At 40.1% G+C, this 53,964-nt stretch carries 50 protein-coding genes (1 of these 50 cut by a window edge); 17 read left to right on the top strand and 33 right to left on the bottom strand.

All coding sequences use genetic code 11. The annotated features are described in order from the left end of the window. Positions 1-498: 498 nt before the first annotated feature. From AC1M9M_RS10365 to AC1M9M_RS10345, 5 genes are all read left to right on the top strand, one after another. Complete coding sequence (locus AC1M9M_RS10365; RefSeq protein WP_481596277.1) at positions 499-1,473, top strand: MlaA family lipoprotein; 975 nt, start codon at positions 499-501, stop codon at positions 1,471-1,473. Positions 1,474-1,590: 117 nt separating this feature from the next. Then, positions 1,591-2,559 (top strand): RsbU family protein phosphatase GigA, encoded by a 969-nt coding sequence (gene gigA, locus AC1M9M_RS10360; protein ID WP_481596276.1) that lies wholly within the window; start codon positions 1,591-1,593, stop codon positions 2,557-2,559. Between the two features lie 112 nt (positions 2,560-2,671). Continuing rightward, the gene (gene gigB / locus AC1M9M_RS10355; RefSeq protein ID WP_035268529.1) at positions 2,672-3,178 is read left to right on the top strand and encodes an anti-anti-sigma factor GigB; all 507 of its coding nucleotides are present in this window, start codon (positions 2,672-2,674) and stop codon (positions 3,176-3,178) included. A 38-nt stretch (positions 3,179-3,216) separates the two neighbouring features. Next, entirely contained in the window at positions 3,217-4,044 is an 828-nt protein-coding gene (locus AC1M9M_RS10350) for a carbon-nitrogen hydrolase family protein (RefSeq protein ID WP_481596275.1), read from the top strand. A 108-nt stretch (positions 4,045-4,152) separates the two neighbouring features. After that, positions 4,153-4,578 (top strand): organic hydroperoxide resistance protein, encoded by a 426-nt coding sequence (locus AC1M9M_RS10345; protein WP_481596274.1) that lies wholly within the window; start codon positions 4,153-4,155, stop codon positions 4,576-4,578. A gap of 229 nt (positions 4,579-4,807) precedes the next feature. On the opposite strand, the gene gspE is transcribed toward AC1M9M_RS10345, so the two are convergent. Continuing rightward, complete coding sequence (gspE, locus tag AC1M9M_RS10340; RefSeq protein WP_035268540.1) at positions 4,808-6,295, bottom strand: type II secretion system ATPase GspE; 1,488 nt, start codon at positions 6,293-6,295, stop codon at positions 4,808-4,810. 100 nt (positions 6,296-6,395) lie between these two features. On the opposite strand from gspE, the gene AC1M9M_RS10335 reads away from it, so the two are divergent. Together AC1M9M_RS10335 and AC1M9M_RS10330 are read left to right on the top strand one after the other, a co-directional pair. Then, complete coding sequence (locus AC1M9M_RS10335; protein WP_092768367.1) at positions 6,396-7,214, top strand: hypothetical protein; 819 nt, start codon at positions 6,396-6,398, stop codon at positions 7,212-7,214. A 9-nt stretch (positions 7,215-7,223) separates the two neighbouring features. After that, positions 7,224-8,141: a mechanosensitive ion channel family protein gene (locus AC1M9M_RS10330; RefSeq protein WP_035268545.1), complete on the top strand. Its 918-nt coding sequence runs from the start codon at positions 7,224-7,226 to the stop codon at positions 8,139-8,141. Between the two features lie 29 nt (positions 8,142-8,170). Here the strand turns inward: AC1M9M_RS10330 and AC1M9M_RS10325 are convergent, their stop codons facing one another. Further along, positions 8,171-10,882, bottom strand: coding sequence for a DUF2339 domain-containing protein (locus tag AC1M9M_RS10325; protein ID WP_481596273.1), 2,712 nt, complete (start codon positions 10,880-10,882; stop codon positions 8,171-8,173). Between the two features lie 160 nt (positions 10,883-11,042). Here AC1M9M_RS10325 and polA point away from each other — a divergent pair, with 160 nt between their 5' ends. Then, positions 11,043-13,802: a DNA polymerase I gene (gene polA, locus AC1M9M_RS10320; protein ID WP_481596272.1), complete on the top strand. Its 2,760-nt coding sequence runs from the start codon at positions 11,043-11,045 to the stop codon at positions 13,800-13,802. Positions 13,803-13,880: 78 nt separating this feature from the next. On the opposite strand, the gene AC1M9M_RS10315 is transcribed toward polA, so the two are convergent. From AC1M9M_RS10315 to ppx, 5 genes are all read right to left on the bottom strand, one after another. Then, a complete protein-coding gene (locus AC1M9M_RS10315) occupies positions 13,881-14,429 on the bottom strand; it encodes a YggT family protein (protein WP_481588726.1) in 549 nt (182 codons plus the stop codon). Between the two features lie 23 nt (positions 14,430-14,452). Beyond that, positions 14,453-15,283: a pyrroline-5-carboxylate reductase gene (gene proC / locus AC1M9M_RS10310; RefSeq protein WP_035268555.1), complete on the bottom strand. Its 831-nt coding sequence runs from the start codon at positions 15,281-15,283 to the stop codon at positions 14,453-14,455. A gap of 21 nt (positions 15,284-15,304) precedes the next feature. Continuing rightward, positions 15,305-16,657 carry a tRNA lysidine(34) synthetase TilS gene (gene tilS, locus AC1M9M_RS10305; protein WP_481596271.1) on the bottom strand — a complete coding sequence of 451 codons (1,353 nt, stop codon included), beginning with the start codon at positions 16,655-16,657 and terminating at the stop codon, positions 15,305-15,307. Continuing rightward, positions 16,594-17,418: an acetyl-CoA carboxylase carboxyltransferase subunit alpha gene (locus AC1M9M_RS10300; protein ID WP_092768357.1), complete on the bottom strand. Its 825-nt coding sequence runs from the start codon at positions 17,416-17,418 to the stop codon at positions 16,594-16,596. Before AC1M9M_RS10300 ends, tilS begins: the two co-directional genes overlap by 64 nt. A 67-nt stretch (positions 17,419-17,485) precedes the next feature. Beyond that, on the bottom strand, positions 17,486-19,006 hold the full coding sequence (gene ppx / locus AC1M9M_RS10295; protein WP_035268561.1) for an exopolyphosphatase: 1,521 nt from the start codon (positions 19,004-19,006) through the stop codon (positions 17,486-17,488). 269 nt (positions 19,007-19,275) lie between these two features. Here ppx and trxA point away from each other — a divergent pair, with 269 nt between their 5' ends. The 3 genes from trxA to AC1M9M_RS10280 all read left to right on the top strand — a co-directional run bounded on the left by trxA (position 19,276) and on the right by AC1M9M_RS10280 (position 21,876). Next, positions 19,276-19,602 (top strand): thioredoxin, encoded by a 327-nt coding sequence (trxA, locus tag AC1M9M_RS10290; protein ID WP_035268564.1) that lies wholly within the window; start codon positions 19,276-19,278, stop codon positions 19,600-19,602. A 319-nt stretch (positions 19,603-19,921) separates the two neighbouring features. Next, positions 19,922-21,190, top strand: a complete 1,269-nt coding sequence (gene rho / locus AC1M9M_RS10285; RefSeq protein WP_035268567.1) for a transcription termination factor Rho — start codon at positions 19,922-19,924, stop codon at positions 21,188-21,190. A 401-nt stretch (positions 21,191-21,591) separates the two neighbouring features. Further along, the gene (locus AC1M9M_RS10280; RefSeq protein ID WP_481596270.1) at positions 21,592-21,876 is read left to right on the top strand and encodes a hypothetical protein; all 285 of its coding nucleotides are present in this window, start codon (positions 21,592-21,594) and stop codon (positions 21,874-21,876) included. A 141-nt stretch (positions 21,877-22,017) separates the two neighbouring features. Here the strand turns inward: AC1M9M_RS10280 and AC1M9M_RS10275 are convergent, their stop codons facing one another. The 3 genes from AC1M9M_RS10275 to pheS all read right to left on the bottom strand — a co-directional run bounded on the left by AC1M9M_RS10275 (position 22,018) and on the right by pheS (position 25,793). Then, entirely contained in the window at positions 22,018-22,314 is a 297-nt protein-coding gene (locus tag AC1M9M_RS10275) for an integration host factor subunit alpha (RefSeq protein WP_035265376.1), read from the bottom strand. Next, on the bottom strand, positions 22,311-24,692 hold the full coding sequence (gene pheT, locus AC1M9M_RS10270) for a phenylalanine--tRNA ligase subunit beta (protein WP_481596269.1): 2,382 nt from the start codon (positions 24,690-24,692) through the stop codon (positions 22,311-22,313). Before pheT ends, AC1M9M_RS10275 begins: the two co-directional genes overlap by 4 nt. 120 nt (positions 24,693-24,812) lie before the next feature. After that, positions 24,813-25,793 carry a phenylalanine--tRNA ligase subunit alpha gene (gene pheS / locus AC1M9M_RS10265; protein ID WP_035265373.1) on the bottom strand — a complete coding sequence of 327 codons (981 nt, stop codon included), beginning with the start codon at positions 25,791-25,793 and terminating at the stop codon, positions 24,813-24,815. A 169-nt stretch (positions 25,794-25,962) separates the two neighbouring features. On the opposite strand from pheS, the gene AC1M9M_RS10260 reads away from it, so the two are divergent. Next, on the top strand, positions 25,963-26,988 hold the full coding sequence (locus tag AC1M9M_RS10260; protein WP_035265371.1) for a hypothetical protein: 1,026 nt from the start codon (positions 25,963-25,965) through the stop codon (positions 26,986-26,988). Here the strand turns inward: AC1M9M_RS10260 and AC1M9M_RS10255 are convergent. The 6 genes from AC1M9M_RS10255 to AC1M9M_RS10230 all read right to left on the bottom strand — a co-directional run bounded on the left by AC1M9M_RS10255 (position 26,973) and on the right by AC1M9M_RS10230 (position 29,731). Next, entirely contained in the window at positions 26,973-27,512 is a 540-nt protein-coding gene (locus tag AC1M9M_RS10255; protein WP_092768349.1) for a P-loop NTPase family protein, read from the bottom strand. The genes AC1M9M_RS10260 and AC1M9M_RS10255 overlap by 16 nt on opposite strands. 83 nt (positions 27,513-27,595) lie before the next feature. Next, entirely contained in the window at positions 27,596-27,955 is a 360-nt protein-coding gene (gene rplT / locus AC1M9M_RS10250) for a 50S ribosomal protein L20 (protein WP_004867327.1), read from the bottom strand. Positions 27,956-27,966: 11 nt separating this feature from the next. Next, positions 27,967-28,161, bottom strand: coding sequence for a 50S ribosomal protein L35 (gene rpmI / locus AC1M9M_RS10245; RefSeq protein ID WP_004278281.1), 195 nt, complete (start codon positions 28,159-28,161; stop codon positions 27,967-27,969). Positions 28,162-28,319: 158 nt separating this feature from the next. Then, on the bottom strand, positions 28,320-28,745 hold the full coding sequence (locus AC1M9M_RS10240; RefSeq protein WP_035265367.1) for a YqaA family protein: 426 nt from the start codon (positions 28,743-28,745) through the stop codon (positions 28,320-28,322). Continuing rightward, positions 28,742-29,041: a hypothetical protein gene (locus AC1M9M_RS10235; RefSeq protein WP_035265366.1), complete on the bottom strand. Its 300-nt coding sequence runs from the start codon at positions 29,039-29,041 to the stop codon at positions 28,742-28,744. The genes AC1M9M_RS10240 and AC1M9M_RS10235 overlap by 4 nt, the downstream gene beginning before the upstream one ends. A 72-nt stretch (positions 29,042-29,113) precedes the next feature. Then, positions 29,114-29,731, bottom strand: a complete 618-nt coding sequence (locus tag AC1M9M_RS10230) for a glutathione S-transferase family protein (RefSeq protein ID WP_481587547.1) — start codon at positions 29,729-29,731, stop codon at positions 29,114-29,116. 280 nt (positions 29,732-30,011) lie between these two features. Between AC1M9M_RS10230 and AC1M9M_RS10225 the strand changes: the two genes are divergently transcribed. Next, a complete protein-coding gene (locus tag AC1M9M_RS10225; RefSeq protein ID WP_179998611.1) occupies positions 30,012-30,482 on the top strand; it encodes an Hsp20 family protein in 471 nt (156 codons plus the stop codon). Between the two features lie 451 nt (positions 30,483-30,933). Here the strand turns inward: AC1M9M_RS10225 and infC are convergent, their stop codons facing one another. Next, positions 30,934-31,485 carry a translation initiation factor IF-3 gene (infC, locus tag AC1M9M_RS10220; RefSeq protein WP_081403231.1) on the bottom strand — a complete coding sequence of 184 codons (552 nt, stop codon included), beginning with the start codon at positions 31,483-31,485 and terminating at the stop codon, positions 30,934-30,936. 5 nt (positions 31,486-31,490) lie between these two features. Beyond that, positions 31,491-33,413, bottom strand: coding sequence for a threonine--tRNA ligase (gene thrS / locus AC1M9M_RS10215; RefSeq protein ID WP_092768341.1), 1,923 nt, complete (start codon positions 33,411-33,413; stop codon positions 31,491-31,493). 325 nt (positions 33,414-33,738) lie between these two features. On the opposite strand from thrS, the gene AC1M9M_RS10210 reads away from it, so the two are divergent. Continuing rightward, positions 33,739-35,358, top strand: coding sequence for a glutamate synthase-related protein (locus AC1M9M_RS10210; protein WP_481591528.1), 1,620 nt, complete (start codon positions 33,739-33,741; stop codon positions 35,356-35,358). Positions 35,359-35,416: 58 nt separating this feature from the next. On the opposite strand, the gene AC1M9M_RS10205 is transcribed toward AC1M9M_RS10210, so the two are convergent. From AC1M9M_RS10205 to AC1M9M_RS10195, 3 genes are read right to left on the bottom strand one after another with little or no spacing between them, the layout of a single operon-like run. Next, the gene (locus AC1M9M_RS10205) at positions 35,417-36,616 is read right to left on the bottom strand and encodes an alanine racemase (protein WP_481587549.1); all 1,200 of its coding nucleotides are present in this window, start codon (positions 36,614-36,616) and stop codon (positions 35,417-35,419) included. A gap of 3 nt (positions 36,617-36,619) precedes the next feature. After that, on the bottom strand, positions 36,620-37,909 hold the full coding sequence (locus tag AC1M9M_RS10200) for a D-arabinono-1,4-lactone oxidase (RefSeq protein ID WP_481590350.1): 1,290 nt from the start codon (positions 37,907-37,909) through the stop codon (positions 36,620-36,622). Next, complete coding sequence (locus AC1M9M_RS10195; protein ID WP_481596268.1) at positions 37,906-39,648, bottom strand: neutral/alkaline non-lysosomal ceramidase N-terminal domain-containing protein; 1,743 nt, start codon at positions 39,646-39,648, stop codon at positions 37,906-37,908. Before AC1M9M_RS10195 ends, AC1M9M_RS10200 begins: the two co-directional genes overlap by 4 nt. A 264-nt stretch (positions 39,649-39,912) precedes the next feature. Between AC1M9M_RS10195 and AC1M9M_RS10190 the strand changes: the two genes are divergently transcribed. Beyond that, positions 39,913-41,553 (top strand): acyl-CoA synthetase, encoded by a 1,641-nt coding sequence (locus AC1M9M_RS10190; RefSeq protein WP_481587552.1) that lies wholly within the window; start codon positions 39,913-39,915, stop codon positions 41,551-41,553. Between the two features lie 57 nt (positions 41,554-41,610). Here AC1M9M_RS10190 and yjgA read toward each other — a convergent pair whose 3' ends face one another. The 9 genes from yjgA to mazG all read right to left on the bottom strand — a co-directional run bounded on the left by yjgA (position 41,611) and on the right by mazG (position 48,289). After that, a complete protein-coding gene (yjgA, locus tag AC1M9M_RS10185; RefSeq protein WP_035265351.1) occupies positions 41,611-42,144 on the bottom strand; it encodes a ribosome biogenesis factor YjgA in 534 nt (177 codons plus the stop codon). A gap of 2 nt (positions 42,145-42,146) precedes the next feature. Then, entirely contained in the window at positions 42,147-42,416 is a 270-nt protein-coding gene (locus AC1M9M_RS10180; RefSeq protein WP_035265349.1) for an HPr family phosphocarrier protein, read from the bottom strand. After that, positions 42,413-43,264 (bottom strand): RNase adapter RapZ, encoded by an 852-nt coding sequence (rapZ, locus tag AC1M9M_RS10175; RefSeq protein WP_035265345.1) that lies wholly within the window; start codon positions 43,262-43,264, stop codon positions 42,413-42,415. Before rapZ ends, AC1M9M_RS10180 begins: the two co-directional genes overlap by 4 nt. A 39-nt stretch (positions 43,265-43,303) precedes the next feature. Beyond that, positions 43,304-44,143 (bottom strand): pantoate--beta-alanine ligase, encoded by an 840-nt coding sequence (gene panC / locus AC1M9M_RS10170; protein ID WP_481591532.1) that lies wholly within the window; start codon positions 44,141-44,143, stop codon positions 43,304-43,306. A 2-nt stretch (positions 44,144-44,145) separates the two neighbouring features. Then, complete coding sequence (gene panB, locus AC1M9M_RS10165) at positions 44,146-44,955, bottom strand: 3-methyl-2-oxobutanoate hydroxymethyltransferase (protein ID WP_035265341.1); 810 nt, start codon at positions 44,953-44,955, stop codon at positions 44,146-44,148. 40 nt (positions 44,956-44,995) lie between these two features. Continuing rightward, the gene (gene folK, locus AC1M9M_RS10160) at positions 44,996-45,484 is read right to left on the bottom strand and encodes a 2-amino-4-hydroxy-6-hydroxymethyldihydropteridine diphosphokinase (RefSeq protein WP_035265339.1); all 489 of its coding nucleotides are present in this window, start codon (positions 45,482-45,484) and stop codon (positions 44,996-44,998) included. Continuing rightward, entirely contained in the window at positions 45,481-46,938 is a 1,458-nt protein-coding gene (pcnB, locus tag AC1M9M_RS10155) for a polynucleotide adenylyltransferase PcnB (RefSeq protein ID WP_481588712.1), read from the bottom strand. Before pcnB ends, folK begins: the two co-directional genes overlap by 4 nt. Before the next feature lie 153 nt (positions 46,939-47,091). Continuing rightward, positions 47,092-47,502, bottom strand: a complete 411-nt coding sequence (locus tag AC1M9M_RS10150; RefSeq protein ID WP_481591535.1) for a helix-hairpin-helix domain-containing protein — start codon at positions 47,500-47,502, stop codon at positions 47,092-47,094. Further along, positions 47,495-48,289, bottom strand: a complete 795-nt coding sequence (gene mazG / locus AC1M9M_RS10145; RefSeq protein WP_481596267.1) for a nucleoside triphosphate pyrophosphohydrolase — start codon at positions 48,287-48,289, stop codon at positions 47,495-47,497. The genes AC1M9M_RS10150 and mazG overlap by 8 nt, the downstream gene beginning before the upstream one ends. A gap of 107 nt (positions 48,290-48,396) precedes the next feature. Between mazG and AC1M9M_RS10140 the strand changes: the two genes are divergently transcribed. Beyond that, positions 48,397-49,173, top strand: coding sequence for an SDR family oxidoreductase (locus AC1M9M_RS10140; protein ID WP_481596266.1), 777 nt, complete (start codon positions 48,397-48,399; stop codon positions 49,171-49,173). 79 nt (positions 49,174-49,252) lie between these two features. Continuing rightward, positions 49,253-49,684 (top strand): hypothetical protein, encoded by a 432-nt coding sequence (locus tag AC1M9M_RS10135; RefSeq protein WP_035265332.1) that lies wholly within the window; start codon positions 49,253-49,255, stop codon positions 49,682-49,684. A 54-nt stretch (positions 49,685-49,738) separates the two neighbouring features. Here AC1M9M_RS10135 and AC1M9M_RS10130 read toward each other — a convergent pair whose 3' ends face one another. The 3 genes in view from AC1M9M_RS10130 to AC1M9M_RS10120 are tightly spaced (at most 53 nt apart) and all read right to left on the bottom strand, a layout consistent with a single transcriptional unit that may run on beyond the window. Beyond that, a complete protein-coding gene (locus AC1M9M_RS10130; RefSeq protein ID WP_035265331.1) occupies positions 49,739-52,045 on the bottom strand; it encodes a RelA/SpoT family protein in 2,307 nt (768 codons plus the stop codon). Positions 52,046-52,098: 53 nt separating this feature from the next. Continuing rightward, positions 52,099-53,466, bottom strand: a complete 1,368-nt coding sequence (gene rlmD, locus AC1M9M_RS10125; protein WP_481596265.1) for a 23S rRNA (uracil(1939)-C(5))-methyltransferase RlmD — start codon at positions 53,464-53,466, stop codon at positions 52,099-52,101. Positions 53,467-53,475: 9 nt separating this feature from the next. Further along, a protein-coding gene (locus AC1M9M_RS10120; protein WP_035265329.1) for a 3'-5' exonuclease crosses the window boundary here: on the bottom strand, positions 53,476-53,964 show its 3' portion. It continues 333 nt past the right edge of the window; 489 of the gene's 822 nt are visible here — the last part of the coding sequence; its start codon lies beyond the right edge, outside the window; its stop codon occupies positions 53,476-53,478.

Raw genomic sequence — 53,964 nt, 5'->3', positions numbered from 1 at the left:
AATTTCTACCAATTATCAATGATAATATATATCGATCAATCAACCAGTAAAAATCCACACAAGTTGTTCTTCATAATCTCTTAATGATCTTCTTAATGCTTCGTCAGCATCAAGCTAGGTCGGCTATATTACCCTTTCTTTTCAGAAAGTCAACTAGAAATGTTAATTTATTTTCTAACTCATTCTCAAAACTTAGATCCAACCTATTCAGCTAAATCCTTGTTTTTCAACAAGTTTTAATCAACATCACCGCCGATGGATGTGCATTCTACAGTATTTCATATCCAATGCAACCTCTTTTTTAAAATTTAATTATATTTTCTTAACAAGTGATTATATTTTCTACAAAATCACTCTTTTTTCACGGTTAATTCACATTTTTTGTGCAAATATACTTTAGTAAACTGCTTTCAACTCTCGCTATAATGGCGTTATTCTGTTCGTACTTACTATTTATTTAATAAGACTAATATTCAGCTTTTATTCTAGGATGTTTTTATGCAGTACTCTCAACTTATTTGGGTCAGTATGTTAAGTATTGGTTTAGCAGCACCCGCTTACGCCAAACAACCTGAGATTGCAGGCAATAAAATTGCTGACGATACTGCATTATCAACATCTGATAAGTTGTCTACCTCAAATGATAATAACCAACCTTTAAACAACGATATTGCTAAGGCTTCACAACCAGCTTTAGAAAATTCAGTTAACACCAATGGATCTATCAAAGATTTAAAAAATTTAAAAATTGTTAATTTCAAAGTCAATGCAACAGCAGCATTACCTGAAAATGAAAAAGATCCACTTCAACCTTTAAACAGACAAATCTACGCATTTAATGATGTTGTCGATCAAAATGTCTTGCGCCCCATAGCCGTGCAGTACGCTGATAAAGTTCCAGAACAAGTTAGAGATTCAGTACGTGGCTTCCGAGACAATTTGGGTGAGCCATGGAATGCTGTAAATCAGGTTGCTCAAGGTCGCTTTAAACGTGCCGCACAAACGTTTGGTCGTTTTACATTAAATACAATTACAACGCTTGGTTTCGCTGATCCTGCACGTCGCTTATCTCTCCCAATGGAAGATGAGGATTTTGGAACTACTCTAGGCTATTACGGTGTCCCTTCTGGTCCTTACCTCGTTCTTCCTTTTATGGGACCAAGTACCCTCCGTGATACTGTTGGTCGCGTAGTGGATAGTCAGGCACGCCCTCAAAAATATTTACTCGATGGTCATGATCGCATCTATTATAGTGACTGGGCACTTAGCGCATTAGATACACGTGCTCAACTTTTAGAGATTGAACAAGTCTTGCAAGGTGACAAGTATGCAGCAATGCGTGATGCCTACTTACAACGAAAAAACTATGTTATTGCTGAAAAACGCGGTTTAGAAACGGGTTCTGGACTATTTATTGAAGATGATTTTTCAGATGATGAATCCTTCATGGATGAGTCTATGGAATCCGAATAGAAACCATATGCAAGTTAAAGTCTAAATCTTCTGTTTTTAGACTTTAACTTGGCGTTCGATATAAGTTCGTCTAAGATAGTTTTATAAATAAAGCATTTAGGATTGATTCTTTCATCTATGTATTTCATTCAACCCACTCGTGACATCCATCTTCTAGATAGCGTTCTAGAGGCTCTGCCGAGTTTACAAATGATTCATATAGATGATCTTCATCTTTACGATTCAACCATCATTGCCATTAGTGATGTTAATGATTTTCTGCAATATAAATGGACCCTCCCTACGATCGTGATAGGTCATGCAGATGAGGGACTTCAACTCTCGCAAGCATGGGAACTTGGTGCACTCGCTGGCTGGATTTGGGATCGTCTTCCAAAAGACCTCGCAAAATCGATTGCTAAAATTGAAGCAAAATACAAACGTAATCAGGACAGCCGCGACCTGCCCTCCGCAGCCGAATTACAAAAAAAACTATTACCCAACCCAATCGACCTACTTAATTATAAAGTCGAGACTTTATTTCAACCGTCAGCTTACTTATCTGGTGATTGGTATGATTATTGGAAACTCAGTGATCGTGAAATCTTATTTTATCTCGCGGATGTTTCTGGACATGGTGTAACAAGCTCACTTCTTACCTCTTGGATGGCTGCATTTCACGGTAGATCGAAAACCCCACGAGAACTCCTCAAAAAACTTAATGGCATGCTTTTACAAGAGAACATCGAAAAACATATTACAATGATTGCAGGCACATTGAATCTAGAGACCCACCAGCTTAAGTGGTCAAGCGCAGGGCATTACCCTCCAGCAATTATCTTTGAACCTAATCAGGATGCTCGCATCCTCAACACCAGCAGCTTTCCCTTAGGTCTTACTGAAGATCTCGAAATTGAAGAGTTTGAATGTACGTTGAATCGTGGAGCTCGTTTTATTATTTGCTCAGATGGTGCACTTGAACCTTTTGATGGTGGATTGAATGAACAATTCAAACAATTGGTCTATCACTTGCAAAATCAATCATTCGAAGTTCCTGAACATGTTGCAGATGATATTGCAATACTCAGCTTCCAACGCCTAAATTAAGTTAATAATCAATAGTGTAGCTGTTTATAAATCGATCTACGACTGAAGACTACTTGAGTATCGACTTGCGCTATGTGATAATTTTAGCATCCTTTCTGCAAATGGCATTTATATGTCAACAGGTCATGTTGAATATGCAAGCTTGGATGGTACGCACATTTTCAAACTCATTGGAGAAGTGCGCGCTCAATCTTGTATAAGCCTTGATAAATTATTATCTCGGATTGAACAACAACAAAACGTCGTAGGCGCAATTGTTGATTTAACCCAAACTACATTCATAGACAGTACTGTGCTTGGAATCCTCGCAAAACTAGGATTAAAGCTCAAACAAGTGCATCAAGTTCAAGCTGTTATGTTATCTACTAACCCAGATATCACTACACTTGCGAACAGTATGGGTCTTGGTCAGGTTTTCGTAATTTTAAACTATTGCGGAGATCCGAATGTGTGCACGCGCGCTTTATTGGACGAACACATCACACATAATGCAATGCTTTCAACTGTATTAGATGCTCATCGTACATTAATGAAATTAAATGCTGATAACCAAAATATGTTCGAGCCTTTGGTTAAGCAATTAGAACAACAACAAGATACCATCGATCACAGCATCTGATATTCTCTTAAGCATACTGAGCGCTTAAGGAGAACCTCATGACAACCTTACTTTCTGTCACCCAAATGAACTCCCAAAATGATATTGAAAATAACTTTCAAGTCATTGAATCATTGTTAGCAAAAAGTAAGAATCAAGGGGCCTCCTTGATCGTTTTCCCGGAGAATTTCGTTTGTTTTGCGGCAGGCAAACAGCGTGAGACTGCTGAACGATTTGAAGAAATACAATCTCGTTTAGAACAACTTGCTCATCAATATCAAATGTGGATTGTTGCTGGGACACTCCCCTGTCCTTTTCGCCCAGACGGCACCATTGTGCCAGATGGTCGTGTCAGAACAACCAGTCTTTGTATTAGCCCTGAAAAGACAGAAGCACGTTATGACAAGATTCATTTATTCGATGTTCAAGTCGGTGATGCGGTAGGTGGATATCAAGAATCTAAGTTTTTTGAACCAGGTGATCAAACCGTCATTGCTAAAACTCCATTTGGCAATATTGGTTTAATGGTCTGCTATGACCTTCGTTTTCCTGAACTTGCTTTAAAGCTGCGCGCACAAGGCGCAAATATTTTAACAGCACCTTCTGCTTTTACTTACACGACAGGTCAAATGCACTGGCAATTACTTTTACAAGCTCGTGCCATGGATAGTCAATGCCAAGTTTTAGGCTCAGCTCAACAAGGGTGGCACGGTGAAAAAAGACAAACCTGGGGTCACTCTGGTGCTGCGAATTCTCGTGGTCAATTGTTAGATATCATCTCTAAAGAAGGTGCTCAAATGATTACAGTTCCTTTTGACATCGATGAACAGAAAAAAATTAGAGAATCGATGCCATTAATTCAGCATCGTAAACTTATTCAGCTTTGACCTGCTCGCACATAAAAATTGAATACCAAGCTTTACAAAATTACCGCTTATCATTCCTTTTAAATCAGAGAGTATAGATATTCACCTATACTCTATCTGGAAGGAATCATGTCATTAGAAAAAGTTGTTTATACCGCACATGCAAAAGCTACTGGTGGGCGTGATGGTCGTGCTACATCATCAGATCAAATTTTAGATGTTCAGCTCGCTGTACCAAAAGAAATGGGTGGTCCCGGTGGTGGAACAAATCCAGAGCAATTATTTGCTGCTGGTTATTCTGCATGTTTCTTAGGTGCGATGAAATTTGTTGCCAACCGCGATAAATTGAAAATCACACCAGATGCTTATATTGAAGGTGAAGTGAGTATTGGTCCTATTCCAACTGGTTTTGGAATAGCAACCACTTTAAATATTCATCTGGAAGGCTTGGATAAAGAGCAAGCTCAAAAGCTAGTAGATGCTGCTCATATCGTTTGTCCATATTCAAATGCAACACGTGGCAATATTGATGTGACCTTGAATGTGATTGTTTGATCCAGTTGTTTCAATCCTAAAAATCACGCTGATATGCATATTGCATCTCAGCTTTTTTAGCGTTGTAGGTTAAGTTCATGTTAGAACCCATTTAAAATCAGTTATTTAACCATATAAAAAAAGCCCTTTTCATCTCCGATTGGGCTCTTTTGTTGAATCCTCAGCTTTCGGGCTTAATTTCAAATCAGTGCTTCTTCGTTTTATCGAGAATTATTAAATAATCTCTGAATCACTCCGCCGCTTCGTTTGTTACTCGAAGTACTTCCTCTAATGTACTCTTACCTTCAAGCACCTTTCGTAATCCATCATCACGTATCGAACCTGACTGCTGGCGAGCATAGTTTTCAACTTCAAACTCTGCAGCATTCCCGTGAATCAGACGGCGCATTCCATCATCAACAGGGACGATTTCATAAATGGCGGTACGACCACTAAAACCTGTATGCGCACAATGTTCACACCCCTCTGGTTGAGGCAGATTGAGCGCAGTACCATCATGGACATTCTTAAAAATTTCTTTTTCAAAGTCATCCGCGGCACGCCAACTATGACAGTGCGAACACAAAGTACGAACCAATCGTTGCGCAATCACACCAATTAAAGAACTCGACAGAAGAAATGGCTCAATTCCCATGTCTTTTAAACGCGTCACTGCACCAATCGCAGTATTGGTATGCAACGTCGACAATACCAAGTGACCCGTCAAGGATGCTTGCACAGCAATTTCTGCAGTTTCTAAATCTCGGATCTCCCCCACCATCACCACATCTGGATCTTGACGAAGCATCGCTTTCAATGCACGCGCAAATGTCATATCCACTTTAGTGTTAACCTGAGTTTGTCCAATACCTTCAAGTTGATATTCAATTGGATCTTCCGCGGTCAAAATATTCTTAGATCCGTCATTTAAATCCGAGAGTGCAGCATAAAGTGTCGTAGTTTTACCAGAACCTGTCGGTCCGGTCACGAGAATGATACCGTGAGGACGATGCACTAATTGGGTTAATCGCTCGTAATCATCTTTCATCAGACCCAAATGGGTCATATTTAAACGACCTGCTTGCTTGTCTAAAAGACGCATTACTACGCGCTCACCATGTGAAGAGGGTAAAGTCGAAACACGGACATCCACCTCACGACCTGCCAGTCGTAAAGAGATACGACCATCCTGAGGAATTCGCTTTTCAGCAATATCAAGTTTTGCCATTACTTTAATACGTGAAACTAACAATGGGGCAAGTTCACGACGTGGTTGCACGATTTCTCGAAGTTGCCCATCAACACGTAAACGAACCGATAACTTTTTTTCAAAAGCTTCAATATGTATATCTGATGCACTCACTCGAATGGCTTCGGACAATAATGCGTTAATCAATCTAACAATCGGAGCATCGTCTTCCTGATCCATCAGATCTTCTGCTTCAGGTACTTGATCGGCTAAACTTAACAAGTCAGGATGATCTTCTAAACCAGCAGCCACTTGCTGAGACTCGCCTGTCTCGCCAGCATAACTTGAACTGAGTAACTGACTAAAATCTTGTTCAGTCGCCAATTGATATTGGGCTGTACGCCCCACGTAACGGCGTGCTTCTTGCAAAGCAACCAAAGCAGTATCTTGACGACGGACAATAAAAACTTGATCCCCTTCATAACGCAACAAAACGCCATGCTTTTTTGCAAAACTATACGGTATTTGTATTTGTTTAAGTACTTGCATAAGGGATGATAATCATGATTAAAATTACCTCGAGTGTACTCTAAGCATTTGACAGCGTGAAGACAGTTTTTTTAATGAATTTACTTAAGGATATTCCCTATTGTCTCTAGATCAGAAACTTGAGCAAAACCCTTCGACTTTAAGATGGTGGGGTGAGCAGCATTTTGAACTCAATCAAGTGCGTGCTTGGCAATTTGGTTCATTGCTCTTTCGACTCACTCGTGGCTTACAAGAATGGCGCATGGAGTACTACCGTCCTCAAATTCAATACGACTACGAACAAAAGTGGCAGGAAATGGATGACCCCCATTTTTCATTTCCTCGTCCAGTACATGTTGAACGTTACATGTTCAGGGAAACTCACCCTAAAATTCAATTGATACCACGTCTTGCAGATCGATCTGTGGTGATCCGTCCTGTAGACCCAATATACATTCCAGCTGGTCAACGTGGCACGCTTTATATTAGTACCCCTCTGTGGCTTTCAGGTTATGTCGAAAGTCAAAAGACCCCATTATTCGATATACCGGTCATTATGCCTAAAGATACATGGTTCGGACCTGATCAACGCAGTGGTGAAATGTGTTACGCCACTTCAGTTGATGGTCGAACAGAACTCAAACAACTTCGTCCACGTGCATTTCGTGCAGTCACTCCAATTGACTTTCACAATGTCAGTGGACATCAACTCCGTTTCGATCGAATGAATGTACCTGTTCCTGCCCTACCTTTGTTTTATAGTGAAAGTACAGAGCGATTATGGACGTCACAAATTAAAGTCATTCACGAAGGGATGGATCGACCAGCACGTATTCGTATTGAAAATCGCACCCCACCATTGGCTGGTGATGTAATTTATGTCAATCCAGCACGTGCCCCAGGTAGTACTTTATTTAACATGTTTGATTCATTCTTCTAAGGGGGGCATATGGCAGATAGTCTTACCGGCACCATTGCTGATAGCCTCAAAAGTATATTTACCAATATCAATACGGATCGCTTAACTGAAATTATTATTGCGATTGTGCTTTGCTTTATTGGATTCCTTTTTGCTCGAGTCGTTTCCAATACTTTTGTGAGAACGATCGGCGCCAAATTTAATGCTCATCAGCGTTTGGTATGGCGGCGCGGTATTTTTTATTTTATTTTCCTCATCTTTGTGATGGCGAGTTTAAAAGAAGCAGGTTTTAAATTAAGTGTATTTCTAGGTGCTGCTGGTATCTTGACCGTAGCGCTGGGTTTTGCCTCCCAAACCTCTGCGACGAACTTGATTAGCGGTTTATTCTTGATTGGTGAAGGTTCTTTTGAAATTGGTGACACCATTCAAATTACGTTAATTCGTGGACATACCATCGAAGGCGAAGTGATCTCCATTGATTTACTGTCTGTGAAATTACTGACTCAAGATAATGTCTATGTCCGTTTACCTAATGAGCAATTAATTCGTGCTCCCGTACACAACCTTTCTAAATTCCCGATCCGGCGCATCCCCATTACACTTGCAATCAACTTTCATGAAGACATCATTAAAGTACGAGAAGTTTTATTAAAAGTGGCAAACAGCTATCCTTTGGTGTTAGCAGATCCCAAACCTGCTGTAACGGTAACCGCATTCCGTGAATCTTCAATCGAATTGTTATTCGCCATTTGGTGCCAACAGGAAAACTTTTTAAAAGTGCGTGATGAAATGCAAGAGCGGATTCGAAACGGTTTTGTTGATCACCATATTGAAATTCCTGTACCTAAAATGGGTTTTGTTGATCGCCCTCCACAACCCTCGTTAACAGATGAGGAAATAGACCAATACGCCAATGCTAAGGAAATCAAAAGAGAGCCTAAATTATAATGAATTAAGGTTAATGCTTGATCTCAGGATCAAGCATTAGTCTCTTCTACTCGTTTTTGCTCTGGCGCTGGAGCGATGTACGCAATAATCAACATTAATCCTCCCGCGCCTAAAAATGATAAAACTCGACTTAGAGTGCCGATATGGGATAAATCTAACAACACCAACTTAAAAGTCACGATCGCCAAAATACTTGCACCAAACATCCATACCACTCGATTATGGATGATAGCGGCATATTTCATCACAATGAATGCCATGACCACCCACAATAATGTCAACGCCAATTGCACTGCAGAATCTTGCCAAATGATCCACTGGTTATAAGGTGTAGCAAAATAAAAATGTAAGGCTCTAAGAAGTACATAACTACTTACCCATAGCACAGCGAGTAAGATCAAGAATGCGCCAAGTGTTCGCTCTAGCCCCATTCTGATTTGACTGCGAAGCACCTGAATAAGCACCCACAAACCAGTCAGACTGACGAAATCAATAGGGTTTAAGATTGGGATAAAATATTTCCAAAAGGGTTCTACCACCCAAATTTGTGAGCTGACAATCCAGCACAACAATAAAATGAGGCTAGTCTTAGTTAACCAAAGCTTATTCAAGTCTGTTGTTTTAGAAATACTATAGCCATAAAGTATCAACGGTAAAAGGACAGCTCCCATCATAGGTGACATTGAAACTACACCCACACTGGCACAAGCTAAAGAAGCGAGTCCACCAAAGGCGATCCATTCATTTTCGTACTGAGCATTTGAAATTGGTTTTAACCACAGATAGCTCAGGCCCAAGCAAACCAAGATAAACAAGCCTTGCTCACCAAATGACTGCCAGACGATGACTCCTTGAGTGTATTGATCGATCAGCATAATAACTGCGAACACTACAATAGGAATCAGCCCCAACCATTTTGGTAATAACCATGACCATGAGACTACTTGGCGCGGTTGTAAGACTAAATTAGCAGCAAAATAAATCGCAGTTGTGAATGCAAGTGTGTAGATTAATCTCATCGGTTCACTAAAACTTTCCACACCTTGATAAAGCAGTAAAAGACTCGCAAAAAAAGAAAAAATAGACAGGAAAATTTTATCTGACAGTGTCAGCTGTTTTTGATAACGCATGACAACATTGGAGACCACAATCGCAAGGATATAACTTAGACCTAGTAACCATGGGATGATATTTGGAATTGATGCTAACTCGATCAAATAGTATAAATACGAAAATAATCCAACTGTTAACAACGCATAACCTAATGTTCGCCCTACCCTAAACTCACGATGCAAACCCCACATTAAAATAAGCAGTCCTTCAAAAATCCACCCGATCACACTCCATACTTGTGGGATCAAGATCGGCGGGACAAAACTTAGAAAAATAAAACCTAACATTAAATAATTTTGTTTAATCGCCGTATCAAATTTCGCATGCTGCACAACTTTAAAAATCGCAAAGTGAGTCAATGCAAAACCCAAACACAAGGCAATTTGAACCGATGTTTGATCTAAATACATGAGATGTAAAAATGCATATGCGACCAAGGGACTGACATACATCAATGCGGAGTCAATAATACGCTGACCTAAATGAGCTTGATTTTGATGTGTAGCGAGCTGGTTAAATCTGAAACCCAACCAAATAAATACACTCGCATGTGCAATAACTAGACAGGATAAAACGAATCTCTCTGCAACACCGCCATTCAAAAAGGCATAACCACCACCGATAACAATAATGAGCAGCAACGCTATTTGAGTGAGTATTTTCCATGGATGTAATGTACAAATTACACCTACAACACAATTGACCGCTAGATAATAAGACAGTAATTGAGCTGAGGAAAAATCTGCATGAGGTAATGTGAACGGTGCAATATAAGCAACCAAAACTCCCATCAGGGAAAGCTCCACTGACCGCTGTTTTAAAATCAGCATGACCAACGACAGCATGCTCAAGCTGTAAAGCGTAATCGTATTAATGAGATTTAACAGATCATAGTGATAAGCAAATAGAATACTTAATAACAATCCCGCAAAACCCAGTCCTTGTAAAGCAAGACCAAAGCCGCGGTTTTTTTTCTGTATATGATAACCAAAGGCAACACATATGACGGCGATGACAGCAACAGCCAAAAGTTTGATTGAAAGACTTAAGGTCCAATGTTCAACCATATATCTCAATAATAAGACGACCCCAATCACTAGGACGGTAATCGCAACTTTGAGAACAGGATTCCCATGAAAGATCCATCGTCTGATTTGCATCCAAAAACCCAAATCATGCTGCTGATTTGTCTGGATTCCCTCTGAATCTTGTAAAATACTTGTGGTGCTGGTCTGATCGTCTCGATCTAGTTTTATTAGCTTTTCCTGCAAAGCACCGATTTGAATTAATCGTCCCTCAAGTTGGCGCAACCAGTTTAGAAAAAAATAAATCCAGAGTGTTAAACCTAATCCAACCAACCATGTCCAATCGAACAAGCTGCCAATTAGTGCAAGAAATGACGAAATATATAAGGGCAATCGTGATGTATTCTGCTTCGAATAATGAGTCTGTTGCTCAATGTTGGTAAGCGGTTTTTCAACATGATGGGCATATTGCATAACACTTATGATCAATGCAGCAACACATAAAAACGTAATGATCGGCAACGCTAGAACCCAAGCACTGATCGCTACTATGATGAGTAGCATCAACCAAATCATTTTTATTTCACTATGTTGCTTCAGCATACACATCATTCCTTTTTAACTAGATTGATGATACCTCAGCAAGAATTGGCATTTTGCGTTTTTCATCGCATATTCTGTACACTTGATTGCAAATCTTGTATCAGCGCAACTGCTGAAAATCACGTACAATAAAAAAGTTAATTGGATTAGGAACGTTTCAATGCCACCATTTGTCTTGGTCGATGGGTCATATTTTTTATTTCGTGCTTATCACGCACTACCACCGCTAACGACGTCAACAGGTTTACAAACCAACGCAATTCGCGGAGCTATTTCTGCTATCCAAAAATTAATGCGTCGTGTTCAACCTACACACATGGCTGTCATTTTTGACACACCTGAACCAACTTTCCGTCATCAACTTTCCCCAATATATAAAGGGGATCGACCGAGCATGCCTGACGAACTCGCTCAACAAATTCCGTATTTACATAATTTAATTCGTGCTTTAGGTATCCCACTCCATGCCATACCTGGTGCGGAAGCCGATGATATCATCGGTACGCTGGCAAAACGTGCAGAAAAAGAAGGCTATCAAGTCTTGATTTCCACAGGCGATAAAGACATGGCTCAATTGGTCACGGACAAAGTGACACTTGAAGACAGTTTTAAAGACAAGCCCATGGATGTGAATGGCGTTTTTGAAAAGTTTGGTGTTTGGCCGAACCAAATTATTGATTATTTAACCCTCATGGGAGATGCCTCTGACGGCATCATGGGCGTTCCTGGTATCGGGGCAAAGACTGCGGCTAAACTGCTGAATGAATATGGTTCAATAGGCGGAATTCTTGAAAATGTCGATAAAATTAAAGGCAAAGTAGGCCAAAATATTAAAGACAATGCAGATGGTATTGCGCTAGATCATCAGCTAGCAAGTATTGTTTGTGACTTAGACATGAATCTGACCTACGATGATCTTAAACTCCGAGATCCAAATGTTGCAGAGTTACGTCAGCTTTACACCGAACTTGAGTTTAGAAATCAACTTCAGTCTCTAGATCATCCCAACAATCCAAATAGTGCTGCGTATAAACAATCAAGTCAAGTTATCGCAAAACCGAGTACTGCAACATCGAAAATCGAAGACCAAGCGGTTCAAACTAGTGTAGATGATCAGCTTGGCGAGGCAACTTACCATACCGTTTTAACACCAGCGGATTGGGAAAAACTCTTTCAAAGATTGACTACTGAGAAACGCTTTGCTTTCGATACTGAAACCACAAGTTTAGATTATCGTGTTGCAGAGATGGTAGGCTTCTCTGTGGCATTTGATGCCCAAGATGCATATTACGTTCCGCTTGCTCACGATTATGAAGGTGCTCCAGAGCAATTGGATCGCGACGCTATTCTTGCGCAAATTAAACCAATTTTAGAAAATGCTGAGATTGAGAAGATTGGTCATCATTTAAAATATGATGCTCATATTCTCGAAAATCATGGAATTCATTTACAAGGCTGGTACTTTGACACCATGCTTGCCTCGTACGTGCTCAATGCTGTGGCGACGCGCCATGGTATGGATGACGTTGCGCGCGTTTATCTTAGCCACTTAACCACCACTTACGAACAAGTGGCGGGCAAAGGTGCTAAACAAAAAACCTTTAATCAAATTGAAATCGAAACAGCAGCTCATTATGCCGCTGAAGATGCCCATGTAACCTATCGTTTGTATGAGGTATTGGAGCGTAAGCTTAAAGAAATCCCAGAGCTTCTCAATATTCTTCATCAAATCGAAATGCCGACAGCTGCAGTTCTGACGACGATGGAAGAAAATGGAATTCAGCTCGATTTGAGTTTCCTCGATCAATTGGGTCAAGAATTTTCTAATACAATTCTAGAGTTAGAAAATCAGATTATCGAAATCGCTGGTCAACCTTTTAATGTCAGCTCACCTAAGCAGGTGGGTGATATTCTTTTTGATAAGTTAGGTTTAAAAGGTGGTAAGAAAACTTCAACAGGTCAATACAGTACTAGCGAAAGCATTCTTGAGAAAATTGATCACCCGATCGCTGCACTTATTTTAGAATATCGTGGCTTGTCTAAATTAAAAAGCACCTATACTGACGGTTTAATCAAACAAGCCAATAACGAAAGTCATCGTGTTCATACCAGCTACCATCAAGCTTTAACCGCAACTGGACGATTATCTTCTACTGATCCTAATCTTCAAAATATTCCAATTCGCGAAGAGATCGGTCGTCAAATCCGAAAAGCTTTTGTTGCACCTGAAGGTCGGGTTTTACTTGCTGCCGATTACTCACAAATTGAACTACGTCTTATGGCACATTTTTCACAAGATGAGGCTTTAGTTGACGCGTTTAATCACGGCCAAGATGTTCATCGCCGTACTGCAGCAGAAGTATTAAATATTGCTTTGGATGATGTAACCAATGATCAACGTCGCCAAGCCAAGGCAGTCAACTTTGGATTACTTTATGGCATGTCTGAGTTTGGTTTAACACGTCAGTTGGGATTCACACGCGAAGAATCTCAAAATTACATTAAACAATATTTCCATCGCTATCCTGGCATTTATGAATATATGCAACGCACACGACAAGTCGCATTAGAACAAGGCTTTGTTGAAACCATTACAGGGCGACGCTTATACACCCCAGATATCGATGCGCGCAATATGATGATTCGAAAGGCAGCTGAACGCGCTGCAATTAATGCGCCTCTTCAAGGTTCTGCTGCGGAGATTATCAAAATGGCAATGATCGAAGTAGATAAAATTTTACCTAAAGATCAGGCCAAATTATTATTGCAAGTTCACGATGAATTAGTGTTTGAGGTAGATGAAGCGATCGCTGACGAGATCGCTATTAAAATCGCAGATGCAATGCAAGGTGTTGTTCAACTCTCTGTGCCACTTGTTGTTGAAGTCGGCAAAGGGAAAAACTGGGGCGAAGCGCACTAATTTCTAAGATTCTTAAATTGTAAAAAAGGACTCATTTGAGTCCTTTTTTATAAAATTGTTAAAATCCGTAATCTAGATTTAACCAATTGATTTCAACATGATTTCAGCAATATAAAGTGTAAAGAATGCAAGGATTGGAGATAGATCAATCATCCCTAAATTTGGCATTACTTTACGGAATGGTGCCAACATCGGTTCAGCTAATTCTTGAATCACTTCAATATAAGGTGAACGTGTTTGTGAAAACATCAAAATCCAACTACATATGATGTAAGCGAACAGTAAATATTTAAGAATCGAAATTAATGCCTGCAACATTGAAAGTACTGTTGAACCAATAAAGTACAATACATCGCCTGTTGGTAAGGCATTTAAATATTTATAGCCAAATACCTTAAGAAAATACAACAACACGATCAGCACTAAAGCTGCTAGATTTACACGCCCCTGTGCCACAGTTGGCAAGATTCGTCCAAACACATCTACAATTTTAGTTGCTTTCACTGTCGATAGCACAACAGGGTTATATGGACTGACTGCCGCCAATTGCATTAAAAAACGGAAAAATACCAATAAAATCGCAACATTAATGATAATGTCAAAAAATAGCGCAGAGTTCGCACCCATACTTCAATTTTCCTAAAATTTAATTATTTAGAACTATCACTTAATTCCTGAGCGAGCTCCTGACTGCGTTTTTTTGCAGCCGCAAGAGCAGCTTGAATATTCTGTGAAATTTGCGCTCGATCAAAAACTTCCAAGGCCGCTTGAGTTGTACCATTTGGTGATGTCACATTTCTACGCAGTTCAGATGGCGTATTAGAACTGGTGATCGCCATTTGTGCAGCACCGAGAGCTGTTTGTAGCGTTAATGCTGTTGCAGTTTTCTCATCCAAGCCTAAATTTTTCCCAGCACGAATCATACTTTCCATCATATAGAAAAAGTACGCTGGACCTGACCCCGATACCGCAGTTACTGCATCAATTTGCTCTTCTGAGTTTACCCAAAGTGTTAAGCCTGTTGCAGCTAAAATCTGACTTGCCAATTCACGCTTTGCTTGGTCAACAACGTCATGAGCATATAAACCATGGGCACCTGTTTGAACCAATGCAGGTGTATTAGGCATGACACGAACGATAAACTCCGTCCCCGTTAATGCAGCAATCGTTGCAATTTCAGCTCCTGCTACAATCGAAACAATTAACTTATTCTCAAATTTATCTTTTAACGGTTTAAGAACTTGTGCCAGTACTTGTGGTTTCACCGCCAGAACAACAACATCAGCATTTTGGATCGCGTCTTCATTATTGTCTGTAACTTGAATTTCTTTTTCTTTTAATAACTCTCTCACACGTTCTACAGGATCGGAAACTGTAATACGCGTTGTTGGTAAACCACGACTAATCAACCCTCCAATTAGGGCTTGAGCCATATTACCACCACCAATGAAACAAATATTACAGTTTAACGCAACACTCATGAACGACTCTCAACCTTGATTTTATAGCGATGAAACTAACTTTGGCTGCCAACCACCGACTTCACAATACTCTGATTCAGCCAGCCAAAACCCTTTTGGCGTGAAAACACCAAGCATAACATTATCTAAGCTTAAAATTTGAATAGTATGACGCTTCCATGGAAAAATTTGTGCCTCTTGAATTGCTTTTTTTAATGGCCATTTCCCCACACGTCCATGCAAATGGACTTTTTCCCCACCTTGACGATAATGCAATGTCAAAGGCTGATTTAAAAGTTTTGTACGCAGACCATACTCTTCCTGATGTTGGCAGATCTTAAATTGACCCGAAGCTAAATTTACAACTTGCTGGATTTCAAATTTTATTTCTGAATCAGTTGTATTCGATTCTGCTAAGTATTCATCCTTAGCAACTCGATATAAGATGTTTTGGAAACGAACATAATATTGTCCATTCCAATGCAATGCTGCTTGTGCATCAGGTTTCGCCAAAATAACTTCTTCAGTCAACCGCTCTACCATCTCAAATGCAGGACGGTATTGATCCTTACCTTTCATCCAATTGGATAAAAGTTGTCTTCTTCTTGCTAAACTTAATTGATTGAGTTGTCGTAAATCTAGATGATCATCATCGCCACAGAACGCCAAATCTTGCTGTAAAACCTCTTGCAAAATTTCATCCGCATCTTGCATCAGCACACTAGTTCTCACAATCGCCTGTTGCATTTTTGGGAATCGGCTTTGCAAAATATTCCAAAGCTCATGACGGCACCAAGCTCGATCATAATGCGTATCAAAATTGGTCGGGTCATCCACGTAGGGCAATTTGAGTTGTTCTACCCATTGGCAAATCTGCTCACGACTTAGATTCAATAGTGGTCGCCAAATAATGATGTCTTCACGTGAATCTAATAATTTCATCGCGGACAACCCCTGTATTCCAGCACCAGAGAACAAACGTAATAATACGGTCTCAGCTTGATCCTGCTGATGATGTGCCAGTACTAAAATATCTGTGTCGGATAAATGATGTTTAAAAGCCTGATAACGTGCTGCTCGAGCTTGCTGTTCCAAATTCCCTTCAGCAACTTGAACTGTCTCGAGAACCACAGGGATGTGCGCTGCTATACAAAATTGATGGACGAATTCAGCCCATTCCTGATTTGCAGATTGCAACTGGTGGTTAATGTTAATTGCACGGATTTTTTGGGGAATTAATTGAGACATGAGATACAGCAACAGCATGGAATCCATGCCGCCACTACATCCCACTAAGAACGTGTGTTCATCACCAAATTTGGCAATTTGTTTTAAGAAGCTAGACCTGAATTGTCGCTGCCAAACTTCATTAAACGTTGGTAACGTGCTTCGCATCTTGCATTTGCATCCATTGGAACAAGCTCATCAAGTGCAGCTTGTAACACATGTTTTAATTTATCCATGACTACGTCTGGCTGAAGATGAGCACCCTCACCTTCATCTACAACATACTCAACAATACCAAGTTCTTTCAGTTTATCTGCAGTGAGTGCAAGTGCTTCACTCGCTTGCTCTGCTTTTTCAGCAGTTTTCCAAAGAATTGAGGCACAACCTTCAGGTGAAATCACAGAGTAAATACTGTGAGAGAGCATAATCACACGATCTGCAACGCCAATGCCTAATGCGCCGCCAGAACCACCCTCGCCTAGAACAGTCGCGATGACAGGTACTTTTAAACTTGAGAGTTGAGCTAGACTCGTAGCAATTGCTTCTGCTTGTCCACGCTCTTCAGCACCTACACCAGGGTATGCACCCATGGTGTCAATAAATGTGAAAACTGGAAGATTAAAGCGTTCAGCCATATTAAGTAAACGCTGAGACTTGCGATAGCCTTCTGGATTACTCATCCCAAAATTATGCTGTAACTTTTCACGTGTACTACGACCACGATGTTGACCAACCACCATCACAGCCTGACCATTAAAACGTGCTAAACCGCCAACCATTGCACCATCATCACCATATAAACGGTCACCATGAAGTGCATCAAATTCTGTAAAAATTTCGCTCACATAATCTAAAAATTGTGGGCGATCTGGATGACGCGCAATTTGAACCGTTTTCCATGCTTTAGATTGAGCAGCTTTATTTTTCATAAGTCGATGAATATCCCTAAATTAACTATGACGTAGTTAACTAATAAAATTCGCTTATCAGCTTCTGTTAGCCAATAAATTGTTCCGACTGAATATTCAAAACGATATCCCAATGTTTAAATTGCACCTGCTCATCATGCAGCTCTGCAACCAACAAAGGCCATTGTTTTGCATCACCAGAAACTTTCAGTTGCCATTGTTGCTCATCTAATATCTTTAATTCAATGGCAGGAAGCATCTCATCGCTTCGGCTGTGATTCAGCAAAATTGCGAGACGAAGGAGCAAACATAGATAGACAAGTTTAATTCCACCGACTTTCGTCACATCATTTTTTGCTTCAGCACGCAATTTACGGCGATGATGAGCGACCAAATGTGACAAATGATTTTGATCAATTTGTGAAAAACCAGCAATGTCAGAATGCTGAAGCAAATATGCGCCATGACGATGATAACCACTATGACTAATGGCTAAACCTATTTCATGAAGATAAGCTGCTCGACGTAGCAAATCACTATCGTCATTATTTAGACCAAGCGTTCCTGCCACGCTATCAAATAATTGTTGAGCCGTTTCAACAACACGTTCTGCTTGTTTTTGATCAGCACCATAACGCCCCATCAAGGCTTGTACGCTACGATCTCGAATATCTTCATGCTGGAAGCGCCCGAGCAAATCATACATTACACCTTCTCGTAAGGCGCCATCTGAATAGACCAGCTTATCAACTTGAAGAACTTCAAATACAGCGTATAAAATCGCAATACCCGCAGGTAGGACTGCACGACGATCTTCCTTAAGACCCTCAAATTCCATGTCTGAAATATGTTTATATTTGAGTAATTTATCTTTAAGTTTTTCCAAGCCTTCACGAGTCAAGTTTTCCTGATCATCGCTCCAGCCCATATTTACCGCAATTTGACGACAGGCTTTAATGGTTCCACTTGAACCGACAACAGTATCCCATCCTGCCGCACGATAAGTTGTCGCGATACCCGAGATTTCTTTGCGTGCAGCAGTCACCGCACGATCGAAAGCTTTTGGATTAATATCGCCGTCTGCAAAATAGGCCTTCGTAAATGCAACGCATCCCATTTGCACGGATTCAGTATGAATCGGCTCAAACTCTTCACCAATGATTAACTCAGTCGAGCCACCACCAATATCAATCACCAAACGGCGACCGCTGTTCGCCATAGTATGTGATACACCTAAATAAATTAAACGTGCTTCTTCACGACCAGCAATAATTTCAATAGGTTTAGGCAGAATTTCAGCTGCTTTTTGAATGAATTCATGCCCATTTTTAGCTTGGCGCAACGCATTGGTGGCGACAATTCTTAAGCGATTGGATTGGACTGAACTTAGGCGCCCTACAAATCGAGCTAAGCATGCTAAACCACGTTGTTGAGCAGCTTCTGTCAAATTTTTATTTTCATCTAAACCTGCGGCCAATTGGACCTTTTCAGACATCGATGCGACTTTTTTTACCTCACCATGATCAACTCGAGCAATCGCCAAGTGGAAGCTGTTTGAGCCCATATCAATGGCTGCAAGGAGTTCTTCATCAATCAAAAAATCAGACATTGTTGCGCTAAGTTCAACCAGAATTGTGCCTAGATTAATTCACATAACTGTAATTTAAAAGCCATTTATTTAGTCAATTTAACGACTATTTAAAAAATCATCATATATGACAATTGTGTTACACCGATCATGGAAATCGTGAGCATCAATTAGACATTTACAGAATTTAGTCCGAAAATAAACCCTATCCCCTACTTTGTTAAAGTGGTCTATGTAATACTTATATACATAGATAGACCGTTTTCAAAAAATTATTCGGAGCAAATTCCATGTCTGCTAATATTGTTAATACAACTGATGCTAATTTTGAAGCTGACGTTTTAAATTCTGACACGCCAGTTCTTGTTGATTTTTGGGCAGGCTGGTGTGCGCCATGTAAAGCTATTGCTCCTGTACTTGAAGTTTTAGCAACTGAATACGAAGGTAAGGTTAAAATCGTAAAAGTTGACGTAACTTCATGCGAACAAACTGCTGTAAATTACAATATTCGTAATATCCCAGCTTTATTGATGTTCAAAAATGGTGAAGTTGTTGCTCAACAAGTTGGTGCAGCTCCTAAATCTAAACTTGCAGCTTTTATTGAAGAAAATATCTAATTCTTTCAATTTTAATTGCCTTGAAAGCGTCAAATTTTTGGCGCTTTTTTTGACGGTAAAATTGACAAAGAGCCATATCTCACTTATATTGCATGATCAAGAAACACTTGGACAATTTCTCCTCGTTTCTTACAATACACAAAACATAAGATCGCCGCTCGGCTAAAGAAATTGTTTACACATTTCTCCTCGAAAGAACTTACTAGATTCTGAGTTTGTTATTGTGCAAATCAATTGCTGCTCTTTTCTTGCACTGCGGATGTCTTTTGCTTCTATTCTATCTGTGTTCCACACTTCCTTTTAATTCAATCGACCATTTATGAACTTAACTGAACTCAAGAAAAAACCGATAGGCGAACTCATCAAAATTGCTGAGTTCATGGGCCTTGAAGGAATGGCACGTAACCGTAAGCAAGACATTATTTTTGCCATTTTGAAACGCCATGCTATGAATGGTGAAGAAATTTTCGGCGATGGTGTTCTTGAAATTCTGTCTGATGGTTTCGGTTTTTTACGTTCTGCAGCAGGGTCTTACCTTGCGGGTCCAGATGACATTTATGTCAGCCCTTCTCAAATTCGCCGCTTCAATTTGCGCACTGGGGATACGATTACAGGTACGATTCGTCCACCAAAAGAAGGCGAACGTTATTTTGCACTTTTAAAAGTGAATCAAATTAACTACGACACGCCAGAAAACTCTCGCAATAAGATTCTTTTCGAAAACTTAACGCCTTTATTCCCAACTGAACAATTAGTGATGGAGTTAGGAAATGGTTCGACTGAAGATTTAACTGCGCGTGTTGTCGATTTAGTTGCTCCAATTGGTAAAGGTCAACGTTCAATTATTGTTGCACCACCTAAAGCTGGTAAGACAATGTTGATCCAAAACATTGCTCAATCTATTGTTCGTAATAATCCTGAATGCTTCCTAATCGTTCTTCTCATTGATGAGCGCCCAGAAGAAGTAACAGAAATGGAACGTACCGTTCGTGGTGAAGTTGTTGCTTCAACATTTGACGAATCACCTGCACGTCACGTTCAAGTCGCTGAAATGGTGATTGAAAAAGCGAAACGTCTGGTAGAACACAAAAAAGACGTTGTTATTTTGCTTGACTCAATTACACGTTTAGCACGTGCATATAACACTGTTATTCCATCATCAGGTAAAGTTTTAACTGGTGGTGTTGATGCCCACGCTTTAGAACGTCCAAAACGTTTCTTCGGTGCTGCACGTAATATCGAAGAAGGTGGTTCACTTACGATCATTTCTACTGCTTTAATTGAAACTGGCAGTAAAATGGATGAAGTCATCTACGAAGAATTCAAAGGTACAGGTAACCAAGAAATTACGCTTGATCGCCGTATTGCAGAGAAGCGCGTATTCCCTGCGATGAATATCAAGAAATCTGGTACACGTCGTGAAGAACGTCTCATGGATGAAGATAAACTACGTAAGGTTTGGATTTTACGTAAGCTTCTCCATCCTATGGACGAACTTGCTGCGATGGAATTCTTACTTGATCGCATGAAGGAAACCAAGACCAATGATGATTTCTTCGATCAAATGAAACGCAAAGCTGCCAACTAATACGCAAAAGGCCATCATTTATTGATGGCCTTTTATTTGGGTTGACACCATTTACATAAATACACAATACCGACTTTTGAATGTAACTTTTCTTGCAAGTATGTGATTTTTATCATCTTGTATTTTAATTCCCTTTATTTTTTAAGTATTTACTTAGTATTTCTCCAATTCAAAATGCAAAAATGATTGTAATTTTCTGTTAAAAATAGGGGCAAATTTCTCATTTTTTAAGCATTTTTTCATTTCGCCTAGTAGTAATTCAAAATACTCAGTGATAGCATGTCGGCATACCAGTTAGGCTGCTCCATGCGTTATTAACCTTACTAACGTTAGGAATAATAAAAGCACACAACAGACTAACCGGGTTTTTTGTCTCAATTTATTTTAATGAGAGTGATGCCATGTTATTCAAAAAAATTGCTATTGCTGCTGCCGTTGCTACTACTTTAGCTTTCGTTGGTTGTGCTAAAAAAACTGAAGAAGCTGCTGCTGACGCAAACGCTGCTGCATCTGAAGCTGTAGAAGCTGCTTCTGAAGCTGTTGTAGCTGCTGACGCTGCTGCTGTTGAAGCTTCTTCTGAAGTTGCTGCTCAAGCTGACGCTGCTGCTGCTGAAGCTACTGATGCTGCTGCTGACGCTACTGACGCTGCTGCTGACGCTACTGCTGCTGCTTCTGCTGCTCAATAATCTAAAGTTTAGATTATTCGAAAAAAAGAGAACCTTTGGTTCTCTTTTTTTATGCGCTGAATTTTATGAATACGCATAAAGTTAAGAGCATAAAAAAACCTGAGCTGAGCTCAGGTTTTTTTATGTTATTTGATCAAGCGATTAATCGACTTGCTCTGTCCCTACACGCTGTCTAAACTTTTGACCAGCACGGAAGGTCACTACACGGCGAGCAGAAATAGGAATCTCCTCACCTGTTTTTGGATTACGCCCTGGACGCTGACGCTTGTCACGCAGTTCGAAATTACCAAAACCCGATAATTTGACATGTTCACCTGCAATTAATGCCTGGCTAATTTCATCAAAAAACAACTCAACCATTTGTTTAGCTTCACGACGATTTAAACTCGTCAGCTCACTCAAATGATCAGCCATTTCTGCTTTTGTTAATGCTGTCATGAGGCCCTCAATGTCGCTTGGTAAGTGTTTTCTAACACTTGTAAAATATTATCCATACCAGATTTAATTTCAGCATCCTCAAGCGTGCGACTCGGATGCTGCCATAAAAGTGCAAACGCCAATGAACGTTTACCCTCTTCTACACCTTGACCCGTATACACATCGAATAACCAAGAAGAATCAAGTAACTCTCCTCCAGTTTTTTCGATAAGTTGCTGAATTTCACTAACATTAATCTTATCACTAATTAAAACTGCAATATCACGTCTCACTGAAGGAAATCGTGATAATTCTGTAAAATTAGATACATAAGTTTGCAAAACAGACGATTGATCGAGTTCTGCCACCCATGTCGTTGCGAGATCAAGCTCATCTTCAAGCGATGGATGTAAACGACCAATATAACCAATTGATTGTCCGTCCACTAAAATTTCAGCAGATTGACCTGGATGTAACCATGAACGCTCTGAACGCACATATTCTACTTGAACTCGCCCAGCCGCCAATACAGCCTCAATTTCACCTTTAAAATCGAAGAAATCCATTGGCTGAGGTTTAGCATGCCAAGATTCCTGATTCTTCGCACCTGTTGCCACAATCGCAAGTGTAGGTATTTGCTTAAGATCATGAATACTGGTGGCTTCTTGATAATCAAAACGTAAGCCAAGCTCAAAGAAGCGTACGCGACTTTGTTGACGATTAACGTTGTATTGGACACAAGGAATTAAGCTTGAAAGTAAAGTCGAACGCATTACCGCCAAATCACTTGAAATTGGATTTGCCAATGCCAAAGGATTTACACTTGGATTTAACTGTTTTTCAAGTTTTAGATCAGCAAAACTAAAGCTGATTGCCTCTTGATAACCAAGAGCAACCAAAGTTTGACGTAATTGTGCAACTTCAAATTGATCTTGGTATTTTGCAAGTTTCACATCAATCACAGGCAAGCTGATTTGAATGTTGTCATAACCATGAATACGCGCAACCTCTTCAATTAAGTCTTGGTAGATTGCCATATCATAACGATGTGATGGCGGTACGACAGACCATTGACCTTGTGCTTTAATTGCTACCTGACAACCTAGACGTGTTAACGCATCAGTAATAAAGTCAGAGTCAACTTTATAACCAAGAAGTTGATCAACTTGCGCCTGCTCAAGCTCGATTGCTTCTCGTGTTGGTAATACTGCTGGATTTTCTGCTACCATAATTGGACCAAATTCACCACCTGCAAGCTCAGAAATCAACTGAGATGCACGGTGCATTGCGATCATTGGAAGTTCGAAATCTACTCCACGCTCATAGCGCTGAGACGCATCTGTATGTAAACCGAAGCTACGCGCACGACCTGCGATATGAAGCGGTGCAAAGAATGCTGATTCAAGGAAGATTTCAGTCGTTGCGTCTGTCACCGATGAAGACAAGCCACCCATGATGCCCGCAATTGCTAATGCTTTTTCGTCATCTGCAATCACCATCACGTTGTCTTGCATTTCAACTTCTTGCTCATTCAAGAGAACAAGTTTTTCACCTGCAGTTGCTTGACGAACGTGTACCGCACCTTGAACTTTACCACCATCAAATGCGTGAAGCGGTTGACCCAACTCCATTAATACATAGTTGGTAATATCAACCAAGATACTGTGCTGACGGATACCAGAACGAGCCAGTGCACGCTCCATCCATTCAGGAGTTGGCGCTTTGGTGTTGACGTTTTTGATCACACGACCTAAGTAACGTGGGCAACCTTCAGTAGATACAACGACCTTCTTTTCATCAGCAATCGTTGCAGCCACTTCTTTAATTTCAGGCGCAGTCACGGGAAGTTGGTTAATCACACCAATTTCACGTGCAATCCCACGAATACTGAAACAGTCACCACGGTTTGGTGTGATACTAATATCAATCACGTTGTCATCAAGGTCTAGATATTCACGTACGTTTACACCGACTGGCGCGTCCGCGGGAAGCTCGAGTAGACCGTCGATTTTATCTTCTAAATCAATTTCAGATGCACCGCACAGCATACCCTGTGATTCAACACCACGAAGCTTACCTTTTTTGATTTTAAAATCACCTGGCAATACTGCACCGATGGTTGCTACGGGTGCTTTCATTCCTGCACGTACATTAGGTGCACCACAGACGATTTGTAATGGTTCACCCACACCAATGTTGACAGTCGTTACACGTAAACGATCTGCATCTGGGTGCTGTTCTACCGTAAGTACTTCACCTACAACCACACCTGTAAATGGTTTTGCAGCAGGAGATAAATCATCTACCTCAAGGCCAAGCATGGTCAGTTGGTCAGATAAAGTATCGCTATCGATGGCTGGGTTAACCCATGTGCGTAGCCAATTTTCGCTAATTTTCATTGATATAAAACCTGTAATTCAAATCTCTAGAATCCTCCCTCTAACCCCCTTTGCTAAGGGAGAGAACCCCAAATGATTCTGTGGAGTTCCTCAAGTTAGGAGAGGATTTAATAAAAAGTTTTAAGCAAACTGGCGTAAGAAACGCACATCATTTTGGTAGAACATACGCAAGTCGTTTATGCCATAACGAAGCATTGCAAAACGTTCAACACCTAAACCAAATGCAAAGCCTTTGTACTTGTCTGGATCAATACCCGCTGAACGAAGAACATTTGGATGTACCATGCCACAACCTAATACTTCTAACCATTTTCCTCGCTCATCCATGATGTCGACTTCAGCACTTGGTTCTGTGAATGGGAAGTAAGATGGGCGGAAACGTACTTTCAAGTCTTTTTCAAAGAACTCATTCAGCAAATTAACCAATAATCCTTTTAACTCAGCAAAGCTCGTATTTTCTGCAACGTACAAACCTTCAATCTGGTGGAACATCGGAGAATGTGTTTGGTCTGAGTCACAGCGATACACACGACCTGGACATACAATACGAATTGGTGGTTGCTGTGTTTCCATCGTTCGAATCTGTACACCAGAGGTATGCGTACGAAGCAAATGGTTTACATCGAAGTAAAAGGTATCGTGCATTGCACGCGCAGGGTGATGACCAGGAATATTTAATGCCTCAAAGTTGTGATAGTCATCTTCAACCTCTGGACCAGTCGCAACAGAAAAACCTGCTTTCGTGAAGAATTGACAAATACGCTCTTGTACTTGGGTCACTGGGTGGATACTGCCCACCTGTTGACCACGACCAGGCAACGTGATGTCGATCTGTTCACTTGCTAATTTTTGTTCTAGTGCAGCTTTTTGTAATGCAGTTTGACGCTCAGTTAATGCGCCATTAATCGCTTCTCGAACTGAATGAATCTGCGCACCAAAAACCTTACGCTCTTCCGGATCCATTTTACCCAGTGCTTTCGATTGTTCAGCAAGCTGGCTTTTCTTACCCGTAAATTGCACTCGAACCTGATCGAGTGTTGCAAGGTCTTGAGCTGCTGCAATGGCAGCGAGCGCTTCAGTGGTCAGGGCTTCCAGTGACATAGTAACTCTCAAAGCAACAAATATAAAAAATAATATAACTGCGCATTCTAACAGCTTTTATAGCTCCGTATGAAGATCAGCAAGTGTTAAAATTGGATGTGGAATTAAATTGGAAATTACATTTATAAAAAGTTTAAGATATGCGCAATGATCATTGAGAAGATATGTCATGGCATTAGATCAAATTTGGAAACAACAGCTCACACTCGTGACTTACGGCAATGAGTTTTTAAGTCAGGATTTAAGTTTTCAACACTGGAAAAATCATGCGATTTTTAATCAGCACCATTTCCTTTTTCGAGATTTAAATACGCAACACTTATTGGCACAACATTTCCAAGTTTGGTTAGAAAGCTTAAAACGTCAGGGTGTCACACGCTTAAGCCTACATAACTCAAGTTTATTAATCGATGAAAAAAATCCCAATCCAAATGTTGAGCTTTTACCATATCCCCATTTCATTGTCAGTCATCACCGCAATGTAAAAACAGCATGGATCTGTGGTAAAGAACTTGCCGAATGGTATAGTTCTGAACAAGACTTCGACATACCAAACAACCAAACACTCCCTGCACGAATTGAAACATTTTGGCGTTTTGATCTATCCACCCAACATATCAAACGTGTTGAGGCAGATCTTCAAGCACCTAATTGGAATGATATTCACGACTACACAGAGAATGAGCTGTTCGATCGCGCATTAGCACAAGGGGTGGAATCCGTTAAACGTGGCGCAATCTTTTATGGTACTGACGATCAATCACCCTCCAACGCTGGAGCTGCCTTACCATTACTGCCACAAGATTATGCAGCACCTTATGCCAATGAAACCTTAGTGCGTTTCATGCATCTAGAACAACATTTAAAGATTCAAAAACGAAAGCTTTTGGAGCAAGATCATCAAGAATCTCTTGAGGAAGAAAAACAACTGAAGGTATTTCAACAAAAGTTAGATGACCTGAGTGCAAAATTCATTACTAAAGTAGCAAATCACTATAAAACTGCTCATTTAAAAAGCCCCGAAATTCACTCCCCTTTGGATGAAGCCTTAACACATACTCAACATGGAAAACGCTTTTTCAACAATGATTCCAGTTCTCACCAACCCACACCTAAAACAGGTAAATCAAATGTGTTTGCCCTCATTTTAGTCACTGCAATAATCTGTTTCTGCGCTTACTATTTTGGACTGTGATGTTTTAAAAATTCATCTAATTGTTCAGTTTTATGAAAATGTAGCCACTTTATATGATGATATTGAGTGGCATTCATCATCTGCAAATATTTAAGTCTATTTTTCCCATGTGTTTGGACTACCCACAATATTATTGAGTCTTTACTTAACAATTTCGCCCAATGTTCTCTATTGTTAGAATTTTTCCATATTTTCTTTTGGCTAATCACACGGTATAGCGACCTCTTAATCACACGATAAAGATTTACGCGTAGTGAAAAATCCAACCACATCACAGTGTCGATCTCACTTAAGATTAAATTTTGAATCAGAGAATAATTACCATCAATCACGAAGCCCTTATTCATAGACCTAACACGATTTATAAATTTTTCTTGAAATTCTATTGAAGATGACTCAGTCCAGTTATCCAACCAAAAGAGATTATCAAGTTCAATATGATCGACTTGCAGTTGAACAGCCAACTTACGTGCAAAGGTTGTTTTCCCAGATGCTGCTGTACCGACGACCATAATTTTATTCATACCAATCTCTTGGCTTTATTTGGTCGTAAACAATGAAAATAAAAAAGACCGCTAAAAAGCGGTCTTTTTCTCATCTACGATGATTAAGCAGCTAATGCGCCTTTAGCTTTTTCAGCTAAAGCAGCAAATGCAACTGCATCATGCATAGCGATGTCAGCAAGTACGCGACGGTCGATGATCACTTGAGCTTTTTTCAAGCCATCGATCATACGGCTGTACGACAAACCATTTTGACGTGCACCAGCATTGATACGCGCAATCCATAAAGCACGGAATTGACGTTTCTTTTGACGACGGTCACGGTAAGCATATTGACCTGCTTTGATTACCGCTTGGAACGCTACGCGGTAAACACGTGAACGAGCACCATAGTAACCTTTAGCGCGAGCAAGAATTTTTTTGTGACGGCGATGAGCCTGTACACCACGTTTTACACGAGCCATTTATAATCTCCTTAGATGTACGGGCACATACGACGAACTGAAGCAACGTCACTTACGTGAACCATTACACAGCCGCGCAATTGACGAATACGCTTAGCAGATTTTTTGGTCAAAATGTGGCGTTTGAACGCTTGTTTACGCTTAAAACCGTTAGCAGTCGCTTTGAAGCGTTTTGCTGCACCACGGCGAGTTTTCATCTTAGGCATAACAACCTCTTTTGAACACCTGTTCGGCTCGTTTGCACCATTACAATACGACCTGCAGGTAAGGGAGCGAGTATTCTATAGCATCTTTGCGCAAAACAAAAGCACCGTTAATCTTGATTCAGACAAATTAATCTTGATGAGTTTTACTCTACGAAAATTTAGAACAAACCAAGATACACCCAGTAAATAAATAGATATCGACCTGTTTTCGCTATACCCACCACGAAGATAAATTTCCAGAATTTTTCTTTCAAGATTCCTGCAATTAAGGTGATTGGATCACCAATGATAGGCACCCAACTTAAAAGAAGTGACCATGTACCATACTGCTGATAAGCCCGTTGAGCACGAATCATTTGATCTGACTTAAATGGAAACCACTTTTTGGTTTTAAACTGCTCTATTTTTAAGCCCAACCACCAATTAACGCATGAACCCATCACATTCGCTACACTTGCAACAAAAATAAGCATCCACGGCGAAAATTGTTTTAGAGCAAATGACCCCAACAATATTGCTTCGGACTGTAAGGGCAATAAAGTTGCGGCTCCAAAGGCACTTAAGAACAATAAAATCAGATTCATTTACTGGACTTATTCACCGCTAGAAGTTTCTGAGTTTTACGATATTCTTTTATCGACCAAGCAATTGCTAACACTACTATGATGGCACGTAGCACCGTATATTTACTCGTTGTCGCTGGAATCACCTGTTTTAATTGATCCCTAGAATCTGGTTCGATTGCTGCAATGATATTTTGCACATGAAATATTTCGACGATATAAGAAGCAACACAGAGTAAAATACCAGCAATAATTGCCCAGTATACTTTTGAATTAGATTCAACAATTTTGCTAAAATTTAAAAAAAAATCCTTCATGGCAGTTCTCCATAAAAAAACCACCGAATGGTGGTTTAGATATGTAGAGTTTATCACACTTAAATCCGTGATCTACTTTAGTAGTGCAAGCGCCTTTTGTACCGCTGGTCTCTGTTGGATACGTTGAATATAAGCTTCCACTTCAGGAAACTCTGCTAAACGAATACTTTGCCACTCGTGCCGCATCAACCAAGGGAAAATTGCCATATCCGCGATAGAGTACTCACCTGCCACATAGTCTTGCCCAACTAACTGCTTATTGAGCACTCCATATAATCTTTTGGTTTCTGTAATGTAGCGCTCGATCGCATAAGGGATTTTCTCTTTAGCAAATTTAGCGAAATGATGATTTTGACCTAACATCGGTCCTAGACCACCCATTTGCCACATCAACCACTGTTCGACCTGAATCCTCGCGATTTCGTGCTGAGGATAGAATTGTCCCGTTTTACGTCCTAAATATTGCAGTATTGCACCAGATTCGAAAATCGAAATTGCTTGATTATTCGGTCCATTTTGATCAACTATCGCAGGAATTTTATTATTAGGAGAAATCGTAAGAAAGTCAGCTTGGAACTGATCATTTTCTAAGATATTGATTGGATAGATTTGATAATCTAAAGCCATTTCTTCGAGTGCAATTGTTATTTTTAATCCGTTGGGTGTTCCCCAATAATATAAATCGATCATTACAGTTCAGGCTCCATATGCCCTTTGTTGATTGATTTATCCACCATAAATCATTTCAAACCAAACAACAAGGATAGAAATTTTTTATTTATAAGTTATAAAAAATCAATTATTTATAAAATATTTTTAAAAATTTTTAAATTTATTATTGAAAAATTTCGGTCTGAACCTATATAAAAAATTGCCAGATTTATGATGATCATCTGGTTCTGTTGATGATAGTCATGACAGAACAACATTCTTATTTTTATGACTTTGCTGACCTCAGGAGGTTTTAATCATGAGTAACTTAAATCTTCATCCATTGTTTCGTCGTAGCATTGGTTTTGATCGTTTAAACGATTTTATTGATTATGCAATGCAAAGTGATGCTCCAAACTACCCACCTTATAACATTGAAAAAAAAGGTGAGAATAAATATCGCATCGTCGTCGCTACTGCAGGATTTAGTCAAGATGAGTTAAATATCAGTCTTGAAAATCAGCTTCTCTCGATCACAGGAAAACCAGAAGCTATTCAATCTGAACAAACCGAATATCTTCATAAAGGAATTGCGCGTCGTTCATTTAAATTATCGCTTCGCTTAGATGAACATATTGAAGTTCAACAAGCAGATTATGAAAATGGCTTATTAGTGATCGACTTAGAGCGTATCATTCCAGAAGAGAAATTACCTCGACAAATTCCAATTGGCAAAAAACTTCTGTTAGAAAATACAGAGTCTACTGAAAAAACAGTTCATGTCGAATAAAGCATCGAACTTAATGAGTCACAAAAAAAGCCGATGCAAAAGTATCGGCTTTTTTTATAGATCAAATCTACAGGTACTTTGAGCAACGAATTTCCTGATGTGCTGATGTGCTGATGTGCAATATAAAAAATCCTTTTTGGGTCATCTTTCAAGACAGTAAACACTCTAAACCTATTCAGTTTTACCATCCATCTAGAATTTTCTATGCATAAGTACGAGTTTACCTGTCGAAATAATTACATTTTTTACTCAAGCCACAAAATGATTCGAGAAATTTAAAATATAAGTTTATTAGACTTCACTAAAGTACTGCCTGATGGAAATATTCAACTGATGATTTATACCCCAACTACAGTCGTTCCTCTCTTTACTAACTCAGGATGTACCTATATCCCTTCAATCAACATATAAAAAAGCCCTGCATGTGCAGGGCTTTTTCTCTAAATCGGTTTTACTTTTTCTTTTTAGGACCAAGTAACATACCCATTTGACGGCCTTCCATTTTTGGTGCTTGTTCCACTACACCGATTTCAGCCACATCAGCTTCAATCTTTTGTAATTGAGCAAGACCCAATTGTTGGTGAGCCATCTCACGACCACGAAAACGTAGAGTAATTTTAACTTTGTTGCCTTCTTCAAGGAATTTCAGAATAGCACGCAACTTAACATTGTAATCACCAACGTCTGTACCAGGACGCAACTTGATCTCTTTAACCTGAACTTGATGCTGCTTTTTCTTAGCATCTTTTTGCTTTTGCTTCAGATCAAATAAATGCTTGTTGTAATCCATGATTTTACAAACAGGCGGCTCTGCATTCGCAACGATCTCAACGAGGTCAAGATCAACTTCTTCTGCAGCACGCAACGCTTCAGCAAGTGAAACGATGCCTTTTTGTTCTCCGTCAGCGCCAACGAGACGCACTTCTTTCGCACGAATCTCATCATTTAATGCAGGACGATTGCTTTTAGCACCTTGTTGTTGGTTACGGTCAGGCTGTTTAATCTTTCTTACTCCACAATATACCGGCCGCGTTCGGCTACGGCTACTTTCACTAAGTCAACGAATGCATCGATAGACATAGTACCTAAATTTGTTCCAGAGCGAGTACGTACATTCACTGTACCTTCCTCTACTTCTCGATCCCCAAGCACCAATAGGTATGGAATACGCTCTAAAGTACGCTCACGAATCTTAAAGCCGATTTTCTCATTTCTCAAGTCTGAAATCGCTCGAATGCCATTTTCTTGCAATTTAGCGACGACTGACTGACAAGCATCTGCTTGAGAATCGGTAATATTCATCACACATGCTTGAATTGGTGCCAACCATGGTGGCATAAATCCAGCGTAGTGTTCAATAAGTATACCAATAAAACGTTCAAAACTGCCAAGAATTGCACGATGAAGCATCACAGGATGATCACGATCGTTGTCTTCAGTGACATAAGATGCATCTAAACGTAATGGCAAGTTAAAATCGCATTGGATTGTACCGCACTGCCAGATACGACCTAAACAATCTTTCAAAGAAAATTCAATTTTAGGACCGTAGAACGCACCCTCACCAGGTTGTAAATCCCAAGCGAGACCTGCTGCATCCAGTGCGTCAGCTAAAGATTTTTCAGCAACATCCCAAAGCTTATCATCCCCTACACGCTTTTCTGGACGTGTTGAGAGTTTCATTTGCACTTCTTCAAAACCGAAATCTTTATAAACATCTAAAGTCAGTTTGATAAAGTCAGCAACTTCTTGACCAATTTGCTCAGTTGTACAGAAAATGTGTGCGTCATCTTGGGTGAAACCACGAACACGCATAATCCCATGTAATGAACCCGATGGTTCGTTACGGTGACATGAACCAAATTCAGCAAGACGAATTGGTAAATCACGGTAAGATTTTAAACCTTGGTTAAACACTTGAACATGACATGGGCAGTTCATTGGTTTAACGGCATAGTTACGGTTTTCAGAATGTGTAGTAAACATGTTTTCTGCATAGTTTGCAGCATGTCCTGATTTTTCCCACAGACTAAAATCGACCACCTGAGGTGTGCGAATCTCTTGATAACCATTGTCCTGCTGAACTTTACGCATGTATTGTTCTAAAACTTGATAGATCGTCCAGCCATTTGGATGCCAGAACACCATGCCTGGTGCTTCTTCTTGCATGTGGAACAGATCAAGCGCTTTACCAATTTTACGGTGGTCACGCTTTTCAGCTTCTTCAATACGTTTGATATAAGCAGCCAACTGCTTCTTATCCGCCCAAGCCGTACCATAAATACGTTGAAGTTGTTCGTTTTTCGCATCACCACGCCAGTAAGCACCTGACATCTTCGTCAACTTAAATGACTTTAAGAATTTAGTGTTTGGTACGTGTGGACCACGACACATATCCACATATTCTTGATGATAATAAAGACCCATTTGAGTCTCATCTGGCATATCTTCGATGAGGCGTAATTTATAATCTTCACCACGCTCAGTGAATACTTTGATCACTTCATCACGAGGTGTCATCTTTTTAATGACATCATAATCTTGATCGATGAGCTTTTTCATACGCTCTTCGATGGCAGCCATATCATCTGGTGTAAATGGTTTTTCACTGTAGATATCGTAATAGAAACCATCTTCAATGACAGGTCCAATCACCATCTTTGCTTCGGGGAAAAGCTGCTTCACTGCGTGACCAACTAAATGGGCACAAGAGTGACGAATAATTTCAACACCTTCATCATCTTTAGGCGTAATGATCTGCAACGTGGCATCATCAGTGATTAAGTCACATGCATCAACTAGATGGCCGTTTACACGACCTGCAACCGTATTTTTTGCAAGACCTGGACCGATGCTTTGAGCAACTTCCATGACAGAGACAGCTTGATCAAATTGTTTTTGATCGCCGTTTGGCAAAGTAATAATTGGCATAAAAAATCCTTAAGGAGTGATGCCCCGTACAATGGAGCATGTCACCGCGAGATTATGATCGAGGCGAACCTCAAAAGATAAAAACGGTGGATAAATAAAATCGCTAGAGATTTTACACGTGTCACGTTGTTTAATAAACCGTTAATCGAGCATTAGGCGATAGCAGTTTTAATTGTGACAAAAATAGTTAAAATATATTCCCAATTTAATATTTAAACCAATATTATCCCAATTATAGAAAAATAATCTTTTATACTTTCTATTAGACGATCAACATACTTTTAAACAAATAAATATAACCCACTGAAATCATTAGGCAGGTCATATGAAATCTCACCCACTAATTGCTTGGTCTACACTCCAGCCGCTTAAACCCGCATATGCTTTAGCAGCCAATGTGGATCTTGTTGTTCTTCGTCTTGAAGATCATGATGAAGAAAAAGTCGTAGTCATGTATGGTCGTTGTCAGCATCGCGGAGCACTCATGTCCGATGCCCATATTCAAGGCGACAAAATTGTATGTGGCCTTCACGGCTCTCATTACATCTATAAAACTGGCATTAACCCGAGATATCTCAATAAAAATCTGCAAAAATTTAAAGCTTGGATTCATGATGATCATGTCTATGTTGACTTAGAAGAAATCGAAGCTTGGGAAAAAAGAAATCCACAGCAATTCAACCGTGATCGTTATCAAGGACTCTACGCAGATTCTCAGCCTGCTCCTGAAGAGCCACACAATAGATTCATCTTAGAATTAGCTCGAAATGGTCTAAAAAATTTCGGTCATCATGGTCCTACCGCAGCCATGGGTGTGCCTTTTGACAAACTTCCAAAATGGGAAGATATTCAACTGGTCACAGCTCAACTTTGGAAAGTTCCTCTACTGGATGATGCCCCCGTTGCAAGCGAAGTGATTATTGGACCAAATGCAAAAAAACCATTGAGACTCAATATTCCATTATTTGTTTCCGACATGAGTTTTGGAGCTTTATCGCAAGAAGCAAAAACTGCACTGGCAATGGGTGCGGAAATGGCAGGTACTGGCATCTGTTCTGGTGAAGGTGGAATGTTAGATGATGAACAAGCCTCGAATTCACGATATTTTTACGAGTTGGCCTCTGGTCGTTTTGGCTATGACATTGAAAAAGTAAAAAAATGCCAAGCTTTTCACTTTAAAGGTGGACAGGCAGCAAAAACAGGAACAGGCGGACATCTACCCGGGCATAAAGTGGTCGGAAAAATTGCAGAAGTACGTGGTTTAGAAGAAGGACAATCTGCGATTTCTCCCGCAACCTTTCCGGATTGGACTGAACTTTCACAGTACAAGGAGTTTGCAAACTATATACGCGAGCAGACAGGTGGCATTCCGATTGGCTTTAAACTGTCTGCACAGCATATCGAAAAAGACATTGATGCTGCGATTGCGATAGGTGTGGACTACATTATTTTAGATGGTCGTGGTGGTGGTACAGGTGCAGCACCAACATTATTCCGTGACAATATTTCAGTGCCGACCATTCCTGCTTTAGCACGGGCACGTCGTCATTTAGATCGTTTAGGACGTCGTGACATTAGTTTGGTCATTACAGGTGGCTTACGTGTCCCTGCTGATTTTATTAAAGCCTTAGCGCTGGGTGCAGATGCCATTGCCGTGTCTAACTCTGCCATGCAGGCAATTGGTTGTTTGGGAATGCGCGCGTGTAATACAAATGAATGCTCTGTCGGTATTGCAACACAAAAAGATCATTTGCGTCGAAGACTCGAAATAGAAAAATCAGCACAGCAACTCGCCAACTTCTTCAATGCTTCAGTCGAGTTGATGCAAGTAATGGCGCGTGCTTGTGGGCATGACCATTTAAGTAAATTTAATTTGGATGACTTAACCACTTGGAAAAAAGAAATCAGTGAATTAACGGGCATCCATTACGGCGGCGTCCAATAAATTTCAAACCAATGCTAAAAAGGGATGATTAACTTCATCCCTTTTTTTCTTTTAATCACTACTCTCTAAAATTTTCCCAAGGTTCAAATCTACTCGTTTCCAAATCAGATGAATTCCACTCATTTTCTTTTCGATAAAGGTACGTGCGATTGAACTGCGGGATGACCACCTCACTCTGGCTCGGTCGAATAAATACATAGTCATCAGGATGGATATCAATTTTACGATCGACACAAATCATTTCCTGGTTGGTGCTTCGTCCATACAATAAATGAGGATGAGATTTTGCTGGATAAACATATTGACCCATCCAATAGCCACCGTAGATAAAAACCGCTTGATGCTTCTGAAAGAATTTTATTTTTTTAAATGAAGGTATCCCTGGCAATGAGACTTCGTCTAATACTTTCAGTACGGGACTCGCAATATATAAAGCGGGTTTAAGCAAAGAAAGATGTTCAGAATCAAAATCGCTGGGCTTTAGCAACATTGAGCCAAATGACAGATCATTACACACACTATGTTTCACGTGAAAACTAAAGGTTGGACTTCCTCCTCCGTTAAAACACAGCTGAGCATGATTTAAATCTGGGAATTGGTGTTTTAAGATGTGCTGATAATTTTGATAAATATGTTGAGACTCAGCATAAGCTGTTTCTGGACGCTTCACCATCTTAGGTAGTTTAGTAACATGCGCATCGTAGCCCATTAAACCACTCAAATTTAGCGTTTTTTGATGCTGCTGAATATAATTGAGCATTTGTATAAATTCAGCAGAATTTTGAACGCCTCCACGATGTAATCCCACATCAATTTCAAGATTGATATTGAAGCTAAATCCCAGTTGATCAGCCAAGGCATGATATTGTTGCAAACGAGCAAAGGAATCAATTAACCAATGTATCTTGCATTTGATTGGCGTGTGATGGTTTTGATAAAACCTTTCTACTGCACGAATTGGCATCGGCTTGCCAAAGAGTAAATCAGCTTGATCAAAATGATTGAACATCAATTGTAAGTGATCAATATGAAATACCATAAAGTGTTGGGTGTCTAAATCGAAACTTAGCTTTTTTAACAAAGGCAAACAAGCCAAAGATTTAACGACTAACCGCGGTTTTAAGTGCTTTGCCGAAGCTAGCTGCTGTTTTACATAAGCAATATTAAAGTTTAATGCATCGTCATCGATCAAGAGCATAGGTTGACCTAAACCATGTGCCCGCAAATCATCATTCATTTGATTAAAAAAACTATTCATCTCTCATCCTTGTTGCCCAAGTAATAGTTTTTCAAGATAGGGATTGAGAAACTTTCGATGGGGATCGAGCGCTTCTCTGATTTGCATAAATTCATTCCATTTCGGATAAAGAGCTCGCATCTCTTGGTGAGACAGTTGATGCATCTTAGCCCAGTGTGGACGGCCTCGATATTTTTGAAAAATCGGCTCAATAAGATCAAATACTTTTTGAGGTGACTGCTTATAATATTGATGGATTGAAATCGAAATACTGTCTTGCTGATAGAAAGGACTTAGCCAAATATCATCCCCTTTGACCACGCGGAATTCGATAGGGAAAAAAGAATTTATTTGATATTTTCTAAACGTTGCAATCACTTCTTTGATGCATTGAATACCATTCTCAATTGGAATTTGATATTCCATTTCATTGAATTTGGTATTCCGAGGTGTTGCAAAAATATCACCCGACCAATCAATGAATTCTGTTGGCTTCACAAAAACACCGACTAATTTTTGAAGATATTTCGTCAAAAAAGGGGCTTTTTTAGAAATTTCACAACACCATGTTAAAAGTTGATCCTCAGATGGCCAAGAAGTTTCTCTTGGCTTCACCTCACCCTCTGTAACATCAAGTGTTTTAAAAATTAACTGATCTGTAAAAGGGAAAATAAAATACTCCAAATGCCGATGTTGGTGCATCAATTGGAGAAATTGATCAAGGCTTTCTTCTACAGGGGCTAAATGAATTTTCTCTTTCAATTTATATCTAGGGCGGTTTTGCATGGTTATTTTCGTTAATATCCCGAGCGATCCCAACGATACTCTACCTGCCTGAAAAATTTCAGGGTTCTCCGTCTTTGAGCATTGGATTAAATCCCCATTTGCCTGTAATAGCTCAAAATCTTCTACATAGCCTGAAATAGAATATAGCGCTGCACCTGTCCCGTGTGTTCCTGTAGATACAGCACCAGCTAAACTTTGTTGATCAATATCACCCTGATTCATAAGCGACTGCTCATAAGGCGCAAGATGCTGGCCTAAATTGAATAGTCGAGTACCTGCCCATAACGTCGCTTGGCATTTAGCCTGATCAGCATTTAAGACACTTGAAAATCGGTCTAAAGAAATAATAGACGCATCCGTTTTTACCAACGGAGTAAATGAGTGCCCTGCACCAACCACACGAACTTTAGGATGTTGAATCACAATATCCTGTAATTCATGTAATTGGTCTGGATATAAGATATGTTGCGGGTTTGAGTGGCAATATCCCGACCAGTTAGACCAATAATGATGTGTCAGATTACTCATGTTGCCAACTCCTTTTGTGCAACGGCGGTTTGAACATTTCCCCGATTGGTTCTTTTCTCTAATTCTTTTTGAGGTACTGCTTTAGGTACGCAATTTGATAATTGACGTTGTTCAGGTGGCAAACAAATCTGTTTAGCCAAATGTTTAAAATAGGTTTGAAAAGCTGCCAAAGTCCATTGACCAAATAAAGTGTGTCCACCTTCATAGGCTTGTTCTTGATATTCTTCGAATGTCGTGACATAGCCCATATAGTCATTACAATAAGATGCAAACCAAATTTTTGCGTTAGGAAATGTCGGTAATAGACTTTTCTGAATGGTATTTAATACGCGCTTACCTGAAGTTGTTGTAAACTCTCCGGGAACACATACCAAAAAAAGTTGACCGATTCGAATGAGCTGAATTGGCACAATATGTGGCACTAAATCGCTTTCTTGAATTGCGCCGGCGTGAACTTGAGCATTCATTTCAGCAATGAGTGGATCTAAAACACCAGGAAGTGAACCTAATTTTTTTCCTAATATCCGATGCTGACCCGATTCAAAAATAATATTTTTGGGTCCTTGAGCATGATAAAGCTTCTGATAATAAGCACTTTCCACTGGATCTTTTGAATTCAATTTACTTCGTTTGAATTGTTTTGAAAGTAAATTCATAGCCATGATCAATGGCTTTGCAGCACCCACACCATCGACTGGTGTGCCCGCAATAAATGCTGTCCCATGACAAGCTTGGCTTGTTATCGCATTGCTATATCCACCTGAAAACTCTGGATCAGCCACAGTATTTGCCATATCCACATACTCGAGTACTGCATCCAAATCTTGATATTGGATGTTTTGATTCTGTTGCTCAAGTAAAGCGGCTAAAGCATACTCACTCTGTATACGACCATTGTTTCTCGCATAGATGTATTCTGCTTCTCCTTTTATCTTTTTTCTGATCTTAGTCTGATTCTTTCCATGGAAGTGTGGTGACACATCGCCTGCTGTTGCTTGTGCAAATATACAAACTGGTCCATCCACCCCAGCAGCACTTAAGGTCTCTTCCGAAAGTGTTGCGGCATAGCCTTTATTATCACCATCGTGAGCGTCTAATTGATTGCCCAAACATGTCGCATGCACACCAAACAGTGACAACAGAGAATGAAGCTTTTCCCCACGATAAAAGCCAAGGACTTGCATTTGTCGATTGATTGCTTTGTAAGTTTCAGATTCATCGACGAATGCAGTATCGAGATTTCGATTATACGCTTTTATCGAGCGATTCCATGCCACAGGGACTTGCTCAGGAATGTCAATTGTCGCTAATCGAATCTCTGTAAAATCGCGATTGGATAATGCCTGTTGAATACTGGATTGCACAGCATCCACAACTGCATCAAGGTGCTCAGGCACAAATCCTGGTGTCGGCATATTATAAAGAGCTTCATAACCACAACCGCCTGGACCTGAATGGGTATGCGTTGCCATTAGAACCAAACGATGCGGATCGAAACGATCCCTCAACGTTTCATTCAAGCGTTGGATTACATTGATTCGAATTGCTGAAGTAATACAGCCAAAATCTAGACAACATAATATCAAGGGGGCATCTTGATCTTTTTGAATGGTCACTGTTCTCGCATACAGCGCAGTTCTTTTTTTATAGGCACGGTGATGCCACATCCCATAGCCAAACATGGCATAGCCTTTGGGTTCGATGTTAATTTCATCTTTCCCCCAACCAACAATATACATATGCAAAATCCTTTTGCTTTTATTATTCGATTTTGAAACTTAAAATCTGTTTAAAATTTACCCTACTTCTCGATCAATTACATTATTCAGCACAAATAAATATCACCAACTTCACGAATAAATCGCAATAAAATGAAGTTAAAAAATATGAAATTTCGCCTAATTGACAAAATGTCACGTTTGCTCGACTAAAGGATAAATGTATTCCGTTTATTTTTTGCTTATCTTTTACTCAGGATTATAAAAATGAAGATGGATACTAAAATGAATTTAAGTCCGTATGACGAACTACCTAGAACGCCAGCAAATTTTGTTGCCCTTTCTCCACTCAGATATTTAGAGCGTGCGGCCTATATCTACCCTCAGCAAGATGCAATTATTCATGGTACACGCCGGATTAGCTGGAAAGAAAAGTACAAACGTTGCCGTCAATTTGCCGATCAGCTGCAAAAGCTTGGTATTCAAAAAAATGATACTGTGTCGGTATTACTTCCAAATATTCCAGCCATGATCGAAGCGCATTTTGCAGTGCCTATGGCAGGCGCTGTACTCAATACATTAAATACGCGCCTAGATGCAAAAACACTCGCATTTATGCTTGAACATGCTGAATCAAAAGTACTTTTAGTTGACCCTGAATTCTCAGAATTAGCACAGGAAGCTTTAGCACAAGTTCCTCAGGACATTTATGTTATCGATGTTGCAGATACTGAATATGAATTCAATGATCAAGCGCCCCGTATTGGAAAAATTGAGTATGAATCTTGGCTTTCACAAGGTAATCCTGAGTTTGAGTGGCAATTACCACAGGATGAATGGGATGCCATCAGCTTAAACTACACCTCAGGCACAACTGGGAATCCAAAAGGTGTGGTCTATCATCATCGTGGGGCTTATATTAATGCAGCGAGTAATATCATTGCTTGTGGTATGACACCCCGTGCCACCTATTTATGGACTTTGCCTCTGTTCCATTGTAATGGATGGTGTTTCGCTTGGACCATGGCCGCCAACGGTGGCACAAATGTTTGTCTTCGAAAAGTAGATCCAGCACAGATCTATCAATTGATCGCGGATCATCAAGTCGATTACTTCTGCGGTGCACCAATTGTATTGTCCATGTTGATCAACACACCAAAAGAGCAACAACGCGAAATTAATCATCGAGTCGAAGTGATGGTTGCTGGTGCAGCGCCACCAGCTGCCATTATTGAAGGTATGCGAAATCTAGGAATCAATGTTACCCACGTCTATGGTCTCACTGAAACCTATGGACCATCAGCACTATGTGCTTCGCAAGCAGGCTGGAGTGATTTAAGCATCCAAGAACAAGCTCAACTACATTCACGCCAAGGTGTACCTTATCCACTTCAAGATGGGATGAAAGTATTGGATCCTGAAACAATGCTGCCTGTACCGAATGATGGTCAGACCATGGGGGAAATTATGTTCCGTGGCAACATTGTCATGAAAGGGTACTTGAAGAATCCTGAAGCCACCGCTGAAGCATTTGCTGGTGGATGGTTCCATACTGGCGATCTTGCCGTATGCCAGCCTGATGGTTATGCCAAAATCACAGATCGCTCGAAAGATGTGATTATTTCTGGTGGTGAAAATATTTCTTCACTTGAAGTGGAAGAAGTACTTTATCAACACCCTGCCGTGCTGACAGCTGCAGTTGTTGCAAAACCTGATCCACGTTGGCAAGAAGTTCCATGCGCATTTATTGAATTGAAGCAAGGGCAACAAGCTACACCTGAAGAAATCATTGAATACTGCAAACAACATCTTGCTCGATTCAAGGTACCTAAAGACGTAGTGATTACTGAAATCCCTAAAACTTCAACAGGTAAACTGCAAAAGTTTGTGTTGCGAGATTGGGCAAAAGATCGTGCTGCACTCTAAATATTAAGCATCTAAGAAATAAAAAAGGTCTGAAACATCAGACCTTTTTTTTGACCATTAACGATCAGAGATAAGTGCAACTTGCTGAACGTAATTCAGCAAATTTAACTTAGATTGTGCAACAGCATCCTCACCTAAGTTTTTTTGAATATCACGTTCAATACGAAGTAAATGCTGACGTATTGCATGATGCTCTGCAGCATTGTAAGTCTTCATAAATTCTTTAATAACAGGCTCACCTTGTGCAATCATACGATCGACCCAGCGGTGCAATTGTGCTGTCTTTTTCGCCCCTTGTTGAGGTGTCAAATAAGATAAGATCATGCTCTCGTCTTCATTGCGTAATAATTTACCAATACGCAAAAATTGACGACGACGAGCCTCACCTGATGTTATCAATTGAACATCCAATAAAGCTTCAATTAAGCGCTCTTCCACAGGAAGGCTTTCAATCTTTTTTTTGGGTAACTCAGCAAGTTGAGCCCCTAAAGCAGCCATACGTTGTACAGCTTTCTTTTGTTCAGTTTTACTTGCACGTCCTTCTAAAGACTCAAAATCATCTTCAGTAAAACGTTGCGATCGACGTGCCACGATTATTCAGCCTCGTAAAATTTTGCTGCGAATAATGCTTGAACTTCAGACAAAGCTTTCTCTTCATCTGCCCCTTCAATCACTAGTCTTAATGTAGTTCCTTTGCCTGCACCGAGCATGAGCAAAGACATAATATTTTTGGCATCGACTAATTTATCGCCCTTACCAATTTTAATCGAACTTCGAAATTTGGTAGTGACCTCAATGAGCTTGCCTGACGCACGCGCATGTAATCCTAATTTGTTAATTACGTCAACAGTTGTGTCAATCATGACCAGTGCTTCATTTCTCTATGCAAGACCTGAATAGACCATTGTGCCTCAAGCGCCTTTTTGAGTCTATCCACAATAAATACAGAGCGGTGCTGACCACCTGTACATCCAATCGAAACCGTAATGTAATGGCGATGCCCTTCTGCAAAGGCAGGCAACCACTTCTCTAAAAATTGCTTTAAATCCTCAAACATCATATTCACTTGGTCAAATGATGTCAGGAATTTTTCAATGGGCTCATCTAAACCCGAATATTTTCTAAGCTCTAAATCCCAATGTGGATTGGGTAAATGCCGCACATCAAAAATAAAATCAGCATCCAACGGAATACCATGCTTATATCCAAAAGACTGTAAAATAACAATTAAGTTATCTACCTGCCCTAAGCGGGATAATAATGTATCTTTAAGATCATGGACACTTTTATCTGATGTATCAATCTGTACAGTTGCTCTTAATTGAATCGGCAACAGTAATTGTTTCTCTTCCTGAATGCACTCATTCAGACTTTTAAAACGATTCGCCAGTGGATGAGGTCGACGCGAGGCACTAAAACGAGCAATTAACTCTTGATCTTTGGTGGTGAGATAAATCACCTCGACCTCACCATGTTTTTCCAGTTGCTGATAAACTTGCTCAAATTCTTGCAAATCAGCGCGTGTACTCCGAACATCAACCCCTAAAGCCAATTGTTCTAAATTATTTTCTTGATCTAACTTTCCAACGATCTCAGGAAGTAATGCTAGCGGCAAATTATCGATACAGTAATAACCTAAATCTTCGAGAACCTGCAATGCAGATGACTTCCCTGAACCGGATTGTCCTGTAACAATAAGAATTCGCTTCATGCACCACACCTGACGATCATCATCGAGTTTAATCCTGTTTTAATGACTGATTTGTAAATTGTCGATCAAGCGTGTCGAGCCAATTTTCGCAGCAACAAATAACACAATATCTTGGTCAAATTGCTCAACTGCCTGCAACATTGGATTACGTGCTTCAACATAATCCACGACAAAGCCAGCATTACTTAAAGTTGATTTTATCTCAGCAAGAACCTCTGTAAGCGCTTGACCTTGTTTTAAATTTGTTTCAGCAGTTTTTAAAGATTGATAAATCACTGGTGCAATTTGACGATGTTCAGCCGAAAGATAACCATTACGTGAACTTAATGCCAAACCATCTTCAGCACGTGCAATTGGCACACCAATAATTTCAATCGGCATGTTCAAGTCACGTACCATTGTCTTAATCACAGCCAACTGCTGGTAGTCTTTTTGACCAAAGAATGCAAAATGTGGTTGTACGATATTAAATAACTTCGTTACCACTACCGCAACACCATCAAAGTGCCCCGGACGTTGAGCACCACATAAATCATTGGTGATTTGACCGACACTAATGTTAGTTAAGCGAGGTTGACTGCCATACATTTGCTCAACTGAAGGTGCAAAAATAATGTCACAACCCTCTTCAGCCAACAACTGACTATCTTGATCAAGTGTGCGTGGGTAACTGTCATAATCTTCATTTGGGCCAAATTGAATCGGATTCACAAAAATACTGACCACAACCACATCACATAATTTACGTGCTTCACGTACTAAATTTAAGTGACCTTGATGTAGATTCCCCATGGTCGGGACAAAACCAATAGTCTTTCGTGCTTGACGAGCAGCATGAAGTGATGCGGTTAAACCATGGATTGTTGTTTCAGTTTTCATGATTAAAGCTCAACTTGGAACGTATGTTCTTTAGCAGGGAAAGATTGATCTAGTACAGCAACATGATACGATTTGATTGCATCAAGAATGGCCGTTTCACCAGACTGTTCTTTCATAAAATTACGTACAAAACGTGCAACACGACCGAAGTTTAATCCCAGCATATCTTGAACAACCAGAACTTGACCATCGGTTTGTGCTCCAGCACCAATACCAATCACAGGTACATGCGGAAATAGTTCTGTAATTTCTTGACCCAATTGTGCAGGTACACACTCTAGCAATAACACTGCAGCCCCAGCCTCAACAACGGCTTTACAATCAGCAATCAGCTGATCCGCAGCTTCACGCGTTTTGGCTTGTAATTTATAGCCACCAAATACATGAACGGATTGTGGCGTTAGTCCAAGATGGACACACACTGGAATACCATTGCGAGTCAATACTTCTACCGTTTCAGCAAGCCAAGCACCACCTTCAAGCTTGACCATTTGTGCGCCAGCTTGCATCACTTTTTTCGAGTTTACTAGTGCATCATTGAGTGTGGCATAACTCATAAAAGGCAGATCAGTTAAGATGAAAGCATGGTTATTTCCACGACGTACAACTGAGGTGTGATAGACCATATCTTCCACATTCACAGGCAACGTTGAATCATGGCCTTGAATAGTCATCCCAAGCGAATCACCAATTAAAATGGTATCTATTTCAGCAATTTCCATTGCCTTCGCCATACTGGCGTCATAACAAGTCAGACATGAAAATTTTCGACCTTGCTGTTTGAATTGTCTTAAATCGCTCAGACTGATCATAAGATGTCCTCTAACACAGTTCCTTAGAACATTTTAAAGTTTAAATATTGATCCAAGATGAATCTGCTAAAACATCCAATTGGCTGTGTTTTGCAATATTCGTTTCTCGAATTTTCTGTCCATGAATTTCTAATTCGACATCCAGATCTAATAACGGCAGTATGACAAAATCTCGCTCAAATATCCCGATATGCGGAACAGTTAAGCGATCATTTTGAATCGTTTGATCACCATATAACAATAGATCTAAATCGAGTGTGCGTTCACCCCAACGACGTAAACGCACCCGCCCTGCTTCATTTTCTATTTTTTGTAATTCATCCAATAATTCAAGCGCCGTTAGACTCGTATCTAAACGAACGACCGCATTGTGGTAATGTGGTTGGTCTTGAGGACCCATAGGTGGACTATGATAAAGCCTTGATGCTTTCACCACACCCAGCATTGCCAGTTTCGTATAGGCTTCTGCCATCAACTGCTGAGAATCACCTAAATTACTTCCCAGTCCAATATATGTTCGTACTGTCATTGGATAGGACCAAACACCACTGTATTTAAATCGCGTTTGACACGTTTACGCTTCAAAATAGGATGATCAGCTGCAATACCATTATCCAAAGCGATACTCGCATTTTGCTCTGTTCTTCGCTCATTCGCTGAAGCGGCCTTACGACTGCGGCGGCTACGTGACTCCGTTTCTTTAACTAGCGGTTCAATCTGCTGAGGCTTTGTTTCCGCAACATCTTCGGTCACGGCAACTTTACGTCGTGATTTAGTCCGTTGACGATTGTACTGCGCAATCACACGCTCTTTTTCGTCCAAAGACATCAACTGATAAGCATCCCACCATTGACCCATGCCATTGGTCGTCTGATCTCCAGACTTTTCACGCAGCAACATAAAGTCAAAACCTGCTCTAAAACGAGCATGACCTGAGAGTGCTTCAATTTGCTGAGGTTTTGGGTTCAACAAACGAGTTTGCATTTCCCAAACTTCACGAATAAATGTTTCTGCAAAACGCGGGATAATCGTGCGTGTCGCTTGGCGCTTCAGCACATCTAAGCCAGCTTGAGCACGTGCTTCAGCTGCCACAACACCTTTGTGCATATAAAAATCACAACGCTCAAGGAATGGTTTCCACAACAATACCGCATAGAAAAATGCAGGGTTGATCGTTTTACCAATTTGAATTCGCTGATCTGTATTTTTCGCTGCACGTTCAATAAATGCATCAATATGAGGAGGGATATCTGCAAATAATTGTTTCCAGATTCCAAACTCAATCAACATTGGGAGCACACGATTCAAATGCCCCATTGTGAATAACTTTTGAGATTCATCATATAAACGATGTGGTGATACATCACGTAAAAGCAAGGTTGCTTCAGGTGTAAATACGTCTAAAATTGCAGGATCAATTTTAAAGTTAAGTTTCGCAGCAAATCTTAGTGTTCGTAACATACGAACTGGATCTTCTTCAAAACGTAACTTTGGATCACCCAATAAACGCAATGTTTTTGTTTTTATATCATCAATAGCGTTACAGAAATCAAGAACGATACCCTTACGCGGTTGGTAATACATCGCATTGATTGAGAAATCTCGACGAGCAAAATCTTCTTCAATTGAGCCCCAATTATTATCTCTTAGAATCATCCCTGCAGCAGAAGTCACTGCTTTTTTAGGAGGAGCTCGGAAAGTGGCCACTTCAATTAATTCACGACCAGAATAGACATGAGCCAACTCAAAACGACGACCAATAATTCGGCAACGACGACCAAATACTTCTTTAATTTGTGAAGGTGTCGCATTGGTTACAGCATCGAAATCTTTAGGGGCAAGTCCAAGCATCAAATCACGGACACCACCACCGACGATATAGGCTTCATAGCCGGCTTTAGTTAAAGAATCAATAACATCTAAAATGGAAGAAGGTAATTGTGCAGTGGATAAACCGCACTTTGACGCGTGCAAAGTTTGCAAAAGACGCTGTCTCCTACGTCAGAACGTAAAATCATAATTGTGCTAATCATAGCTCTAACACAATCAAAGGGCAATTTTATTCTCCAAGATTCACCGTCAAAATTGATTAAATTTCAACACCCCTTAGTGCCATTTGATCTCTATAAAAATGTGTTAGAGGGCTAACTGGTTGCGATTCTTTTCGATAAACTTTGGACCTATTCCTTTGACATTTTGAAGTTCATCTACTGACTTAAAACTGCCATGCTTTTGCCGATACTCAATAATTGCAGCAGCTTTCTTCTCACCCACTCCTTTAATCATTTGTAGTTCAACCATTGAAGCCGTATTAAGACGAACTTTAGTTGATTGCCCGACACCACCAGCTGCTTGCTTTGATGATGTATTTACGGCTGGTCGAGATAAATAATGGTTCGCACTTTGCCGGTTAAGTCGTTGATCATGAGCTTCTTGCTCTGCTTTCCATTTTAAGTAAGATTGATCAAACTGTTGTGCATATGCCGAACTGATTAAACTCACACATGCAGTAAATATCAGAAGAAGAAAAGAAATGATGCTATTCATGTTGAACCTGAATTTTATTGTTATGTTGCTTTAGATACACTTTTGCCTGATCCCACAATTGGTCCATTTCTTTGAGACTCATATTTTCAATGGGCGTATTTCTATTTTTTGCCTGCAACTCAATGTATGAAAAACGTTGTTTAAATTTGTGGATGGTTCCAATTAGAGCCATCTCACTTGAAATGCCGATTTTACGTCCAACATTGATTAAAGAAAATAAACAATCTCCAAACTCTTCTTGTATTTCGTCGGAATTTTGATGGTTGAGGGCTTCTCTTAATTCAGATAACTCTTCATCTAACTTTTCATACGCCTGCTCAACATTTTCGAAATCAAATCCAATCTGAGCTACATTTTTTTTAATTTGCTCGGCTTGATCTAAGGCAGGACCCGCTTTAATTTCATCTAAACGTGATTTAGTTTTGTCTTTGTTCTCTTCAGCCTTAATTTTTTGCCAAAGTTCACTCACCTGCTGTTCATTCAGTTGTTCAAATTGAGCTGATTGAAAGACATGAGGATGTCTTCGAATCAACTTGTCGCACAACGTTTCCACCACATCATGAAAATTAAATGCTCCTTGCTCACTATACATTTGCGCTTGAAATACAACTTGCAGCAGAAGATCTCCTAATTCCTCTTTTACATGCGCTGTATTTTGTGATCGAACTGCTTCTTCAACCTCATAAGCTTCTTCAATCGCATAGCGAGTCAAGCTTTCAGGCGTTTGTTTTTGATCCCATGGACATTTCGCACGAAGCTCTTGCATGATATTTAAAAGTTTTTCCATGAAAGTTGATCTCTAGTGAATGATGAGTTTAAAGTTATTGTTGATTCAATGAACAATCTTATGCTCAACTAGGAACATAAAATGATGTAAAACAACAAGGATTTTCGATGACATCTAGCATTTTTATCAGTGGCGCAGCACAAGGGATTGGCGCAGCTACCGCAAAACTATTCTATCAGCAAGGTTATAAAGTCGGTATTTATGACATCAATCTCGAACAAGCTGAACAATTGGCTCAATCTTTAGGGCCAAATGCTAAAGCGGGTTTGCTAGATGTTTCCCAATACGACCAATGGCAAAGTGCTTTAACTGAGTTCAACGAATGGGCTGGTGAAATAAATATATTATTAAATAATGCTGGCATCTTATATTCAGGGGCATTCGAAAATACAGATATCTCATCGCATCATCGAACATTTAATATCAATGTTAACGGCGTTCTCAATGGCTGTCATGCTGCGCTCCCTTTCTTAAAACAGGCCTCCCACGCACGTATCATCAATATGTCCTCTGCTTCTGCTATCTATGGTCAAGCTGATTTAGTGTCCTATTCAGCAAGTAAATTTGCTGTTCGCGGCATTACAGAAGGTCTTGATGTTGAATGGCAAAAATATGGAATACGCGTATTAGACATCATGCCATTATTTGTTCAGACTGCCATGGTAAAAGGCATGGATGCGGGTACGATTCAAAATATGGGAGTCAGTCTCAGCGCCCAAGACGTTGCTCAGGAAATTTACCGTGTCGCACGTTTAAAAAACCATCACTTAACCGTGACTCACCATACTGTTGGCATCAAAACTGAACTGATGTATCACCTGTCAAGATTCAGTCCTCAATTGATCAATAGAGTGACAAATTTAATATTAAGTAAAAAGAAATGACAAATTAGTCACATTTGTGTAATATTCTCTCGCCCCAATAGGGGCATTTATAACAATGCGTTACAAATGAGAATATATAATGAAAAAAATTTTAACTTTAGCTATCGCTACTGCTTTAACAACGACTCTTGCTCAAGCTTCGGGTGAACTACCAACGAAACAACACTCAACTGCTGAACTCAAGGCAATGGATTGTGCAACACTAGCTGTTGAAAAAGCCAATGCTAAGCGTAACTTAGAAAATGCTGATAAAAATATTGCAGCTGCTGCAACCCAAACGCCAGCTAAATCATTGAGCAAATGGGCGGGTATGGCAGGTAATGCATTATCTACTTTCGGTGGCAACTCAGAAAAAGCAACAAAAATGGGGCAAGTTGCAAACTCTGTAGCGGGTGAAAGCGATACTTCTGATGCTGCAAATATTCCATTACAGCAACAGATCAAAGCTGCATCACAAGCAAACATCGATAATATTGGAATCTATCAAGGTTCTAAAAAATGCAAAATCTGATTTAACGCTATTTGAGTGATCAGTCATAAAAAAGCCTGCTAAAGCAGGCTTTTTTTAATTTCCTTGAACCAAACGTCTTGCGCTAATGATGCCTGGTTGCTGTTCCAATCGAGCCAATAAACGAGACAATTGAGCCAAACCTTTAACCTCAATCAACAGCTTCATATTGGCAATACCATCCGCTTCGGAAATGGTATTCACTTGGCGAATATTAATCTGATCTGAAAAAATCACTTGGGTTAGATCCTTCAGCAGTCCTCGACGATCATAAGCCTCAACCACAATTTGGACACTCTGTCCTCTTGTCGGTTGCATTTCCCAATCTGCTTCAACAGCGCGTTCAGGTTCTTGGCTGATCATACGCACATAATCCGGACAAGCCACCTTATGAATACTCACGCCACGATTGAGTGTGATATATCCAGCAATCGACTCACCATGAACAGGCTGACAACATTGTGCAATATGTAGTTCAACATTATCCAAACCGTCAATCAGAATCCCATGCGCTGATAATGTATGACTCGCCCGTGGATTTAATGCTGGCTTCAGCACTAACTCAGGCTCATCTTGATCCAAGTGCATATGACGATTGACTTGATTAATCAATGCATGAAGACTGATATCTCCACTCACCAAGGATACAAGAATGTCCTCACCTGTTTTAACGTTAAAGTGAGCACAATAATCACTCAAATCAATACTTTTTGGGTGAATTGCAAGACGTGATAATTCCTTGGTGAGAATCTCTCGACCGACTTCTAAGTTCTTACTACGGTCTTGCTGTCTGAACCAATGGCGCAACTTGTCTCTTGCACGTGCTGTCTTGATATAACCTAAAGAGTTCACCAACCAATCACGATTTGGCTCACGATCTTTCTTGGTCAAAATCTCGACTTGTTCACCTGTTTTTAATGTATAAGTCAGTGGAACATAACGTTGGTTCACACGTGCTGCATAACACTTGTTGCCAACCTCCGTATGCACATGGTATGCAAAATCTAAAACGGTTGAATTACGCGGTAATTCTTTGATGTCACCATCACGACTAAAAACATAAATTTTTTCAAAATCTTCAAAATCTTGAAGCTGATTGAAATTTTCAGTTTCGTCTTCATTCGGATGCGCACCTGCTTCATTTCGTTCTTGATAATGCTCAAGCACCGAACGTAAAGAGTGTAAACGATGATTAAATGAATAATCTGTAGTTTTCGCACCTTCCTTATAATTGAAATGAGAACAAACGCCTAACTCAGCTTCTTCATGCATTTCAGTGGTTCTGATTTGAATCTCTAAAGATTTATTTTCAGCAATCACTGCGGTATGTAAAGAGCGGTAACCATTGGCTTTCGGGTTAGTGATGTAATCATCAAACTGATGGGGAATATGACGCCAGATTTGGTGTACGATCCCCAAAGCGTGATAACACTCAGATACATTCTGAACCAGTACACGAACAGCTCGAATGTCATATAGCTGATCGAAACTTAAGTTCTTGCTTTTCATTTTTCGATAAATCGAATAAATGTGTTTCACACGACCTGAGATTTCAGCCTCAATACCATGCTTCAGCAACTCACTTTTCAGTTTATCGACCACGAATTGAATATATTGTTCGCGCTCTAAGCGTTTTTCATTGAGCAAAGATGCAATTTCTTTATAGCGCTCTGGTGCTAAATAACGGAATGCAAGATCTTCAAGTTCCCATTTTAACTGCGCGATACCAAGACGATGCGCCAAGGGTGAGTAAATGGTTAAAATTTCTCGTGCGACACGCTCTTGACGCTCTTTTGGAGAGTTTGCCAACTCACGCAAAGCCAGCGTACGCTCAGCCAACTTGATTAATACAACGCGAACATCCTCTGTTACTGAGATCAACATCTTGTAAATCCCAGTTAAATGTTCACGCTGATTATTATTGAAGTGATCTTCTAAACGTTTATTTTTTTCGATCAGCTCTGACAACTTACCCATTGCCAAAGTGCCTTTCACCAAATTGTAGACACTTTCACCAAAGCTTTTACGAATCTCCTCAAGCGACGTCATGCCCTCACGCACACTACGATAAAGCATCGCTGCTGACAAAGTATCTTCATCAACATGTAGGTGAGCCAAAATATCTGCCATACCTAAGCCAGTCGCGAAGGTATTGGTTTTATGATGGTGATCAGAAGTCAGTTCTTTTTTTAAAACACTAAGAGCGACTTCTTCTAATTTTTTAAGTTCTGCACCGTCTAAAATAATCCGCGCACGGTCTAGCCAAGTTGCTAAACCAAGTTGCGCTTCAGCGGCATGTTCTACAGTCGTTTCCTCAGACAACTCAGTCAGTCGTCCAGGTAACTGCTCACGTACTGTGACCATACCCTTCTCCTTTTTTAAATCTAATCTTCATTTTATTAAATCAACACTTAGCACTAGCTTTTTTCAAATAAAGCAATAGATTCAACATGGCCTGTATGACTGAACATATCCATCACACCAGCTTTCTTCAACTGATAACCATGTTGTACTAAAATCCCTGTATCACGTGCTAATGTAGCAGGATTACAGGAAACATAGACGATTTTTTTTGCACCAAAATTTGGCACATAGTGCATAATTTCTTCAGCTCCAGCGCGTGGTGGGTCTATTAAGAGTGCATCGAACCCTTGATTTGCCCAAGAATGTTGCGAAAAATCTTGCGTTAAATCCTGAGCATAAAATTTTACGTTTGTGATGCCGTTTTTCAGTGCATTTTCTGTCCCACGCATCACCATTTCCTCACTTCCCTCCACCGCGACGACCTCACCCCGTGTTACAGAACGTGCAAGTGGCAATGAGAAATTCCCTAGACCACAGAATAAATCAAGAACACGCTCATTTCCGCTCAGGTCAAGCAATTCACATGCCAGCTTCACCATTTGTGGATTAATGGTGGGGTTCACCTGAGTAAAGTCAGTCGGTTTAAAACCAAACGTCACGTTAAAATCAGGTAGTGAGTAATGTAATCGCTCAGATAGGTCACCATCCGCACGATGAACACTACTTACACCAGCTGGTTGCAAATAAAGCTGCCATGATCTTTCTAACGCAAATTCACGCAGTTGGTTGACATCATTTTGCGGTAATTTGTTGGTATGACGTATCAAAAGTGCAATCTCTTGATCTCCTTTCGCCAATTCAATATGACCTATATCTGCTTTTGCTTTTAGATTTTCAAGGAGTACCTTGAGGTGAGGTAACGCAGCATCTAGCTCGGCATCTAAAATTTTGCAGGTTTTAATTTCAGTAAGCTGATTAGATTGAGCCTCACGAAAACCCATGACTAATTTATTTTTTTTAGCAATGTAGCGAACGCCAATACGAGCCTTGTGACGATAATCTTCACGTGTCGAACGCAATGGTTCTAGCCACGACTCTGGAAGAGCACCTGCAAAGTGGGTGAGATGCGACTCTAAAACTGATTGTTTTAAACGAATTTGTTCATCTAATTTTATGTGCTGCATATTACAACCTCCACATTTTCCAAAATGTGGACAAACTGGCTGTGTACGAATTGGACTCGGCGCCCCAATCAACTGCACACAATCAGCTTCTTCTAATTTTTTTGCCTGATGGGTAATTTGAGCTTCTACTGTTTCTCCTGGCAGTGCAAAACGAATAAAGATCTTTTTACCCAATTTGTCTTGAGGATGTTCCTGTCCTTGAAAATGTGCGATCCCTCGCCCTTCGTGTGAAAGTCTCTCAACTGTAAATGTATAACGAGGAAGTTGAGATGAGCGATGTGCGGCACGTTGTTTCAAAGAGATAACCTAATGTTGAGTTGATTTAAAATCCGAAGCGGTGAAGTCAGTTTTTTCAGCAGTTTCTTGCCAAATACGCAAAAATTCTGTTTGCTGTGGTTGACCTTGAAGATAATGAATCGTCGCTTGAATCCAGAGACGATGATCTTCAGGCAAAATCTGTCCTTTTAACAATACATAGCGCAGATAGACTAACCATGTGTTTAAAACATCCCCTTCACAATAACTGGTTAATTCTATCCAATTATTGTTACGAACATATTCAGGGATAAAATAACCTGGTGTTCCGCGCTTACCCGGGTAACCGAGCATATAGGCGACATCATCCAGTTTTTGGAAGTGACGCGCATTAAACATTGCCATAAAATCCATCAAATCAATATGACGATGATGGTAACGATTCTGGTAGTTATTATAGCGCTTTTGCGTATCAATTTCGCCTTGATCAAACAGACTTGGCGCAGATAGCCCATGATACATTGCTCTATACATAATAAC

It is taken from the genome of Acinetobacter sp. ANC_7503 (genome assembly GCF_056780035.1).
This window is presented reverse-complemented; position numbering and strand designations above follow the sequence as displayed.

Coding starts and splice junctions, on each gene's coding strand:
- AC1M9M_RS10365 (WP_481596277.1), top strand. CDS start 499: ATGCAGTACTCTCAACTTATTTGGGTCAGTATGTTAAGTATTGGTTTA.
- gigA (WP_481596276.1), top strand. CDS start 1,591: ATGTATTTCATTCAACCCACTCGTGACATCCATCTTCTAGATAGCGTT.
- gigB (WP_035268529.1), top strand. CDS start 2,672: ATGTCAACAGGTCATGTTGAATATGCAAGCTTGGATGGTACGCACATT.
- AC1M9M_RS10350 (WP_481596275.1), top strand. CDS start 3,217: ATGACAACCTTACTTTCTGTCACCCAAATGAACTCCCAAAATGATATT.
- AC1M9M_RS10345 (WP_481596274.1), top strand. CDS start 4,153: ATGTCATTAGAAAAAGTTGTTTATACCGCACATGCAAAAGCTACTGGT.
- gspE (WP_035268540.1), bottom strand. CDS start 6,295: ATGCAAGTACTTAAACAAATACAAATACCGTATAGTTTTGCAAAAAAG.
- AC1M9M_RS10330 (WP_035268545.1), top strand. CDS start 7,224: ATGGCAGATAGTCTTACCGGCACCATTGCTGATAGCCTCAAAAGTATA.
- AC1M9M_RS10325 (WP_481596273.1), bottom strand. CDS start 10,882: ATGCTGAAGCAACATAGTGAAATAAAAATGATTTGGTTGATGCTACTC.
- polA (WP_481596272.1), top strand. CDS start 11,043: ATGCCACCATTTGTCTTGGTCGATGGGTCATATTTTTTATTTCGTGCT.
- AC1M9M_RS10315 (WP_481588726.1), bottom strand. CDS start 14,429: ATGGGTGCGAACTCTGCGCTATTTTTTGACATTATCATTAATGTTGCG.
- proC (WP_035268555.1), bottom strand. CDS start 15,283: ATGAGTGTTGCGTTAAACTGTAATATTTGTTTCATTGGTGGTGGTAAT.
- tilS (WP_481596271.1), bottom strand. CDS start 16,657: ATGCGAAGCACGTTACCAACGTTTAATGAAGTTTGGCAGCGACAATTC.
- AC1M9M_RS10300 (WP_092768357.1), bottom strand. CDS start 17,418: ATGAAAAATAAAGCTGCTCAATCTAAAGCATGGAAAACGGTTCAAATT.
- ppx (WP_035268561.1), bottom strand. CDS start 19,006: ATGTCTGATTTTTTGATTGATGAAGAACTCCTTGCAGCCATTGATATG.
- trxA (WP_035268564.1), top strand. CDS start 19,276: ATGTCTGCTAATATTGTTAATACAACTGATGCTAATTTTGAAGCTGAC.
- rho (WP_035268567.1), top strand. CDS start 19,922: ATGAACTTAACTGAACTCAAGAAAAAACCGATAGGCGAACTCATCAAA.
- AC1M9M_RS10280 (WP_481596270.1), top strand. CDS start 21,592: ATGTTATTCAAAAAAATTGCTATTGCTGCTGCCGTTGCTACTACTTTA.
- AC1M9M_RS10275 (WP_035265376.1), bottom strand. CDS start 22,314: ATGACAGCATTAACAAAAGCAGAAATGGCTGATCATTTGAGTGAGCTG.
- pheT (WP_481596269.1), bottom strand. CDS start 24,692: ATGAAAATTAGCGAAAATTGGCTACGCACATGGGTTAACCCAGCCATC.
- pheS (WP_035265373.1), bottom strand. CDS start 25,793: ATGTCACTGGAAGCCCTGACCACTGAAGCGCTCGCTGCCATTGCAGCA.
- AC1M9M_RS10260 (WP_035265371.1), top strand. CDS start 25,963: ATGGCATTAGATCAAATTTGGAAACAACAGCTCACACTCGTGACTTAC.
- AC1M9M_RS10255 (WP_092768349.1), bottom strand. CDS start 27,512: ATGAATAAAATTATGGTCGTCGGTACAGCAGCATCTGGGAAAACAACC.
- rplT (WP_004867327.1), bottom strand. CDS start 27,955: ATGGCTCGTGTAAAACGTGGTGTACAGGCTCATCGCCGTCACAAAAAA.
- rpmI (WP_004278281.1), bottom strand. CDS start 28,161: ATGCCTAAGATGAAAACTCGCCGTGGTGCAGCAAAACGCTTCAAAGCG.
- AC1M9M_RS10240 (WP_035265367.1), bottom strand. CDS start 28,745: ATGAATCTGATTTTATTGTTCTTAAGTGCCTTTGGAGCCGCAACTTTA.
- AC1M9M_RS10235 (WP_035265366.1), bottom strand. CDS start 29,041: ATGAAGGATTTTTTTTTAAATTTTAGCAAAATTGTTGAATCTAATTCA.
- AC1M9M_RS10230 (WP_481587547.1), bottom strand. CDS start 29,731: ATGATCGATTTATATTATTGGGGAACACCCAACGGATTAAAAATAACA.
- AC1M9M_RS10225 (WP_179998611.1), top strand. CDS start 30,012: ATGAGTAACTTAAATCTTCATCCATTGTTTCGTCGTAGCATTGGTTTT.
- thrS (WP_092768341.1), bottom strand. CDS start 33,413: ATGCCAATTATTACTTTGCCAAACGGCGATCAAAAACAATTTGATCAA.
- AC1M9M_RS10210 (WP_481591528.1), top strand. CDS start 33,739: ATGAAATCTCACCCACTAATTGCTTGGTCTACACTCCAGCCGCTTAAA.
- AC1M9M_RS10205 (WP_481587549.1), bottom strand. CDS start 36,616: ATGAATAGTTTTTTTAATCAAATGAATGATGATTTGCGGGCACATGGT.
- AC1M9M_RS10200 (WP_481590350.1), bottom strand. CDS start 37,909: ATGAGTAATCTGACACATCATTATTGGTCTAACTGGTCGGGATATTGC.
- AC1M9M_RS10195 (WP_481596268.1), bottom strand. CDS start 39,648: ATGTATATTGTTGGTTGGGGGAAAGATGAAATTAACATCGAACCCAAA.
- AC1M9M_RS10190 (WP_481587552.1), top strand. CDS start 39,913: ATGAATTTAAGTCCGTATGACGAACTACCTAGAACGCCAGCAAATTTT.
- AC1M9M_RS10180 (WP_035265349.1), bottom strand. CDS start 42,416: ATGATTGACACAACTGTTGACGTAATTAACAAATTAGGATTACATGCG.
- rapZ (WP_035265345.1), bottom strand. CDS start 43,264: ATGAAGCGAATTCTTATTGTTACAGGACAATCCGGTTCAGGGAAGTCA.
- panC (WP_481591532.1), bottom strand. CDS start 44,143: ATGAAAACTGAAACAACAATCCATGGTTTAACCGCATCACTTCATGCT.
- panB (WP_035265341.1), bottom strand. CDS start 44,955: ATGATCAGTCTGAGCGATTTAAGACAATTCAAACAGCAAGGTCGAAAA.
- folK (WP_035265339.1), bottom strand. CDS start 45,484: ATGACAGTACGAACATATATTGGACTGGGAAGTAATTTAGGTGATTCT.
- AC1M9M_RS10150 (WP_481591535.1), bottom strand. CDS start 47,502: ATGAATAGCATCATTTCTTTTCTTCTTCTGATATTTACTGCATGTGTG.
- mazG (WP_481596267.1), bottom strand. CDS start 48,289: ATGGAAAAACTTTTAAATATCATGCAAGAGCTTCGTGCGAAATGTCCA.
- AC1M9M_RS10140 (WP_481596266.1), top strand. CDS start 48,397: ATGACATCTAGCATTTTTATCAGTGGCGCAGCACAAGGGATTGGCGCA.
- AC1M9M_RS10135 (WP_035265332.1), top strand. CDS start 49,253: ATGAAAAAAATTTTAACTTTAGCTATCGCTACTGCTTTAACAACGACT.
- AC1M9M_RS10130 (WP_035265331.1), bottom strand. CDS start 52,045: ATGGTCACAGTACGTGAGCAGTTACCTGGACGACTGACTGAGTTGTCT.